The 46562-nt window shown below is 58.7% G+C and carries 45 protein-coding genes and 6 pseudogenes; 22 read left to right on the forward strand and 29 right to left on the reverse strand.

Translation table 11 applies throughout. The features are described from left to right. Positions 1 to 81 precede the first annotated feature (81 nt). On the reverse strand, positions 82 to 327 hold the full coding sequence (locus QD357_RS29915; protein ID WP_183941047.1) for a hypothetical protein: 246 nt from the start codon (positions 325 to 327) through the stop codon (positions 82 to 84). A gap of 320 nt (positions 328 to 647) precedes the next feature. Beyond that, on the reverse strand, positions 648 to 1505 hold the full coding sequence (locus QD357_RS29920; protein WP_414125702.1) for an SDR family oxidoreductase: 858 nt from the start codon (positions 1503 to 1505) through the stop codon (positions 648 to 650). A gap of 208 nt (positions 1506 to 1713) precedes the next feature. Between QD357_RS29920 and QD357_RS29925 the strand changes: the two genes are divergently transcribed. From QD357_RS29925 to QD357_RS29935, 3 genes are read left to right on the forward strand one after another with little or no spacing between them, the layout of a single operon-like run. Next, positions 1714 to 2151 carry a PPC domain-containing DNA-binding protein gene (locus tag QD357_RS29925; RefSeq protein ID WP_414125703.1) on the forward strand — a complete coding sequence of 146 codons (438 nt, stop codon included), beginning with the start codon at positions 1714 to 1716 and terminating at the stop codon, positions 2149 to 2151. A gap of 17 nt (positions 2152 to 2168) precedes the next feature. After that, a complete protein-coding gene (locus QD357_RS29930; RefSeq protein ID WP_414125704.1) occupies positions 2169 to 2513 on the forward strand; it encodes a VOC family protein in 345 nt (114 codons plus the stop codon). 30 nt (positions 2514 to 2543) lie between these two features. After that, on the forward strand, positions 2544 to 3620 hold the full coding sequence (locus QD357_RS29935) for a DNA topoisomerase IB (protein ID WP_414125705.1): 1077 nt from the start codon (positions 2544 to 2546) through the stop codon (positions 3618 to 3620). A gap of 899 nt (positions 3621 to 4519) precedes the next feature. On the opposite strand, the gene QD357_RS29940 is transcribed toward QD357_RS29935, so the two are convergent. Beyond that, positions 4520 to 4768, reverse strand: a complete 249-nt coding sequence (locus tag QD357_RS29940) for a hypothetical protein (protein ID WP_183941168.1) — start codon at positions 4766 to 4768, stop codon at positions 4520 to 4522. A gap of 407 nt (positions 4769 to 5175) precedes the next feature. Here QD357_RS29940 and QD357_RS29945 point away from each other — a divergent pair, with 407 nt between their 5' ends. Beyond that, positions 5176 to 6348, forward strand: a complete 1173-nt coding sequence (locus tag QD357_RS29945) for a DUF2252 family protein (RefSeq protein ID WP_183941166.1) — start codon at positions 5176 to 5178, stop codon at positions 6346 to 6348. Positions 6349 to 6504: 156 nt separating this feature from the next. Here QD357_RS29945 and QD357_RS29950 read toward each other — a convergent pair whose 3' ends face one another. Together QD357_RS29950 and QD357_RS29955 are read right to left on the reverse strand one after the other, a co-directional pair. Then, on the reverse strand, positions 6505 to 7113 hold the full coding sequence (locus tag QD357_RS29950; protein ID WP_414125706.1) for a general stress protein: 609 nt from the start codon (positions 7111 to 7113) through the stop codon (positions 6505 to 6507). 25 nt (positions 7114 to 7138) lie between these two features. Then, a complete protein-coding gene (locus QD357_RS29955) occupies positions 7139 to 7450 on the reverse strand; it encodes a PepSY domain-containing protein (RefSeq protein WP_183941161.1) in 312 nt (103 codons plus the stop codon). A 244-nt stretch (positions 7451 to 7694) separates the two neighbouring features. Here QD357_RS29955 and QD357_RS29960 point away from each other — a divergent pair, with 244 nt between their 5' ends. From QD357_RS29960 to QD357_RS29980, 5 genes and pseudogenes are all read left to right on the forward strand, one after another. Further along, entirely contained in the window at positions 7695 to 7928 is a 234-nt protein-coding gene (locus QD357_RS29960; protein ID WP_183941160.1) for a DUF2171 domain-containing protein, read from the forward strand. Positions 7929 to 8123: 195 nt separating this feature from the next. After that, a pseudogene (locus QD357_RS29965) lies at positions 8124 to 8590 on the forward strand (oxidoreductase C-terminal domain-containing protein); the annotation flags it as partial. 81 nt (positions 8591 to 8671) lie between these two features. Next, positions 8672 to 8971, forward strand: a pseudogene (locus QD357_RS29970) (formyltransferase family protein); the annotation flags it as partial. Between the two features lie 26 nt (positions 8972 to 8997). Continuing rightward, positions 8998 to 9273: a MurR/RpiR family transcriptional regulator gene (locus tag QD357_RS29975; protein WP_414125736.1), complete on the forward strand. Its 276-nt coding sequence runs from the start codon at positions 8998 to 9000 to the stop codon at positions 9271 to 9273. A 20-nt stretch (positions 9274 to 9293) separates the two neighbouring features. Then, positions 9294 to 9543: pseudogene (locus QD357_RS29980) on the forward strand (hypothetical protein); the annotation flags it as partial. A gap of 132 nt (positions 9544 to 9675) precedes the next feature. On the opposite strand, the gene QD357_RS29985 reads toward QD357_RS29980, so the two are convergent. From QD357_RS29985 to QD357_RS29995, 3 genes are all read right to left on the reverse strand, one after another. After that, a complete protein-coding gene (locus QD357_RS29985; RefSeq protein ID WP_331371190.1) occupies positions 9676 to 10221 on the reverse strand; it encodes an RES family NAD+ phosphorylase in 546 nt (181 codons plus the stop codon). Beyond that, positions 10222 to 10896 carry an XRE family transcriptional regulator gene (locus QD357_RS29990; RefSeq protein WP_414125707.1) on the reverse strand — a complete coding sequence of 225 codons (675 nt, stop codon included), beginning with the start codon at positions 10894 to 10896 and terminating at the stop codon, positions 10222 to 10224. Between the two features lie 208 nt (positions 10897 to 11104). Then, positions 11105 to 11824 (reverse strand): GntR family transcriptional regulator, encoded by a 720-nt coding sequence (locus QD357_RS29995; RefSeq protein WP_183941156.1) that lies wholly within the window; start codon positions 11822 to 11824, stop codon positions 11105 to 11107. Between the two features lie 216 nt (positions 11825 to 12040). Between QD357_RS29995 and QD357_RS30000 the strand changes: the two genes are divergently transcribed. The 4 genes from QD357_RS30000 to QD357_RS30015 are packed head-to-tail and all read left to right on the forward strand — an operon-like array spanning position 12041 to position 16968. After that, positions 12041 to 12796, forward strand: coding sequence for an ABC transporter ATP-binding protein (locus QD357_RS30000; RefSeq protein WP_183941154.1), 756 nt, complete (start codon positions 12041 to 12043; stop codon positions 12794 to 12796). Between the two features lie 13 nt (positions 12797 to 12809). Then, on the forward strand, positions 12810 to 13805 hold the full coding sequence (locus QD357_RS30005; protein ID WP_414125708.1) for an ABC transporter substrate-binding protein: 996 nt from the start codon (positions 12810 to 12812) through the stop codon (positions 13803 to 13805). Positions 13806 to 13815: 10 nt separating this feature from the next. Then, entirely contained in the window at positions 13816 to 14586 is a 771-nt protein-coding gene (locus tag QD357_RS30010) for an ABC transporter permease (RefSeq protein WP_183941151.1), read from the forward strand. Positions 14587 to 14598: 12 nt separating this feature from the next. Next, entirely contained in the window at positions 14599 to 16968 is a 2370-nt protein-coding gene (locus QD357_RS30015; protein WP_414125709.1) for a hypothetical protein, read from the forward strand. A 157-nt stretch (positions 16969 to 17125) separates the two neighbouring features. Here QD357_RS30015 and QD357_RS30020 read toward each other — a convergent pair whose 3' ends face one another. The 9 genes from QD357_RS30020 to QD357_RS30060 form a co-directional block, all read right to left on the reverse strand. Next, positions 17126 to 18373 (reverse strand): SfnB family sulfur acquisition oxidoreductase, encoded by a 1248-nt coding sequence (locus tag QD357_RS30020; RefSeq protein ID WP_414125710.1) that lies wholly within the window; start codon positions 18371 to 18373, stop codon positions 17126 to 17128. Positions 18374 to 18405: 32 nt separating this feature from the next. After that, positions 18406 to 19200 carry an ABC transporter ATP-binding protein gene (locus QD357_RS30025; protein ID WP_414125711.1) on the reverse strand — a complete coding sequence of 265 codons (795 nt, stop codon included), beginning with the start codon at positions 19198 to 19200 and terminating at the stop codon, positions 18406 to 18408. A gap of 89 nt (positions 19201 to 19289) precedes the next feature. Further along, positions 19290 to 20624, reverse strand: a complete 1335-nt coding sequence (locus tag QD357_RS30030; RefSeq protein WP_414125712.1) for an ABC transporter substrate-binding protein — start codon at positions 20622 to 20624, stop codon at positions 19290 to 19292. A 96-nt stretch (positions 20625 to 20720) separates the two neighbouring features. Next, complete coding sequence (locus QD357_RS30035) at positions 20721 to 21764, reverse strand: branched-chain amino acid ABC transporter permease (protein ID WP_414125713.1); 1044 nt, start codon at positions 21762 to 21764, stop codon at positions 20721 to 20723. A 1-nt stretch (position 21765) separates the two neighbouring features. Next, positions 21766 to 22662, reverse strand: a complete 897-nt coding sequence (locus QD357_RS30040) for a branched-chain amino acid ABC transporter permease (protein WP_414125714.1) — start codon at positions 22660 to 22662, stop codon at positions 21766 to 21768. Then, positions 22662 to 23573 carry an ABC transporter ATP-binding protein gene (locus QD357_RS30045; RefSeq protein ID WP_414125715.1) on the reverse strand — a complete coding sequence of 304 codons (912 nt, stop codon included), beginning with the start codon at positions 23571 to 23573 and terminating at the stop codon, positions 22662 to 22664. Before QD357_RS30045 ends, QD357_RS30040 begins: the two co-directional genes overlap by 1 nt. A 120-nt stretch (positions 23574 to 23693) precedes the next feature. Continuing rightward, positions 23694 to 24803 (reverse strand): dimethylsulfone monooxygenase SfnG, encoded by a 1110-nt coding sequence (gene sfnG / locus QD357_RS30050; protein WP_414125716.1) that lies wholly within the window; start codon positions 24801 to 24803, stop codon positions 23694 to 23696. A 32-nt stretch (positions 24804 to 24835) separates the two neighbouring features. Next, complete coding sequence (gene msuE, locus QD357_RS30055; RefSeq protein ID WP_414125717.1) at positions 24836 to 25411, reverse strand: FMN reductase; 576 nt, start codon at positions 25409 to 25411, stop codon at positions 24836 to 24838. A 684-nt stretch (positions 25412 to 26095) separates the two neighbouring features. Further along, the gene (locus QD357_RS30060; protein WP_183941131.1) at positions 26096 to 26758 is read right to left on the reverse strand and encodes a DUF1684 domain-containing protein; all 663 of its coding nucleotides are present in this window, start codon (positions 26756 to 26758) and stop codon (positions 26096 to 26098) included. A gap of 37 nt (positions 26759 to 26795) precedes the next feature. On the opposite strand from QD357_RS30060, the pseudogene QD357_RS30065 reads away from it, so the two are divergent. Further along, positions 26796 to 26915: pseudogene (locus QD357_RS30065) on the forward strand (ATP-dependent DNA ligase); the annotation flags it as partial. 238 nt (positions 26916 to 27153) lie between these two features. Here the strand turns inward: QD357_RS30065 and QD357_RS30070 are convergent. Then, the gene (locus QD357_RS30070; RefSeq protein WP_414125718.1) at positions 27154 to 28989 is read right to left on the reverse strand and encodes a methyl-accepting chemotaxis protein; all 1836 of its coding nucleotides are present in this window, start codon (positions 28987 to 28989) and stop codon (positions 27154 to 27156) included. A gap of 316 nt (positions 28990 to 29305) precedes the next feature. Then, a pseudogene (locus QD357_RS30075) lies at positions 29306 to 29475 on the reverse strand (ATP-dependent DNA ligase); the annotation flags it as partial. 69 nt (positions 29476 to 29544) lie between these two features. Here QD357_RS30075 and QD357_RS30080 point away from each other — a divergent pair. The 3 genes from QD357_RS30080 (at position 29545) to QD357_RS30090 (ending at position 31636) form a co-directional block, all read left to right on the forward strand. Next, positions 29545 to 30312 carry an IS6 family transposase gene (locus tag QD357_RS30080; RefSeq protein ID WP_414125719.1) on the forward strand — a complete coding sequence of 256 codons (768 nt, stop codon included), beginning with the start codon at positions 29545 to 29547 and terminating at the stop codon, positions 30310 to 30312. A gap of 347 nt (positions 30313 to 30659) precedes the next feature. Further along, positions 30660 to 31475 carry an NYN domain-containing protein gene (locus QD357_RS30085; protein ID WP_414125720.1) on the forward strand — a complete coding sequence of 272 codons (816 nt, stop codon included), beginning with the start codon at positions 30660 to 30662 and terminating at the stop codon, positions 31473 to 31475. Next, positions 31448 to 31636: an antitoxin Xre/MbcA/ParS toxin-binding domain-containing protein gene (locus QD357_RS30090; protein ID WP_414125721.1), complete on the forward strand. Its 189-nt coding sequence runs from the start codon at positions 31448 to 31450 to the stop codon at positions 31634 to 31636. Before QD357_RS30085 ends, QD357_RS30090 begins: the two co-directional genes overlap by 28 nt. A 565-nt stretch (positions 31637 to 32201) precedes the next feature. Here QD357_RS30090 and QD357_RS30095 read toward each other — a convergent pair. The 3 genes from QD357_RS30095 to QD357_RS30105 are packed head-to-tail and all read right to left on the reverse strand — an operon-like array spanning position 32202 to position 37661. Continuing rightward, positions 32202 to 35465, reverse strand: coding sequence for an error-prone DNA polymerase (locus tag QD357_RS30095; RefSeq protein WP_414125735.1), 3264 nt, complete (start codon positions 35463 to 35465; stop codon positions 32202 to 32204). After that, on the reverse strand, positions 35465 to 36979 hold the full coding sequence (locus tag QD357_RS30100) for a Y-family DNA polymerase (RefSeq protein WP_414125722.1): 1515 nt from the start codon (positions 36977 to 36979) through the stop codon (positions 35465 to 35467). Before QD357_RS30100 ends, QD357_RS30095 begins: the two co-directional genes overlap by 1 nt. Then, on the reverse strand, positions 36900 to 37661 hold the full coding sequence (locus tag QD357_RS30105; protein ID WP_414125723.1) for an ImuA family protein: 762 nt from the start codon (positions 37659 to 37661) through the stop codon (positions 36900 to 36902). The genes QD357_RS30100 and QD357_RS30105 overlap by 80 nt, the downstream gene beginning before the upstream one ends. A 173-nt stretch (positions 37662 to 37834) precedes the next feature. On the opposite strand from QD357_RS30105, the pseudogene QD357_RS30110 reads away from it, so the two are divergent. Together QD357_RS30110 and dinB are read left to right on the forward strand one after the other, a co-directional pair. Beyond that, positions 37835 to 38102, forward strand: a pseudogene (locus QD357_RS30110) (hypothetical protein). Continuing rightward, a complete protein-coding gene (dinB, locus tag QD357_RS30115) occupies positions 38099 to 39190 on the forward strand; it encodes a DNA polymerase IV (RefSeq protein ID WP_414125724.1) in 1092 nt (363 codons plus the stop codon). Before QD357_RS30110 ends, dinB begins: the two are co-directional and overlap by 4 nt. Here the strand turns inward: dinB and QD357_RS30120 are convergent. Then, positions 39187 to 39684, reverse strand: a complete 498-nt coding sequence (locus QD357_RS30120; protein WP_414125725.1) for an SOS response-associated peptidase family protein — start codon at positions 39682 to 39684, stop codon at positions 39187 to 39189. The two genes, dinB and QD357_RS30120, sit on opposite strands and share 4 nt — an antisense overlap. A gap of 56 nt (positions 39685 to 39740) precedes the next feature. Here QD357_RS30120 and QD357_RS30125 point away from each other — a divergent pair, with 56 nt between their 5' ends. After that, the gene (locus QD357_RS30125) at positions 39741 to 40331 is read left to right on the forward strand and encodes an SOS response-associated peptidase (protein WP_414125726.1); all 591 of its coding nucleotides are present in this window, start codon (positions 39741 to 39743) and stop codon (positions 40329 to 40331) included. Between the two features lie 1134 nt (positions 40332 to 41465). Here the strand turns inward: QD357_RS30125 and QD357_RS30130 are convergent. From QD357_RS30130 to QD357_RS30150, 5 genes are all read right to left on the reverse strand, one after another. Then, a complete protein-coding gene (locus QD357_RS30130) occupies positions 41466 to 41858 on the reverse strand; it encodes a hypothetical protein (RefSeq protein WP_414125727.1) in 393 nt (130 codons plus the stop codon). Between the two features lie 49 nt (positions 41859 to 41907). Next, positions 41908 to 42426, reverse strand: coding sequence for a hypothetical protein (locus tag QD357_RS30135; RefSeq protein WP_414125728.1), 519 nt, complete (start codon positions 42424 to 42426; stop codon positions 41908 to 41910). A 166-nt stretch (positions 42427 to 42592) separates the two neighbouring features. Further along, a complete protein-coding gene (locus QD357_RS30140; RefSeq protein WP_414125729.1) occupies positions 42593 to 44206 on the reverse strand; it encodes a hypothetical protein in 1614 nt (537 codons plus the stop codon). Positions 44207 to 44357: 151 nt separating this feature from the next. After that, complete coding sequence (locus QD357_RS30145; protein ID WP_414125730.1) at positions 44358 to 44813, reverse strand: DUF6714 family protein; 456 nt, start codon at positions 44811 to 44813, stop codon at positions 44358 to 44360. Positions 44814 to 44829: 16 nt separating this feature from the next. Then, positions 44830 to 45051: a hypothetical protein gene (locus tag QD357_RS30150; protein ID WP_414125731.1), complete on the reverse strand. Its 222-nt coding sequence runs from the start codon at positions 45049 to 45051 to the stop codon at positions 44830 to 44832. Positions 45052 to 45176: 125 nt separating this feature from the next. Here QD357_RS30150 and QD357_RS30155 point away from each other — a divergent pair, with 125 nt between their 5' ends. Together QD357_RS30155 and QD357_RS30160 are read left to right on the forward strand one after the other, a co-directional pair. Next, positions 45177 to 45452, forward strand: coding sequence for a hypothetical protein (locus QD357_RS30155; RefSeq protein WP_414125732.1), 276 nt, complete (start codon positions 45177 to 45179; stop codon positions 45450 to 45452). Between the two features lie 157 nt (positions 45453 to 45609). Next, positions 45610 to 45813, forward strand: coding sequence for a cold-shock protein (locus QD357_RS30160; RefSeq protein ID WP_414125733.1), 204 nt, complete (start codon positions 45610 to 45612; stop codon positions 45811 to 45813). 495 nt (positions 45814 to 46308) lie between these two features. On the opposite strand, the gene QD357_RS30165 is transcribed toward QD357_RS30160, so the two are convergent. Then, positions 46309 to 46562 (reverse strand): DUF4365 domain-containing protein (locus QD357_RS30165; protein ID WP_414125734.1); only part of this gene is annotated, 254 nt, incomplete at its 5' end.

Raw genomic sequence — 46562 nt, forward strand, 5'->3', positions numbered from 1 at the left:
GCATCAGGGTGTGACACCATCACTGCCTGGTGTGCCTGGTGACATCAAGACTGCGATACGCTTGCGATTTCCCGCCGTCGGTCAGGCGCCAGAGGCTTTCCCTGGCGCCCCGTGGGCCGAACCTTCTTCCTTGACGTCGCGCGGCGTCGGCGTCGTAATGGCGCCATGGTCTGGGTCCCTGACATCCTGTCCCTTCGAACCATCAGCCCCACTTGCAAGCTCACGATCACGGCTTTCGCGCCTCGTGTGTCGCAAGGTCGTTGCTTCTTCGATCAGGGAAGTCAGTTCCTCGTCGGAAAAGTCGGATAGATCAATGGTCCTACTCATGATGGTCTCCTAATCCGGTTCTCACATGCCAAACCCGCCGCATTGAAGCGTGCCCCATGCAGGGTTCCAGCGGACACCCCGGACAGCTTCACATAGATGGGGAGGGTTTCGCCACCGACCATCTTGTTTCGCGCAATCCGGTTCCATTTCCTCGCCCGGGAATATCGCATCGTCCTCGCCGGGGCGTGCGACCTTCCGGATAAATCCTCTTATCTGGTTGCCAGAGTGATAGAACTTGATGACAATGCAACCCGGCGGAGCGGCGTTCTTGCGATATTGTCGATAGATCTCCATCTGCTCCCCCTGATTTCACAGCGTCCCTATAGGATCGGTTTGCCTCCCGTCACGGCGACCGTCGCCCCCGAAACGTAGCTCGACAACGGATCAGCGAGCATGACATAGGTCGTCGCGAGTTCGGCAGGCTGGCCCGGCCGCTTCATCGGGACCTGCTTTCCGAAATTCTCGACCGCCTCCTTGGGCATGGTCGACGGAATGAGTGGCGTCCAGATCGGGCCGGGCGCCACCGCATTGGCGCGAATGCCTTTCTGCGCGAGCAGTTGCGCAAGACCGGCGGTGAAGTTCTGGATGGCGCCCTTGGTCGTGGCATAGGCAAGCAATGTGGGATTGGGATTATCCGAATTGATCGAGGCGGTGTTGATGATGGCGCTTCCCGGTTTCATATGCGGAACAGCGGCCTTCGTCAGATAAAACATGGCGTGAATATTGACCTTGAAGGTCAATTCCCATTCCTGGTCGCTGATATCGCCGATGTCGTGGAAGCTTGCCTGGTGCGCGGCATTGTTGACGAGGATGTCGATCCCGCCGAGTTGCGCGATCGCCTCCTCCACGATTGCGCGGCAATGCTGCGGATCCTGAATGTCACCGGGAACGAGAACGGCCTTACGTCCTGCGTCCTCCACCCAGCGCCGGGTCTCCTCCGCATCGTCGTCTTCATCCAGATAGGCAATGACCACATCGGCGCCTTCGCGTGCGAAGGCAATCGCAACGGCCCGGCCGATGCCGCTGTCGCCGCCGGTAATAATCGCTTTCTTGCCAGTAAGCCGGCCCGATCCCCGATAGGACTTTTCGCCATGATCCGGCACCGGTTGCATCGCCGCGGTATGACCGGGCATCGGCTGCTGCTGCGACGGAAATGGCGGCGTGGGATGCGTGACCATGGCTTCCTCCTTGCTGTCGGTAAACTCCCATTCTCAACCACCGGCCCCTCGCTTGGTTCCCGAAAAGAGAAAAATCAGCGGGGAACAAACGAAAATCACGCTGCCGTTTTCCAGGAACCTTCCCGCTCCGCTGCAGTTCTAAAACCGAGTTTCGGGGTCCGCGCGGCCATTCGTTCACAACCCGCATAGGGATAGCGAGGTCATTGCCATGAATTTCAAACAGATCAACGAGACGAACGGTCAGCGCACCTATGTCGTCGTGCTCGATGCGCAGGAAGAAGCGTTCTCCACTCTCAGCAACTTTGCCACCACCTATGAGATGACCGCCGCGTCGGTCACCGCGATCGGCGCGTTCGAAAAAGCAACCGTCGGCTGGTTCGATTTCGCCAGTCGCAGCTACCGCAAAATTCCGGTCGCGGAGCAATGCGAGGTTCTGAGCCTTCTTGGYGACATCGCGACCGGCGACGACGGCAARGMAAGCCTGCATCTCCATGCCGTTCTGGGCCTAAAGGACGGTTCCACGCGCGGCGGTCACTTCATCGACGGCATCGTGCATCCGACATTGGAAGTCACGATCATTGAGACGCCCGCATACATGCACCGCCGGCATCACAAAGACCTCGGAATCGCCCTCATCGAACTCTGAACTGCCGAGCGTTGCGCTTGGCTATTCGCTCCATTCCGCAAGACATCTACAGTTTAGGTGCCCCGCTGCTATATTTGTCGCCTGCCTTGCCCTGTGGCAGCCTAGAGGTCCATCTCATCGTCAATCCGGCAGGCACGTTCCGTAAAAGCCCCACGATCGACCGCAATGATTGGCACTTCGCTTTTCGTACCGATGACTTCGATGGTGTTGTCAAACGGCTTGCAGACCTCGGCTTTCGAGATGACCTGCCTGAAAGCGATCCAAAGTGCCTGCTGATCTTCCGCTCCGGCCCTGCCCATTTCCCGCAGCTCTATCTTCGCGATCCTGACTTGAACGTCGTGGAGGTCAATGGAGCGCTGTAAGAGTTCTCGCCCTTGCCGCGTGTGGATCCGATGCCTTCAAAGGCAACCAGTTCGAAAGCCCCATCAACCGCTAAGCATGCGATTGGCGACGAGTCCGATATCGTTTACCTCGCCGCATTGGACAGCGGCATAACCCGCAGGAAGGGCCGCAAAGGCTTTCTCTATKACGACGAGCGGGGAAACCGGATCAACAAYGAGGCGGAACTCTACCGCATTTCTGCACTCGCTATTCCGCCCGCCTATACCGATGTCATTATTTCACCCGATCCGAGGTCGCACTTGCARGCCGTCGGCCGCGAYGCCAGAGGACGCAAACAATATCGCTACCATCCGAATTGGATCGCAGAGCGCGGTCGGGAAAAGTTCGCGCAGCTCGTGGAGTTCGCTCATGCATTGCCTGATATCCGCAAGCGGATCGATAGCGACCTTCGCCGCAGGAAGCCCGGATTGGCAAAGGCGCTCGCCACSGTCGTCTGGCTGATGGACAAGCTTTTCATCCGCATCGGCAACGAGGCCTATGCGACRGAAAACGGTTCCTATGGGCTGACCACCTTGCGCAGCAGGCATGTCAAACTGGTTGGATCGCGCCTGCAATTTCGCTTCAAGGGCAAATCCGGCAAGGAATGGCGGTTGAGCTATGCCGACCGCCGCATCATACGCGCCATACGAATGCTGCAGGAATTGCCGGGCCAGCATCTGTTCCAGTACCTCGATGAAGACGGCGCTCTCCATCCGATCCGCTCGCAAGACGTCAACGCCTATATTCGGGAGGCCACGGCCGGCGACTTCAGCTCGCGGCAATTCCGGATCTGGGGTGCGACGCGGATGGCTGCTTCGGCATTGGCCGTCGTACCGCCGGTCGCCAATGCCGYCGGGCGGGCAAGGCAGATAAACGAGATCGTCGACAGAGTGGCCGCGAAACTGGTGAATACACGGGCCGTCTGCCGAGGATCCTACATACATCCGGGCGTGTTCGAAGGTTTCGAGGACGGCAGCCTGGCGAAGATCGCCAAGACGAAGGTGAGGAAAAGATCCAGCATTCTGAAATGGTTGGATGAAGACGAGGTAGCGGTACTGCGCTGGCTTGAAGAACTGGATCGTAGGTGAGCGTGACCTATCGCGATCGGCCACGATCCGAGAGACGAGCCGGTGGCTGTCCGCGGAGCACAACTGATGGCGTGCCCGACATTGCCGCTCGTTCGATCCTGTGACGAACCGCTATTGTTCCCATGATGGGAAGGTTCGACACTGCTTGTCGCCGTTGAACGTGACCCAGCCAGGCGAAAGTGTGGGGTTCGGATTATCCATATTTGCGCGAGCGGGCGAGCGGCGTGCAAGTCACTACGCCTCCTATCGTCGAGAGGACAATAATCATCAGCCTTTCGACGGGTCGCGTCGAGCATATAAGCCGCCTAGCGAAAGAGTGCAGCCTTAGCTACTAAGCAATATATGTTCGATCCGATTGCAGCCCCTTCTAGGCTTCGCTGGCGCCCCGCTTTGATGTCTTCGCGGTCAACCGCATCCGGCGACGTCTGATCGCTGGGGCCCAAGGAAACCTTGGCAAGCTCGCTGCGCGAGTGTCTGTGATCAACGCCATCTCGGCTTGTGCGTCGTGTTGTATCGCAATTCGCAAGCTGTCGCGAACTGCCCAAAAAGTTGGAGAAGCCGTGTTTCCTCTTTGCTCGAAAGGCTGTGCTGGCTGCAAAAATCCTTGACTGACCATAAGCGGTTCGCAGTTTGATGGTTTACCTTCTTTGGTTGGACGTATTGCATTCAGATCCTCCTGCCAAATTACAGGACGATAGCGAAGGTTACATTAGATTGATATAAAATAAGACATATCTGGATGAAGTGACCGACGCTCGATATTCTACTACGGGCGATCAACCGGTCCAGGGAACCCGCTGCTGGCAGGGTCGCCGCCAAGTGCGAGTTGCCTTGGAGGTAGGGCAAAGTGCGAATCTTCCCTACCCGTATCGCAACGGCGTCGCTTGCAATTTGTCCCATCAAGGCGGGAAATTATCAGTATCTGTAGTGCGATGCCGGTCATTAATTCCCACGAGCTCGACGAGCTGTTGTTCGTCATGGATCCCTTCCCTGAAGAGCTCGATGATCATTGCTGCGACTTTCTCGGCCTCTTCAGTTTCGCGCGCAATGTTCCTTGACAGCACAATGGCATCAAAGGCACGCTGACAGGTGTCTAAGTCAATTGAATCGAGAGCCAAATCACGCTTACTGAGATACCTGCTGATCATTCCTTTCCTTGCTCCTCGCGTATTTGCCGACTGGAAATGATGTAATTTTCAGCCTCTACGATTTCAAGAATTCGACGGGGAACCGGAACCCTCGTGTGACGTTTTCAGATTAAGTACGCTAAGCCACTGTCATCAGACTGAATATCGCTTTTTCGGCTTAGGTCTCTGAGTTGCACTCCCAGACAGCCTCCCCGTCATCACATGGTGGCGGGTGTTTTTGCGCTGATCGCAGCGCGGCCACTGTGGATGGTGAGACGCTGGAGATCCGGACTAAACCCGGGTGCAGGATATGACGCACGACAGAAGGCCCTTCTATTTCACGGACGATCTAACGGACGCCTGCTCATAGTTGCCACATTCTGGCATCTTGGCATCCTTTGCGGTGTGTGCAATGCGGATATAAACTAATGAGTGCTAAGGATCGCGATTCTTTTCTAGACTCCAGGCGAACCCTTAAAATGGCGCGCTCCCCGGAAACATACATACGCGGCACGACCAAGCTATTTTATGAATGGTTGGACCGATGCTCGCAGTTCATCCCGGAGGGACCCGCCGTTTGGATCTGCGGTGACTGCCATCTGGGCAATCTGGGCGCCTTGGCGGATCGCGATGGCGAGGTCGCCGTTCAGATCAGGGACTTCGATCAGACGGTCATCGGCAATCCCGCACACGATCTCCTCCGGCTGGGGCTTTCGCTCGCCTCGGCCGCGCGGGATTCAGACTTGCCTGGTGTTACAACTGCGAGAACGCTGGAAGCGCTCATTGCCGGATATGAGGCCGCATCTTTGGAAAGCGAAGCAAGTACACCGCACCTGCACCAACCCAAGGACATCAGAAAGCTTCTCAAGCACTCTATCCACAGACGTTGGCGAAACCTCGCAATGGAGAGTTTTCAAACGAAACACCCGTTGCTCCCCCGCAACAAACGCTTTTGGCCCCTCCACAGAGCCGAGCGCGCCGCAGTTCTCGCGCTTTGCAAGGAGAGGGAATTAAGAGAGATCGTAATGGGCTTCGAGAAGTTGACGGCTAACGATCGGAAGGTGCTGGATGCTGCTTATTGGATCAAGGGCTGCAGCTCGCTTGGCCGCCTGCGATGCGCGGTTTTGGTCCGAGACGGCAAGCACGGGGCGGTTTCGCTGCTGGATATCAAGGAAGCGGTCCCCGCCGCCGCGCCATCGGCCTTCGAAGCAAGAATGCCGCGAGACTACGCCGAGAGGGTGGTTGCGGGAGCGAAGGCGCTTTCGCCCAATCTTGGCGACCGGGTGGTGGCTTCGAAAGTGATGGATAAGGCTGTTTTCGTTCGCGAAATCGCACCGCAGGATATGAAAATCGAGATCGATCGCCTCGCCGGACATGAGATCCAGGCGATTGCGCGCTACCTCGGCGGGGTCGTAGGGCACGCTCATGGTCGACAGATGGATGGTCAGGATTGGCGCTCGTGGACCAACGAACTTGAACGTGAGCGCAGGAAAAACCTGCATGCGCCGTCGTGGCTTTGGTCGAGTGTAGTCGAACTTCTATCCATCCACGACAAGGCTTATCTCGAGCACTGCCGGCAATTTGCGCTGGCACACCACTAAGGGCGATCGCGTCCTGCCATCCAGGGAACTTGCGGGAGGGCAACGTCTTCCTTCCCGCGATCGCGTTCGGCCGATTTCTTTATGTCGCCGGAATTTCGCGCCTTTACGGTGGAAGCGGGCTGCTTAAGCTCGCCTCCCGCTTTTTGCAAAAATGCCTCACAGGCGATACCGGCGCAGGCGTTCGCGTTCGGCCGCGATTTCGTCGTCGGTATAAGGATCGGCGGTTTCATCGAACCGGCTCCATCCCTGCTCCACATAACTGGCACGCCGAGACGCCATGTCGACCGGCCGCGTMCCGTTGAGAATTGCCTGGGCTTCAGTAACGCGCGCGTCCTCCACCTTCGCCGCTACGAGCGAGCCGCCTCGACGAATACCTTCGGCATAGATATTGGCATCCTCTTCCGGAACACCCTCTCGTATCATCGCTCCGACGATGCCGCCGACGGCACCACCAGCAACTGCTCCAGCGGCGGCGCCGGCGGCCGTCGCAACCAACCATCCCGCGGCGACCACCGGGCCGACACCGGGAATTGCGAGCATTCCAAGCCCAGCGAGCAGTCCCCCTGCACCGCCCGCAACGGCGCCGAGACCGGCGCCCGTTCCAACGCCTTCTGCTGCGCGGCTTCCTTGTCCTTCGACATCAACGCCGCTGGCCTTATTCGTGACAATACTGATGTTATCCGACGGGATGCCGGCCTCTTCCAATGCCTTAACGGCGGAACGAGCATCGTTATAGTCGTCATAAAGTCCGGTAATCGTTCTCATTGGGGCTGTTTCCTTCTGTTGTCGGTTATTTCGCCATCGTCACATTTCCCTGGAAATCCAAGGAGACGTTCGCTTGCTTGCCATCTTTCATCGCAGTCCCTCGCCAGACACCTTGATCATCGAGCTTGAGGCCGCTGACATTGGTGTATCCCGCGTCGGCGATACGGGATTTTGCCTGGTCCTCGGTAAAGCTGTTTTTGCCGGCGACCGGAGCGCCTGGATTTTGTTGGGTATTCACTGCTGGCGTGGTCTGCGAGGTTGATGGTGTTTGGCTTTGAGCGAATGCCGCTGTTGCTGCCATCAAAAGAGTGGCAGCAAGAATGGAGAGTGTTTTCATTGGCGTTTCCTCCTGTTGCGCAGACCAAACATTCCGAAACTTTATTTGTTCCAACCATTTAATTGTGGTGGATTCTGCCTGTGGGCACGCCATCGAGCCGACTGCGAACGAATGCATCGCAGACAAAACGTGGCTTGCATCGTTACCTACACTTGCCTCCTCATTTCCGGAGAAGGCGAGCGAGCGGAACCAACGCTGGGACAGGACGTTGCAAATTCATACCCGCCAACGAAAGGAATACGTCATGATTTCCGCAACTGACATTCGCGAACACATGGAAGTAAAAGCAGCCGATGGTTCACGCGTCGGGATCGTCGATCACATGGAAGGCTCAGATCGTATCAAACTGACGAAAAGCGATTCCCCTGATGGTCAGCATCATCTCATCCCGCTTGATTGGGTTAATCACGTGGACGCGCACGTGCATCTGGCTAAGAACGCCGACGAAGTGCGTCGCCAGTGGTCATCCGCGAACTGATGATATCTTGGGGTGGCTTTAGGCCACGCAATACGTGGCGAGCCGCCATAGTTGCGGCGGTGGGAGAGGACGTTCCGTCCCAGCCGTCTCAGCGGGTGGCTTGTAGCTGGCGCAGGGCCGAATGGCAGCATGTTACGCCTTTGAAGTTCGAGTGAACACGGTTTTCTATCCGATCCAGGCGGCCCACGAGAAACTAACAGCATTGCGGTCGATCAGTGTCTGCGCAGCTTCGACCCCGATATCTTCGCCGCCGGCGATTGCTGCTCCTTCCCGGTCGGCATCTATGACGGTCGCCGCGTGCGGCTGGAATCCTGGCGCAGTGCGCAGGAACAGGCCCTGCTCGCAGCGGCAAACCTGATGGCGCGGATGAGCCGCTGCGCAGCGTGCCATGGTTCTGGTCCGATCAATACGATCTTACCCTATAGGTGGCGGGGCTCGGCGATCGCGCAACACATTCGGTCCGCCGGGAGCTCGCCGACGGCGCGTTCATCATCTTCCAGCTCGACAATGCCGGGCGACTGCTCGCGGCAAGCGGGATCGGGCCCGGCAATGCAGTCGCGMGCGACATAAGGCTTGCCGAAATGCTGATTGCCAAAGGCGCAGTGATCGATGCAGCAACGCTTGCCGCACCCGGGACCAAGTTGAAATCGCTCCTCGCCTAGCGGCGAAGCAACCGATATTTCAAAACATGCGGGCCGCGTCGCCGGCGCCGCCAAGGATAGAACTCACCATGGAATCCCACGTCCTTCAAGGGGGCCAATCCCTACAAGCAAGCCTTCGAGCGCGGGGGGAAGCTGATCGGCGCCACCGCCCATTATGTCTCCGCCGATCTCGACGAGGGGCCAATCATCGAGCAGGACGTCGCCCGCATTACCCATGCACAGTCGGCATCCGACTATGTCTCGATCGGCCGAGATGTGGAGAGCCTGGTTCTCGCCCGCGCCATCCACGCCCACATCCACAATCGCGTCTTCATGAACGGCAACAAGACGATCGTCTTCCCGCCGAGCCCGGGATCGTATGCCTCGGAACGCATGGGCTGAGACGCCGTAGCAATGGAGCAAAGGACATGAAGGCACGCGAGGATACCGCAACACCGGCGACCTTGGCAGAACTGAAGCAGTTGCTCCTGAGACGTCGCAAATTGATCCCGACACAGGCTGAGACTGTGCTTCGCTTGGCGCTCGAACGTCCCGATATCGTGGCATTTGCGACAGCCAAGTCTCTTGCCACCCAATGCAACGTCGCCCAGACGACCGTGCTGCGTGCCTCGAACCTTGCCGGGTTTCGACGGTTCAGGGAGTTCAGATCCGCTTTCAGGTCCTATTTGAAAAACCGAAAATAAGTCCCTGCTGTTCGAAGCCATCCGCAGTCGCGCAACTTCATGCCCGCATCAATCTCGCTGATCCCACCCCGAGTATCGAAGAGCCTGGCAGTCTCGATCCCAAGGGGACCGCCTATCTGAGCCTGGATCGCCGTCAGCAAGACGATGGAGGAAGCGGCGAACTGGGAAGGTGTCAAATACAACAGCGTGCGCGTCAAGATCGCCGAAACCAAAAAACGCTTCGACGTGCGTGCCTTGAGTAGATTCGAACTGTCGTTCTACGTCCGGTAGCCACTGCCCGACGAACGTTCACGTTCCTAGGAAAGCGGCCACCACTGCAGAGGTTCGCGCCTCTGTCGCTGGTTTCTCAAAACAGGCTGACCCGGAGGTCATTGATCACAGCGGCAAGGCCGGTCGCGCCTACTAAGGGCACACCGGAGCGAGTTTTGAGACGGCGCGTCCGAATACCGCGATGTTCGTGTGTCCGTTGAGCCGCGAAGAATAGATGATGCCGTCCGGCCGGGATTTGTGCTCGTGAAACGCCAGCGACCACGCACGCGCCAAGCTTTGTCGCGAGGATTTCGCGACGTCCGTCGGAACTCCCATTCTGAGAGCATGATCATCGCGCAGATCGACAAGGCGAAGTTCTTCTGTCGTTTTGATCTCGGCGAACCGCCGTGCATGAATTTCGTTCTCCTCAATCGGGAGATCTCCGATCAGACCGTCGCGGCGGTCGCGAAGCACGGCCGCCAGAAAGCACACCTTGAGCGTATCGCCCAAATAGAGCACACCGAACCGCCTTGCGGCGTCACGCCGGCGTGGATCGCTGAACCGGCTCGGCGTCTTTCCAAAGCCCAACGGGTCGGGAAAGGCGCTCGCATAGATCCGGCCGAAACGAGACCCTGGAGGAACGACTTCGAGATCGAGTGACGAATGTTCGAAACCGGCAGGCGGCCTGATACCGGTCATTTAGCGAAAGTCACCGCGGGCGACACTTTCGGCTGCGGCAATCGCATCGGCGTCCCGACCTCGCTTCAAGGCATCGAGTCCCGTGCGACCGTCAAGCGCCCCATGTGGCGAGACCAGAAAGCGGTACACCGCCCAGGATCCTGCCAAGATTTCATGCAGTTTTGGGAGCGCGGCATAAGGGCGACCGTCGTCATCGAGTTGCCACACCGGGAAACGAAAACCACGTTTGGCACCGTCCAGGCCAAGCACCTGTCCGCTTTGACGCTTCGTGTTGACCGTGACCCGCGAAACGCCCAAGAGATCMGAAAACGCGTCTGCGCTCAGCATATCATCGTCGCCCAGGATCTCTGCGACACGACGGCGACCGCGTTCCCGCGCAGCCGCCAAAGCGGCGGAGAGTTCTTCGTCCTGTTTGGAACCCTCTTCCACCGGGAACGCATGTTCAACTTCCGACGGGTCTTCCTGGACAATCGAAATCATCTGCGCTCCGGCGAGTGGATCAACAACGACGCGGAAGCTAACTTGGTGACCAGCCTTCTGGCTGAGTTCGACAGCCTTGGTATACTGCCTGAGGAGGGCTTTCTCGAAGTCGGCTTTTCGGGGTAATTTCATCGAGAATGCGATGCTAGGAGCTTCGCCTTTGAGTTCGCTTGCTGTCGTTTTCGTGACGGGCATGACAACCAACCTTTCATGATCTGAAGATAGGCGACACGAGACAACTGGTCAAGTTTGTTAAGTTTGTAAAGCCGCATAACGCTTTTCCATCCACGCAACGGTCTTTCGCGAGACGGCCCCGTGTTTCGGAATCGATTGCATCCCTTAAAAGGAATCGAACCGATGATCACTGGATCAGCGATGCTGGAATAGCTTGAAATCCTCTATATTAGATAGACATTCGATTACCGAGGACAAATTTGTATCGCTCGGGCCGGATGAAGAATTCCGACCACTCGGCGCAAGCGCCATGATCGAAATATGACGTTCGTTCGAGGACGAGCAAAACAGTATTTGCGGTAGCGCCGATCAAGGACGAGATGCGAGGCGGTACGGCGCGTGCGCCTATCGCGATCTCGGCGGAGGCAATATCGGCACCGGCTTTGTCTTTGAGGAGAGCATAAGTCGGCCGTTGTTCGGCCGTTTCCAAATCCAACTCGGACATGACAGCGGGCAGAAGGCTTCGGCCGAGGGCAATGGGCTCGTCGTCGACCATATGAAGGCGCTCCAACAGCGCGCATTTTGCTCCGAACAACGAGACAAGTGCCGACGGCGTTTCAATCGCGGTCAGTTCGACGATCCGCATGGTGGCATCGAAACCCTGCACCTTCAGCGACTCGTGAAAACTGCGCAGCGTATCGATCTGATGGCGTACCTGCTTGCCGGCGACGAAAGTGCCTTTGCCTTTCCTGCGCTCAATCAGCCCGTCCTTGTCGAGCTGCTCGAGCGCTAGGCGGACAGTGACGCGGCTGACGTCGAAGCGCCCCATGATCTGCGATTCCGATGGCAGTCGTCCGGAGGGCTCGTATGTCCCTTCAACGATCTCACGACGAAGGCGATCGGCGATCTGGAGGTACATCGCCACCGGATTGTTGCGTATCAGGCTCATTGATTTCCTATCGAGGTTGAAAAGACCATGGACTCTTGCAGCTTTGGAATAGCGTTCTCCTTTGCCGCCGGACAAAGAAAGGCTCCATGTTGATGACCTGTATTATAATGTATTACAACTTGGGCCAATTCCAATCCTAGGTCATTCGAACGCAATATGGCATTTGTTTCCCCAGCTCGGCAGCAGTCACACGGTGCCACCTTCTCGGTGAATGGCATGGGTTTTGCCTACCCCGAAAGCCGACGTAGCATATTCGAACGGTTTTCGCTGGAAGCCCGCCCGGGAGAATTCGTGGCGGTTCTGGGGCCGTCCGGTTGCGGCAAGTCAACGCTGCTGAATCTCCTATCCGGCTTCCTGCGCCCGCAATCAGGGCATGTCACCATAGACGGGGCGCCAGTTGCGCCAGAACATCCGGCGCTCGGATATGTGTTCCAGTCACCCAATCTTTTCCCCTGGCTGAGCGTGCTGGAAAATGTCCGTTTCGGCCTTCGTATGAATCGAAGGGGAACGCCGCAGGAGCAAAGGGCCATCGCGCTCAATTTTCTGCGGCTTGTCGGTCTGGAAGAGCAAGCGGAGGACCCTCCTCACCGGCTCTCGGGTGGCCAGCGTCAGCGCGTTGCGCTTGCGCGCTCACTGGCGCTCGAGCCGCGCCTTCTGCTCATGGATGAGCCTTTCGCGGCACTCGACTCCATGACGCGTTCAGCCCTCAATGACGAACTGCTTCGCATCTGGTCGAGCTTGGGGCAGACCGTGCTGTTCATCACGCATGACATCGACGAAGCGATCTATCTGGCGGACCGCGTCCTGGTCCTCGGCCTGCCTCCGACCGGCATCACGGCCGAAGTGACAATCGATTTGCCGCGTCCGCGCGACCAGCGCGGCACGCGAGCCGATCCATTGTTCGCGCAACTGCGCGAACGGCTCTCCGAGCAAATCGCCAAGCTCACGGCCGGCAATCAACGCGTTATTTGAAAAGGACTATTCGATGAAAAGCATTTTTCCTGCAGTTCTTCTCGCTTTTGCGGCAGCTTTGCCCGCCMATGCTGAGGATAAGCAACCGCTCCGCATTGGCTGGGTGCAGGCGATGGCGAATGCGCCTGCCTTGATCGCCGAGGAGAAAGGCTATTTTCAGGAAGAGGGATTGACCGTTGAACTCAAGGGTTTTGGCGATGGTCCGGTCATCCAGCAGGCAGTGGCTGGAGGCGAAATCGATGTGGCCTATATCGGTGCGCCGCCGGTCTATCAATGGGCCGCGCGCGGCCTCGACGCGAAAATTATCGCCAAGGTGAATTATGGTCAGGCGGCCTTGATCGCGAGGGCCGATGGCTCCATTCGGTCGCTCTCAGACCTCAAAGGCAAGAAACTCGCTGGCGTCAACAGGGGAAGCGGCATGGATGTGCTGCTGCGCGGCTTCGTCCTGAAGGAGGCCGCCGGCCTCAATCCCGACGCCGACCTCCAACTATCGCAGATGCCCGTGGGCAATATGAACGCCGCCATCGATACCGGCGTGGTGGATGCCGCCTTTTCATGGGAGCCCTTCATCAGCCAGTCGGTGCTCCGAGGCACAGGCCGCATCGTCTTCGATGTGAACGGCGCTCTGCCTGGCTACCCGTGGTATGTCGTGGCAGCACCTGCAAAAACGCTGAAGGAGCGGCCGGACGACCTCGTCAAATTGCTGCGGGCCAATGCCAAGGCCGTCGCCTTTCTCCGGAAGAACCCTGAAGAGGCCAATCGGATCATCGCGCAGGGTTTCAAGCTGGAATCCGTGAAGGCCGCTGATGGAAGTATCGTTCCGCCGGAAGTGATCGTTGCGGAAGCCAGGAAACGCCTTGGCTGGTCCGCCGAAATCGAGCCATCCGACCGCGCCTTCATCCAGCGACTCATCAACTACTCCGTCGATCTCGGCATTCTCAATAAACCGCTGAATGTCGACGACATCATTGACGACAGTTTTGCCGCGAAGGCGGCCGCTCAGCGGTGAGATCCGATCAATGAAGAAATTGAACGCGCGGCTGCATTTTCCGCAACCGTCCTGGCGCTGGGCAGCGCTTCCGTTCCTGCTTGTGGTGTGGTGCCTGGCGGCAAGCCGGGTTCCGTCCTACGTGCTGCCACAGCCCTGGGAGGTGGCAGCCGAGGGACTGCGCTGGGTCCAGTCCGGGGAGCTCGGCCGCCAGTTTCTGGCCAGCTTGTTGCGGGAGTTCGGCGGCTTCGGCGCGGCGATCGTGGCAGCGCTCATTATTGGCGTGTCCGCCGGACTTTGGCGGCCATTCCGGGAGTTCGCCCAGCCTCTGCTCGGCCTGTTCATGGCGATCCCTCCGATTGCCTGGGCGCCGCTTTCCCTGATCTTCTTCGGCCTCGGATATCTATCGATCGCCGTGGTCATATTCATCGCGTCGGCCTTTCCGATGGCCGTGACGATCCAAGAAGGCGTGCTCTCCATTGGCCGCGGCGAGGTGCACGCCGCCCGCATTCTGGGCGCCAAACGATTTCAACTGTTGGCGCATGTGTATCTTCCTGCCTCCCTCCCCTTCCTGATCGCCGCATTACGCATCGGCTTTGCGCAGGCATGGCGCGCGCTCGTCGCCGCCGAGATGATCGGCGCCTCCCAAGGGATCGGCTGGATGGTCGCCATGGGCGGGCAGGTTGGCAATTCGGCGCAGGTGCTTCTCGGCATCGCGCTGATTGGACTTACAGCGTGGCTCATGGAGAGCCTCGTGTTTCGACGGATAGAGCGCCGCTACGAAGGCTGGCGCGGACAATAACGGACCTCTCCCATGACAGAGACTTTGCCGCGTAAGGCGCCCCAAACCACCGTACATTCACCAGCCGGCCTTGCCGCCTATTTCGACACGCTTCCCTTCCTCGGCCGTCTCACCTGCCAGAGACAGACGCTGACCGCCGGCGAGTGGACTGAACTGGAACTTGTCTATGAGGTCGGTGCTGTCGGCCTTGCCGATGGCGCATGGCTGAAGCTCGCCTTCAAATTCTATTCCGATTGGGCATTATTCCAGACAACGGACCCGACGGGCGCCAACTACGTTTCCGCCGAGTATCATGCCGGACCGCTGGTTCTTGGCCAGAGCCCGGCGACGGTGCAGGCGCTGAAAGTGCGCTTCGACCAGAAGGGGCACGAGCGTCCCTTCCAGAAGGCCGTCATCATCGATGTCGTCGACGGCTACCTCAATCCCGGCGACAGAATCGTCATCCGCCTCGGCGATCGGCGGCAGGGCGGGGCCGGCACTCGTGTGCAGACTTTCGTGGAAAAGGCATTCCGTTTCCGGCTGTTCATCGATCCGTTGGGAAGCTCGAAATTTGCCGAAGTGCCGGGCGACTGCAAGCTCGAAATCTCGGCCGGCCGGCCCCACGCCCTTCAGGTCATGGCTCCGCGCCTTGTTGGCCTCGGCCAATCCTTCGATGCGATCGTGCGCGTCGACGACATATGGGGGAACACCTGCCGTGACCGCAATTTGCGGGGCACGCTGGTAATCACCGCTCCCGATGCGACGCAACGCACGGAGGCGATCGCGCTAGCCGCGCAGGACTGGACATTCGCGCGGATTTCCGGCCTTTCCTTCACTGAAACCGGCGAGTGGAAACTGGAAGCACGGCTGGAGGACGAAGCTTTTGTMGCCACAGCCCTCGCCTATGTGCAGAGTGAAGAAGGCGCCTCGCGTCCACTCTACGCGGATCTGCACGTTCACTCCGACAACACCGTCGGAACCAACGACGCGACCTATAATCTCACCTATGGACGGGACATCGCCGGACTTGACGTGGTGGGCTATACCGTCAACGACTTCAACATCACCGAAGCGAATTGGGACAAGGCCGTGGAGATTATCCATGGCCTCAATGAGCCCGGCCGCTTCGTCTGCTATCCGGGCACCGAATGGTGCGGCAACTCCGCAGCCGGCGGCGACCGCAACGTCGTCTTCCTTCGTGACGGCAAGCCGCGCTTCCCCTTTGATGAAAAAGGGCAGTCTCTTCGCTCTTTCGAATGGAATGAGACCACCGCCGKAACGATCCGACCCGGCGTGTGGCCGGTCGATCGGCTCCATACCGCCTATCAGGACGATCCGGAGGGCCATTTGCTGATCCCACATGTGGGCGGCCGGCGCTGCATTCTGGATTGGAACCACCCGGAGCTGGAACGTCTCATCGAGATTGGTTCCGCCTGGGGACAATTCCATTGGCTCTACACCGAAGCACTCGCGCGCGGATACCGGGTCGGTGCTTCGGCTGCGAGCGACGAGCACCAAGGCCGATGCGGTGGCGGTGCACCGGCGACCGGAACGTTCGGTTCGCGCGGCGGACTGACGGGCGTCATCGCCGACCGCTTCGATCGTGCCGGCGTCGGCAGCGCGCTCCGAGCACGGCGTACCTTTGCCACGACCGGTGAACACAGTTTTGCTGTTCTGTCCCAGGGAAAACATTTGATGGGCGAAGTGTTCAACGCCGAACTTAACAAGCCGCTCTCCTATCGTCTGCTCGGCCATGCCGGCTGGGAAGAGGTTCAACTCTATGACGGCGATCGCCTCGTGTGGAGCCGCGATCTGCATGCGGAGGCGGGTTTCAGCGAACGCAGTGTCCGCATCCGTTTCGGCGGTGCGCGCATCAAGGATCGCTATCGGGCGGCTTACTGGAGCGGCGATGTCGCCGTGACTGGCGCGGCGCTTCTTGATGTTTATGGGGTCGGCTTTGACCATCCTGAACAGAGCGTGTGGCGCACGGGCCTTGGCAAGCTTGGCTTTAGAACGGCAACGCATGGCGATATCGACGGTATTGAGCTGAAGCTCTCCGATCTGCGCGACGCTCACATCACCATCGACGCCAAACTCCACGGCTACAGCAAGATCGGCGACCCGCTTCAGCCGCCGCCGCATGTGCATGCCCCCGAGGCAAGGCTGGGAGTTAGTGGGAAAGATCTGATTGCGAAGGGCTCGGTCACCCTCGACCTGCCGGGCGTCGAGCTGCGCCTTATCGTGGAAAGGGTKACAGACCAGCCTTTGCCGCGAGATCTTGCTGGCGAGATCTCGCTCAACAAACTCGAGCTCGATCCGGGGCGAGAGCATCCGTTGTTCCTGACGGCGCGTCAGCGGGACCAATCGCGAATTTGGACGTCTCCGCTGTTCTTGAAGCCTTGAAAATTATTGCTTCTAGACGCGACGGTCGGTTGTGGCTCCTCTCACCGTCGGCCCGCTTTGCCTCCATCATGTATTTGGCAGAGGCCGCATTTGGTTTGCTTGCCACGAGCCTTGAGGTCTCTCACGCCGAAACGGCGCAAGAGACCTCTGCGGATCGTCAACTCCACGCATGCAGCGGGGGATTTTCGCCATTCAGGAAGTATCTTCCGAGAATGGCGTATTTCCAGCGCACAGGGTCATGGAGCGTATGGGTGCGCGCATTGCGCCAATGGCGATCGAGATTGTGCTCGGCGAGCGTTGAGCGGGTGCCGGCCAGCTCGAACAGCTTGTTGGTCGCCGCAATTGCGATTTCGGTCGACAGGATCTTGGCCTCGGCCGTCACGATCTGCGCCTCAGCTACAGTGTCGGCATTGGGGTTCAACACAGCGCGGTCGATTGCATAACCGGCTTTTTCTAGAAGCGCTTGCGCGGCATGCAGGCGCAGCGTCAAATCGCCGACGGCCTGGATCGTATAAGGATCCTCCCAGGCATGATCCTGGCCGCTATCCACCCACGCCCGGCTCTTTGTGCGCACGAAGGCAACCGTCTCGTCAATGGCGGCCTGCGCGATACCGGTGTCGACGGCAACCTGGATGATCTGGAAAATCGCACCATCGGCGGTCGGCACTTCATAGCCCTTGTATCCGGGCACGAGATGGGTCTTCGGCACTTTGACGTTGTCGAGCAGAACGGTGCCCGACAGCGTCGTGCGCTGCCCAAACGAGGACCAGTCATCGATGACGGTGAGCCCTGGCGCATCCCGCTCCGCTATCGCATACCAGGCCCGCCCCTCGTCATCGAGCGCGACGATCGGCACCAAATGCGCCAGCAACGCACCGGAGGAATAGAACTTGCGCCCGGTGACGACAACGTGGTCGCCGGCATCGGTGAAGCGCGTTTCGAAATCGACCGCCCGTTTGGAACCGAATTCMGAAAACGCGTTGCCGAAGCGGGTGCCTTTCAGCACCTCGGCGAACAGAAGCTTCTGCTGGGCGGGATCCGATACGGTCCGGATCGCGGCGACGACGCCCAGATGGTTTTGGGCAATCTGGCCGATCGAGGAATCGGCTGCCGATATGATCTCGATGACCTTTGCGAGCGTGGCGTACGAAACCTCCGGCCCGCCGAAGGCTTTTGGCACATTGATGGACCACAAGCCGCTTTGCGAAAAGGCATCCAGTTCGGCGACGGGCCATATGCGTTCGCGGTCGCGCTTGGCCGAGTCCTTCACGAATTCGGCCGCAAGCCGGCGGGCAACGGCGATTGCCTCAGCATCGTCCTTGATGACATGGGCAGGTTCGGCCGGGCGAGGAACGGCAGGCACAGCCTTGACGGCATTTTCGGTATTGACCTGTGAGAGCGTCATGATGGTTTCTCCTGGTTGACGATGACGGCCGATCAGGCCGGTGGGAGGTTTGTTGCTGCGGGTGTGAGTACCGGCATGGATTTCTGACCGAGATAAAATGCCTTGACGTCGTCGCGCCCGCGCAGCTCGGCTGCATTTCCCGAAAGCACAGCAGCGCCGTTTTCGAGGACTGTCGCGCGGTCGGCGTAACGCAGGGCGATCGCCGAATTCTGTTCGGCAACGAGAATGGAAAGGCCGCTTTCAACATTCAGCCGCCGCAGCGTCCGGAAAATATCCTGCACGACGATCGGCGCCAGCCCCATGGACGGTTCGTCGAGCACCAGCAGCTTTGGACGTGACATCAGCGCGCGTCCGATCGCCGCCATTTGCTGTTCACCGCCCGAGGCAAGGCCGGCCGACGCGCGGCGCTTCACCTTCAGCCGGGGAAAAATCGTGTAGATTCTCTCCAGATCCGCGGCGATCTCAGAGCGCGAGCCGCTCCGTCCGATACCGCCGGAAACGAGATTTTCTTCGATGGTCAAATTACGGAAGCAATGCCGGCCCTCAAGGACCTGCACGAGACCGGCGCGCACCAATTCGGCCGGCGTTGCCGTAGTGACGTCGCGGCCCTCGTACAGGACGCCGCCGGCGGTAATCTCGCCGCGCTCGGCCGGAAGCAGATTCGAAATCGCCTTGAGCGTCGTCGTCTTGCCGGCGCCGTTAGCACCTAGAAGGGCCAGAATCTCGCCGCGGCGCAATGTAAAGCTGACACCGTGGAGCGCCGTGATTGCTCCATTGTAGGTCGCTTTGATCCCGTCCACGCTCAGCAGAACGTCTTTTCCAGCCATGGTCCACCCAATCTCGGTGTGGTTTCGTGTGCGAGCCGGGCATCGGCAGAAAGCAGCAGGGCCGCGCTGCCGATGCCCAGCCACGGGGCTCAGTTCGTCACGGCCTGTGCGTCTTCAGATGTGCGCAACTTGATGCCCTTTTCCTTGGCGTAGGCTTCCGAAGATTTCTCGATGATCGGCCGGAGCAGTGCCCAGTCCGGCGCAATCCAATCGGAGACGACGTTCCACTTCTTGCCGTCCCACTGCTGGAAGGTCACGTAGCCGTTGCCCTCGTGATTGTCCCAGGCGACGTTGATGGAATGGAACAGGCCTTTGGCGCCAAGCGCCTCGACGCGAGCCGGATCAAGCTGGAGATGCTCGAAGCCCCAGCGAACCTCGTCGCCGGTCAGGGTGCGGTGTCCGAACTTTTCCTGGGCGATACGGATCGCCTCGACATTCAGGATACCGTTGACGATGCCGAGATTGTGGTAGACGGAGCCGATACGCTTCTTGTCTTCGAGATTGCCCTTGCCGTTGTCATAGAGCGTTTTCACAATCTCCTGGACGATTGGATATTCCGTGCCGGAGGCTTGGGTGGTGATGGCGGTATATCCCTTCGCGGCGTCGCCGGCCGGGATCACGTCCTCTTCCGAGTTGGACCAGACATTGCCGATGATGTGGTCGGCAGGAAAGCCGGTCTTGGCCGCGGTTTTCAGGGCGACCGGGTTCATGACGCCCCAGCCGCGCAGCACGACATAATCCGGCTTGGCGCGGCGTATCGTCAGCCATTGCGCCTGTTGTTCATTGCCCGGATGCGGTACTTCGATCTGCTGCAGTTCGAAGCCATATTTCTGCGACAGGAGTTCATAGATCGGGATCGTTTCCTTGCCGTAAGGCGAGCCGTGATAGAGCACGACGATCTTCTTGCCCTTCAGCTTGTCGAGACCGCCGAGCTTGGAGCCGATGTAGTTCACGATGCCCGAGGTCTCGCTGTAGGGATTGAGCAGCAACGGAAAGACATAGGGGAAAACGCGGCCGTCGGTGGAATCCGTGCGACCGTGGTTGATGGTGATCAACGGCACCTTGTCCTGCGTGATGCGGTCGATCATGGCGTAGGCGATGCCGACGGAAAGGGGATTCCAGGCAGCAATATTCGGATTGCTCTTGAGGCGCTCATAGGCCTCGACGCCACGCTCCACCTCGTACTGCGTTTCCGCTTCCGACCAGGTGAGCTTGACGCCGTTAACGCCGCCGTCGCGCGTGTTGATGAGGTTCAGGTAATCGATGAAACCGCCGAAGAAGCCCGTGCCGCCGGCCGCATAGGGCCCGACGCGATAGCTCTGCAGCGGGAAATATTGTTCGTCTGCATGGACGGCCGGTATCGCAACCGAGACGGCCAGTCCAGCCGCAATGACAGCGGCCTTCAATTTCGCAAGCATCGTCATATTTGGATACACTCCGGGTATTGTCCGGTGTAATGGCCGGAACTGGGTTGAACGAGCGATGGGTTTGGTGTTTTCGGAGCTTCTGCCCCGGCGTGGTCAGGCCAGCCTGCCGATGGGAGAGCCCAACCGCATTCGGATCTTGCTCCAGAGGGAGGAAAGCCCGTCCGGTTCGAGGATCAGAAACAGAATGATCAAGGCGCCGAGCACGATGCGCTGGCTCATATCGAGCACGCCGGAATCGAAGACATCACCAAGCAGGAACGAGCCCAGCCGGGACAGCACGAGCGGGAAGACGACGATGAGAGCGGCGCCGAGAAAGGCGCCCCGCGTCGACGCAACCCCGCCGATGATGATGATGAAAAGGATCTGGAACGATCGGTCGAGATTGAAGCCGGCCGGCTCGACGGTCCTCAGATAGGAAAAGGCCCAAAGCGCTCCCGCGACCGCGATGATGAAAGAGGAGATCGCGAAGGCCAGCAGCTTGGTTTTCAGCACGGGCACACCGATGATACGGGCCGCTATCTCATTGTCCCGAACGGCGATGAAGTTGCGGCCGGTTTGAGAGGTCGTCAGCCGATGCGCCAGGAAGGTCAGCACCACGACGATCGTAAGCGAAAAGAGATAGCGGCCTGCCGGGCCTGTAAATTCCACGCCGGCAAGCGTCAAAGGCGGCGCATCGATGACCCCGGAGGCAGAGTCGTTGGAAAACCAGCTAAATTTGGTAAGGGCCCATTGCACGAAGAACTGCGCGGCAAGCGTCGACACCGCCAGATAAAAGCCCTTCAATCTAAGGCTTGGCAAGCCGAAGATGATGCCGATCGCCGCCGCTACAAGGCCGGCCAGCAGGATACTGACGATCAAAGGCAGGCCATCGATACGCAGGTTGAAATTATACGCGGCAAAGGCACCGACGGCCATGAAGGCCGCGCTTCCGAGCGAGACCTGACCTGCATAGCCGGTAAGCAGATTCAGTCCGACACCGGCAAGGCTGAGCGCCAGGAACGGCAAAAGGATCGCCTCGAACAAATAGGTCGAACCGATAAAGGGGACGAGGAGATAGGCGCCCGCAAGGATGGCAATCGGCGTCAGCCAGCGGCTGAAGAGCCGTGTGGGATGAAGATCGGCGGTAACGACAACCATATCAGACCCTTTCCACGAGCTTTTGCCCAAACAGGCCGGAGGGGCGGATGAGGAGGAAGGCGAGTGCTGCGACATAGGCGATGCAGCCTTCGATGCCGCCGCCGAAATATTCGCCGATATAGACTTCCGCGAGCTTCTCGGTCGCGCCGATTAACAGACCGCCGACGATCGCGCCCAGAACGGAATCGAAGCCGCCGAGGACGAGGACGGGCAGCGCTTTCAGCACCACCAATGACAGAGAGAACTGCACGCCGAGCCGCGCGCCCCACAACAGGCCGGCAACCAGCGCCACGACACCGGCAGCCGCCCAGACCGTTGCCCAAATCCAGGGGAGTTTAAGCCCGACCGCAAGTGCAGCGAACTGATCGTCCGCGACGGCCCGGAATGCCAGCCCAATTCGGGTGTAGCGGAAGAAGGCAGACAACACCGCCACCATCGCGGCAGCAACTGCCGCCGCAAATAGATCGAACTGGCTGATGAACACACCGCCGACATCAAAGGGAACATCCTCGATCCCCAGCTCCAGACGGTGGACCTGCGTGCCCCAAATGAGCTGAGCTGCCCCCTCGATGATATAGGAGAGCCCAAGTGTCGCCATGAAAAGCGTGATCGGCGGCTTGTTGGTCAATGGCCGCAGCACCGTACGCTCGACGGCGAGACCGATCAGCACCATGACGATGAAGGTAAGGACAAGCGCGAGCGCGAAGGGAAGGCCGCGCTCAAGCAGGCTGACGAAGGTCAGCGCGGCAAACAGCAACATCGCCCCTTGCGCGAAATTGAGGACGCCCGACGTCTTGTAGATCAGCACGAAACCGATGGCGACGAGCGAATACATGATGCCCGACAGCAAGCCGCCAACCAGCACTTCGATCAGAAACAGCCAGTCGAAATCTGCCATCAGATGCCCTCCCCATCCTCGTTTTCTGCGACAACGCCGAGATAGGCGTCAATGACGCGCTCGTCGGCACGAATTTCGGCTGGGCTGCCATCGGCGATCTTGCGCCCGTAATCGAGGACTGCGATCCGGTCGGAAAGCTGCATGACCACGCCGATATCGTGTTCGATGAGGATCATCGTCGTGTCATACTGATCTCGGGCGGACCGGATGAAGTCCGCCATGTCGTTCTTTTCGCTCGCCGTCATCCCAGCCATGGGCTCGTCCAGAAGCAGGATCTTCGGTTCGGCCACCAAGGCGCGGGCCAGTTCGACGCGTTTTTGCAGCCCGTAGGGAAGCGTGCCTACGAGACGATCGCTAACCTGATCCAGATGCAGGAACTCGAGGATACGGGCCGCCCGCTCGCGCGCATCCGCCTCTTCGCGGCGTGCGCGGCCAAGGCCAAGGATCTGCCCGGCAAAGGTCGAGCGCACCTTATACGCTCGGCCGGCGACGACATTATCGATGACGCTCAAGCCCTTGAACAAGGCGAGGTTCTGGAACGTACGGGCAACGCCGAGCGATGCCAGCCGTTCCGTCGGCACATGGCGATAGGAGTTGGAACCGATTCGAACATGGCCATGGTTCGAGCGATAGACACCGCTGATAACGTTGATCAGCGAACTCTTGCCGGCGCCATTTGGACCAATGATCGCCCGGATCTCCCCCGGCTCGACAGAAAGGTCTACATCGACCAAGGCAGCGACGCCACCGAATGACAGGCTGATGCCATGCAAAGAGAGAGCATGGGTCGCTTCGTCATGCTGCGGGATGCCGCCGGTCTTGCCCGGTGGCAACGCGCGGGCAATCTGGTCGCCGGAGCCCCGCAGCGTACCGGGATCCAGCACGTCAAGGGAATAGGTCGCGGCAGGCATTCAGTGTCCTCCATTCGGCTCGGGCGCGGCTTGAACATGCCACGCCGATCCCGTCGGCGTGGACCAATCGGCCCACGCGCCGATCATGTTTCACTTGCGAGGTATTTTGCTGCAGCGAGCCTATTCGGCTGCCACCGGCTGCGTGCTGGCGGCCTCTTCGAGCTCACGAACCAGCGGGATCACATGCTTGCCGAAATACTCGACCTCCTCCTGGAAGTGCAGGAAGCCAAGCAGGATCAGATCCGCACCCGCCTGCTTCAGCGCCACAACCCGCTCGGCAACCTGCCGTGGCGTGCCGATAAGGTTCGAGCGGAAGCCATCATTATATTGAACAAGGTCTTCGAAAGAGGATTTCGCCCAATTTCCTTCACCTTCCGGCGACGCTTTGCCGGCGTTCTTCACTTCATGCCCGAAGGCATTGACCGCCTCCGGATTGGCTTTCTCGATGATCTCAGCAAGCACCGCCTTGGCTTCTTCCTCCGTCTCGCGCACGATTGCAAAGGCGTTGACCCCGATCCGCACGGAGTGGCCGTTCTCCTTGGCCTTCGACTGAATATCGTCAACCTGCTTGCGAATCTCGGCCGGCGTATTGCCGTTGGTAAAGTACCAGTCGGAGACGCGTGCCGCCATGTCGCGAGCCGCACGGGAGGAGCCGCCCTGGAAGATTTCCGGCTGCGGATCGATCGGCTTCGGCTTCAGCGAATAATTGTTGAAGCGATAGAAATCGCCCCGGAAGGTGAAATTATCCTCTGTCCAGATACCGCGAAGCGCACGGATGAACTCCTCCKACCGGCGATAGCGTTCGTCATGATCGAGCCAATGCTCGCCAATGGCGGCGAATTCGCCGCGGAACCAGCCGCTGACGATATTGACCGCGACGCGCCCGTTGGTCAGGTGATTGATGGTGGCAATCTGCTTGGCGGCAAGGGCCGGATTCCAAGGACCAGGCAGGATCGCGGCGATCACCTTCAACGTCGTCGTCGATTCAAGCAGGGCGTGGCTGAATGAGACGGACTCATGCTGAAATTCCGCCCCATAACCTGCCGTGAAACGGATCTGGCTCAGGGCATAGTCGAAACCGCTCGCTTCGGCGATCTGCGCAAGCTTTCTGTTGTATTCGATCGTCCAGCTTGTGCGCTGTTCGATATTCGAAATCACCAGCCCGCCCGAAACATTCGGCACCCAATAGGCAAATTTGACCGGATCGTTCGAGGCATTGGAAAAAGTCATGTAAGGCTCCCTCTTGAATTTCGTTCTATGGACTAAGCTGCCAGTCCGCTGTGTTTCCCCKACGCGGCGACCACTCCGATGTCGATCGCCTGCGTGATAGCCGCGACCTCCTCGACGGCTCGATCTACACGCTCGAAGACGGCAGGATTTGTGAGTTCGTAATCGGTAAAGTCGGCCTCAAGCGCATAGATTGCGGTCGGGACGGTCAGCGCATTGAAGAAGCCAAAGAGCGGCCGCAATTGGTGCTCAAGCATCAGGCCGTGCAACGGCGTGCCGCCTGTGGCAACTAAAACGATACGTTTGCCCGCCAATGCCCGATAATCGACAAGGTCAAACAGATGCTTCAGTGCACCACTATAAGACGCGCGGTAGACGGGCGATCCGACGATGATGATATCAGAGCCTTCCACCGCGGCAATGATCGCCTTGCCCTCGGCATCGAGCTGATCTGCTCTGAGCGCGCGAAAGAGCACGGGTGCCGCATCGACAAGCTCGATGGACTGCACGTGGCCACCGACACGCTGCCGCAAGCGATCGACGATGAGGTTGACCAAGGACGCCGTCCTAGACGGTCTTTTGACATTGCCGCTGAGTGCGAGGACGTTCATGATGGCGATAAATCCGGTTTCGATTAGATAATTTACCCTATAGTTTTAGTAGCTTTTAGATAGGAGAAGATGTTCTAATCTTCGAAGCAAAGCGGATTGAATGCTGTCGTTAACGGCGTCTTATCGGAAGAATTTTCTCTGAGGTAATGTCGCTTGCTAGTAAGACGGGCGCTGAAGAAATGAGGCAGGAGCGCTGCTAGCTAACCCATACATGAGACTGGAGCCGTGATCCTTCTACGTTCCTAGCAACTAGGATCCCAGCCGCGATGATGCTGACATTCCTTATACACGCTCTTGAACCAACTCGGACCCTCGACCAACCATTTCGATTGGCTGGCATAAGGTTCTGTTATGGAACCACAGCTTTTGATCTATTTAAAAAGGTCTTTTAGATCGAAATTTAACTCGGCTGAAAACTGGCCTCAGCTCTGATAAATAACCTTTGGGCGCAAGAATTGAGGCGGCTGAAGCGCGGCTGGGCGACAAGCCATGACCTGTCGTTCTTTCTTGACAATGCAATTCTGATGTCAACTCAACTACCAGCCTCGAGCCCAATCAAAATAGCTATCAGGCGACTGGATGCAGTGAAGGTCAATCGCACCGACAGTGAATGGCAGCAAGTAGAACCCAATTTGCAAGTGATGTGCTTTCATCACAATCACTGCATCTCCGCTTCACCGCGGCTCATTTCGAGATAAGTAGCCGTTCTCCGGCTCTTACCCCGCCTTTCAGTCGATTACCCGATGGCGCTAATGGACAGACATAGCGGGAAGAATAGGCACACGACGGAAAATAGGAGAAGTTGAAATCGAGCACTAGTGTGCCGTCTGGACGGACAACTCCGAGATCCGCTCCCTTGATGGTGTCGAGGAGATATCGGCCACCGCCATAAGTTTCGGTCCCTGAGGTCGCGTCGACAAAAGGCAGGAACACGCCACCGCCGTACCCCTCAATCCAGTAAAGGGTCAACTCGCCACCCAATCTAGTCTCCAGCCCCGCTGTACGGGAGAATGCATGCATCGACAGGTCGCCATCCACCCCCGTTGCGACGGTTGTCCGTTCCGGCGTTACCGGGACAAGCTGTACCGTCAGGCGCAACGAGGGATCATAAGAAAATGTCGTTGGCCCTTCGAACTTCTCGCGGTCCGCCAATTCAATTGGCGACTGAGGATGGTCGCGAAACAGGGTCGAACGGGTGTCGCACCAAAGCCGCCAGGCGGCAACCGCGTCCGGACTAGAACGCACCTCGTAGTAGAGATTTGCGATCTTCTCGCGCCATTCCCACAGTTGTTGAGTCTCGTTCAAATCATTTCCCCCCATGTCAGAAATGACGCGGCTTTCGTTCATCGAAACGCTCGCCCAATCATTGCGGCACAACTATATACTTGCCGCATCCGGCAAAAATGAGGGTAACCGTGCCTCCGACGCAATCCCATACGCATTCGATCTCATCCATCTGGACGGACACGATCTGCGCAATGTCGAATACGGATCGCGCCGACATAAACGATCAGGAGCTGAGCCAGGCTCTCGGCGACGACACTCTCAATGAACTCGCCGCTAAACTGGTCTCTCGAGGGAGGAAATTCTAGGTTGACCTTCCGAAGGCGTTCGACAAGTTGACGCCAAACGGAAATGCGCCGGCGCCAAAGCAGGCCGAAGAGTTGACCTCGCCACGGAGTTCCTTGGGGCCACTGCTTATTGGCCTTGTTCAAGTTAGCGACGCAGCTCCGATGCCGCGATTAAGCCGCCATGATCCGCACAGTATTTCTCATCGCGAAGATCTGCTCTGCGTCGCCGTCAATATGAAACTGGTTGACAAGATCGCGCAACCTGCTCGCCTCGCTCGACAAAGATGCGGCCGCTGCCGTCGATTGCTCGACCATCGCCGCGTTCTGCTGAGTGGATTGATCCATTTGATTGACCGCAGTGTTGATTTCGGCAAGTCCCGTGGACTGCTCTCGCGCCGAAGTCGCGATCGCCGCCATTAGCTGATTGATCTGAGATACATGGTCACTGATCGATTTTAGCGACTGGCCAGTCTCAAGGACCAGTTTCACGCCATTGTCGACTTCAGCTGAAGATTTCTCAATGAGGCCCTTKATCTCCTTGGCCGCGGTTGCCGCACGCTGCGCGAGTTCGCGGACCTCTTGAGCGACAACGGCAAAGCCTTTACCCGCTTCCCCGGCTCGAGCAGCTTCAACGCCTGCGTTAAGCGCCAGTAAGTTTGTCTGGAAAGCGATCTCGTCGATGACAGCAATAATATTGGAAATCCGCTCCGAGCTGTCCTCGATTCGCCTCATCGCGTGTTCGGCTTCAGATACCACCGACGCAGAACGTTCGGCACTGACATTAGCCTTCTGTGCGACGTCGCGAGCCTCGTCGGTTCGCTTGGAGGCTGTGGTAACATTGGCGGTAATTTCATCAAGGGCCGCCGCCGTCTCTTCCAATGAGGCGGCCTGCTGTTCCGTACGCTTGGAAAGGTCTTGCGCCCCCAATGCGATTTCGCGCGTTCCGCTCTCGATGCTGTGCACCGTCTTTAGTACAGCGCCGATGGTGGAACCGAGCTGTTTGAGTGACGCGTTGAAATCCTCTCGCAATTGCTCGTACTCTGCGGCGAACGGCTCCGTTAGCTGGACGGAGACATCTCCGCCAGCCAGACGCCTTAATCCATTTCCCAACGTTGTCGTGGCAAACCGCAGTTGTCGCGCTTCTTTTTCGGCACGGTMCTGTTCTGTGGCACGCGCTGCCTCTGCCTGGCTCCGCGATGTGGATGCTTCCTGCTCCAATCGAAGAACATTTATCGCATCTTGTCGGAAAACCTCCACTGCCGCAGCCATCGCGCCAATCTCATCCGCGCGGCCGGCATAGGGAATGGCACTTTGCAGATTTCCATCAGACAAGATTTTCATGGCGTCAGCAATTCGCCGGATCGGATTTGCGATACCCAACACAGCGAATATCGTTCCGGCAAAGGCGACTAAGATCGCGAGAGTCGCGATTATTGCTGTTACAGTGAACGCGTGGCTTGCCGTGGCGCTACTTCCAGCGACGTAGGTTTCGGCCTGGCCCAGGATGAAAGCCACCAGGTCCGCAATCCTTTGGCCCACCTGATCAGATTGCGGCTCCATGCTCTCGCGGAAAAAACTGACCGCCTCGGCTGTCTTCCCGCTATCCTGCAGGCGGATCATTTGCTCGGCGAATTCGTCATATTTCTTAAGTTCTGAACTGACTTGATTAATCAGCTCTCGGCCTCGCTCGGTTCGGACGCCTTTGACATATTCATCAATCGCCCGTTCGACTGCAGTGTTCGCATCGCTGAGGAGCTCTGCTTCGGCAGCTCGATTGTCTGGTGACGCCTGCAATAGATAGCGCGAGTAAGCGAGCTTAAGATCAGAGAAGTTGCCCTTGATATCTCGGGCGGTGACCAGGCGCTTCATCCAGAAGCCACCGATTTGGTGGGTATCGTCGTTCAGCGTCGAGATCGTGCTGAGGGAACTGTACGACAAAACAACGAGGAAGATACCGATGACTGATAAGACTGCAATGAGGGCCTGCTTGACACTCGGGCGCTTCATTCGAATCTCCAGCTCCTGAGGATGACCGCGCGGGTCGGGTATCTGTAAGAATTTGCCCGATCTATTAATTTAGAATTAACTTTATTCGGTCCAGCCATCGCAGGCTGAATTTCCGATCATATTGCAAACGCCGCCTGGTAAAGCGCTTTCGGCGCCGCTACCAAGAGTTTGTATTCGCGAGCCAGTTGCGAATCACGATGATAACGCGGCCAAACGCGTTCAACTCTGACATCGAGTTGAAGAGAGGGGGCAGGTCGGATGTGTCCTTCAGTTTTTCATTCATCTGACATCGCCTGAGAGCCGCGCTCATGGGTGCTCACGCCGCTCGCTTTGACTTTCCGAGACGTCTGATTGCCTGCTCGAGCGGTCGCTCGCTATCACAATAGTCCTGCCAGAACGAGCAAGAAGCGCAGGCACGATGCGAACCGTGAACCGCTTGGGGTTGAGATCGGACTTCAGCTGTATCCAGGTGAGTGGCACAGATAATCGAGGGCTCTGTTGCAAAAATTCGGTTGATCACCGAAAGAGCGCCGGTGATTTTCAGCGAGATTTTTGATGAGCGATTTCAAATTGCGTCATTTTCAGGGTGAAGTGATTTTGTGGGCGGTTCGATGGTATTGCCGCTATGGGGTGAGCTACCGCGACCTTGAACAAGTGATGGGTGAACGAGGTGTCGCGGTCGATCATTCCACGCTCTACCGGTGGGTCCAGAAATACGCGCCAGAGATTGATAAGCGGCTGCGCTGGCATTGGCGCCGACCCCAGTCAACAAGCTGGCGGCTTGATGAAACCTATGTGAAAGTCCGCGGCCAATGGACGTATCTTTACCGGGCCGTCGATAAATTCGGCAATACGATCGATTTCTATCTTTCGCCAACTCGCAATACCAAAGGGGCCAAACGCTTTCTCGGCAAGGCTTTGAATGGATTGAAAGACTGGGAAAAACCGACTGTGATCAACACCGACAAGGCACCGACCTACGGCATTGCGATTTCAGAGCTGAAGGCAGAAGGCAAATGCCCTGAAGAGCTTTTGCATCGGCAGGTGAAATATCTGAACAATATCGTTGAGGCCGATCACGGTAAGCTCAAGCAATTGATCAGGCCGGTCAGAGGGTTCAAGACACTGAAAACGGCCTATGCGACCATCAAAGGTTTCGAGGTGCTGCGGGCGCTACGCAAGGGGCAGGCTGCGATTTTCAACCTGACCGGCGACGTTCGAGGAGAAGCTCGTATCGTTGAACGGGCTTTCGGCATTGGTCCGAGCGCATTAACGGAAGCCGTGGCTCTGCTCGCCCCGAATCTCGAAACTCAAACCGCCTGACAATGGAGAAAATGGGAACTTCCCTGCAATCCAAACTTTTTGCAACAGAGCCCCCACGGCATAGAGCGCGGCCGGCCGGTATGGGCGGTGGCCCTTCTCCCGATTCACTCGTCGCGTGGGATGCGTGATTCCGTTGCGGACTTGCCGAGAAATGCCTATCTTGGCTCAATTCACGGAGAAACTGCCGGTTTCAGGTCGTTGATGGCTGTCAATGTCGGTTGACGAGAGAACTATTCGACACTATGTTGAAACCTAACAACTAACCCAGCATCCTGAGAGACATGGGCTCCGGGCGGTTGGGGTAAAAAGCCGGCGCAAGCCGGTTTTTTTATGTCTTGGGGGCAGGAGTGCCAGCATTACGAACACGCGTCTATATCGACGGCTACAATCTTTATTACGGTTGCCTTCGCAAGACCGCCTTCAAATGGCTCGACGTCCTGAGCCTGTTCGAAACGCAAATTTTGCCGACAATCCTCTACAGGCCGACACTGGACGCCGAGCCGGCAACGATGCCCCTGCATCCGGACTGCGCGATCAAATATTTCACAGCCAAGATCATCGAGAGTGCCGCCAAGGGCGAGGATTCGGTGTCTTCACAGGCCCAATATCACAATGCCTTGACGACGCACTGCGGTGGCAGGCTCTCCTTCGTAATGGGCCATTATTCCCTTTATAAGGCCAATCAGCACATCGTTCCGGCCGACGATCCGAAGCGCTGGCCGCGCGATTGCGACAAGATCCAGGTCTGGAAGCTCGAGGAAAAGCAGTCGGATGTGAACCTGGCGCTTCATCTCTACGACGATGCCTTGAGCAGCGAGGTCGACCAAGTGGTGCTTGTCACCAATGACACCGACCTGACGCCGGCGCTGGAGATGTTGAAGGCGCGCTGCCCGGATATCGTCCGCGGCCTGGTGATCCCGACGCGCAAGGCTGGCGGGGCGGGGACCTTGAACGCGAGGCAAACGTGTCGCTGGCGAAGCTCGCTCATTGGGTCAGGCGGCATATATCGGATGATGAATTGCGAGCGTCGCAATTGCCCGATGTCCTCCCCGGCCGCCGGCGGGCCAGCGTCAAGCCGCATTCATGGTATGCGAAGCCGCATCATCTGGCGAAGATGCTGGAGATGGCCCGCCCGGTGTTGCGCACCGAAGGCGAAGTCCTGAAGTGGGCGCGCAGGGAGAGCGCGCATCTCGGCGGGCGTCGCCCGATCGATCTGATCGAGACGGATGCCGGCGCGGTCGAGGTCTTCGACTACATCGAAGCCTATATACGCGAGCAGCTCGATAAGGCCGGTGATCAGGACGATCTGTCCTCGAAATCCTGAATTTGACGGTTGGGAAGGGAGGGCTMTGTTGCAAAAAATTCTTGTGATAGAATGAAATTCCAAAAAGCCTTGGACAGCTGCCAAAAAACAGCTTCTTTGATATTCCGCCACCTCGAACTGCAGCTGCTATGAGGCTGTTCAAGGCGATTTAATATCAATAGAAGGATTATTTTTCTCCAATTTTACGCCCCAAAAAATTTTTGCAACAGAGCCATATTTGATTCACTGTGGGGTCGTCGCCCCCAGAAATCGCGCGGGTGGTTGCCCGTACACGGGCGCGACCGGGAATTTCGGTTCGGTTAGCCGCCAATTTTGACTGCTACGCGCGCCCTAGATCTCGCTATTTCTCCGGCGGAGGTAGTTGCCACCTTCGCTACCGCCATGATCCAACCAACCGGTGGTCGCTTTGGCCGATAGGTGCCCTGACGGAGGGAATGGCGAAACCCTCGCGATTTTCATGCTCCGATCGGCGTTGGCCGAGGCCTGAGCGTGACGCTATGACGTGCCCGCCCTAACGGGATCGAACCAACCGCCCCACGATCGCAGCAATCAGCAAACAGCCACTCTACTGAAAATTCCTGCTCTTGATCTTCAGCGTGTCGATATGAAGATCCGGCACGAATAGATCCCTCGCCCGAACCCCTGAAGGCGCCTTTTCGCGCGAATCCGGACTTCCCGGAGAGCCATGGGCAAACTCATCGCCGCGGCCGGTCGGCAGATGGAACGCACCGTCGCGCCCGGCAAGCCCTGACAAATCCGCCGATAGATCGAAGAGCTGCTGGGCGACCAGGTGAACCACCTCGCCTTCCCGCTGGATCCTGCCGTTGATCGCCATCATGCTGGCGCCGAGCACTACGCGGCGGGAGCGCTCGAACAGTTTCGGCCAGACGACGACATTGGCTATGCCGGTCTCGTCCTCGATGGTGATGAACATGACGCCCTTCGCCGATCCCGGCCGCTGGCGCACCAGCACCAGGCCGGCCGCCATCAGCCACTGGCCGTCGCGCGCCGTCATCGCTTCGGTACAGGTGACGATCCGGCGTTTGGTAAGATCGGCCCGCATAAATCGCAAAGGGTGCTCGCGCAGTGTCAGCCCGACGTGGCTGTAATCTTCGACGACATTGTGCCCGTCGGTCATCTGCCTGAGCTCGACTCCCGGCTCCTGCTGCTCGGCAATCGCCCGCGCCTCGCGTTCGGCTGCGGCCGTAAACAATGGCAGCGGCTCGTCGCGTAGCGCCTTGATCGCCCAGAGCGCATCGCGTCGTTCGAGCCGCAATGACGGCAGGAACGCGTCCGCTTGCGCCAGCTCGACGAGTGAGGCAACCGGGACCCCAGACCGCCGCCACATATCGTCCACCGATGCGAAGGGCTCGTCGGCGTGTGCAGCGACGATGCGCGCTGCGTCGGCAGTCGCCAACCCGTGTACCAAACGCATGCCAAGCCGCACCGCATGCCGGCTTGTGCCGTCCACCTCCTCGAGCGTGCAGTCCCAACGCGAGCGGTTGATGCAGACCGGACGGACCTCGACGCCGTGCTTTCTCGCGTCGGAAACGATCTGTGCCGGCGCATAAAAGCCCATCGGCTGCGAGTTCAACAGTGCTGCGCAGAAGACATCCGGAAAATGGCATTTCACGTAGTTTGAGGCATAGGCGATCAGCGCGAAGGAAGCGGCATGGCTTTCGGGAAAGCCATAGGAGCCAAAACCTTCGAGCTGCGAAAACGTCTTTTCAGCGAATTCCGGCGAATAGCCGTTTTTGATCATCCCGGAGACGAGCTTGTCCTTGAAGCGGGAAACTCCACCCGTGAACTTGAAGGTCGCCATGGATTTGCGGAGCTGGTCGGCTTCGCCGCCGGTAAACCCGGCGCAAACCATCGCCACCTTCATGGCAGACTCCTKGAACAGCGGCACGCCCAGCGTCTTGTGGAGGACCGCTTCCAGTTCCGGCGTCGGATATTCGACCTTCTCCTTGCCTTCGCGCCGGCGCAAATAGGGATGGACCATATCGCCCTGGATCGGTCCGGGACGGACGATCGCCACCTGAATAACGAGGTCATAGAAGGTTTTCGGTTTCATCCGCGGCAGCATCGACATCTGGGCACGGGATTCGATCTGAAACGTCCCCAGGGTGTCGGCCTTGCGGATCATCGCATAGGTCGCCGGATCCTCCTGTGGGATGGTGGCGAGGTCGAGATCCTGATGGTTATGCTCGCCGATGAGGGCAAAGGCCTTGGCCATGCAGGTCAGCATGCCGAGCGCCAGCACATCGACCTTCATCATCTTGAGCGCCTCGACATCGTCCTTGTCCCATTCGATCACCTGGCGGTCGGCCATCGCCGCCGGTTCGATCGGCACGAGATGATCCAGTCGGTCATGGGTCAAGACGAAGCCACCGGGATGTTGGCCAAGATGACGCGGCGCTCCCATCAGCTGCTGGGCAATCCGCAGGGTCAGGGCGAGACGCCGGTCCTCCGTATTAAGCCCGAGGGCGCGCACTTGGCTCTCACCGACCGTTTCCGACCAGGACCAGATGCCGGAGGAAAGCGCCTTGATCAGATCTTCGGGCAGGCCGAGCGCCTTGCCGACATCGCGAATGGCGCCCTTGGCGCGATAGCGGGTCACGGTGGAGCAAAGTGCGGCCTTGTCATGGCCATAGGTCTTGTAGATCCACTGGATCACCTCCTCGCGCCGCTCATGCTCGAAATCGACATCGATGTCGGGCGGCTCGTCGCGCTCCTGGGAGACGAACCGCTCGAAGAGGAGGTCGTTGGTGTCGGGGTCGATCGAGGTGATGCCGAGCACATAGCAGACGGCCGAATTCGCCGCCGACCCCCGGCCCTGGCAGAGAATGTCCTGCGATCGGGCATAGCGGACGATCGAGAACACCGTCAAAAAATAGGGCGCGTATTTCATCGTCTCGATCAGCGCCAGTTCATGGCGGATCGTCTTTTCGACATGCGCCGGCAGGCCTTCGGGATATCGCGTCATCACGCCTTCCCAGGTATAGTGTTCCAGCGATTGCTGGGCGGTCATGCCAGGGATCAATGCTTCCTCGGGATACTGGTAGACGAGCTCCTCGAGCGAAAACGTGCAGCGCTCGACGATCTCCATGGTACGCGCCAAGGCTTCGGGGTAGCGGGGAAACAGACGCGCCATTTCTTCCGGTGGCTTCAAAAATCGATCCGCGTGGCGCTCGCGCTCGAAGCCGACATCGTCGATGGTGGTGCCGGTGCGGATGCAGGTAACGACATCCTGTAGCTGCCGCCGGCCGGGCTCATGAAACAGCACATCGTTGGTGACGACGGTCTTCACCCGGTGCTTCACCGCGAGGTTCGACAGCTCGTGCAGCCGCAGCTGATCGTTCGGACGCCGTCGCAGACAGAGCGAGACATAGGCGCGATCGCCGAAGATTTCCGCCATCTTCCGGAGCTGCACCGCGCAGACCTCGTCGGCCAAGTCCGGCACCAGGATGCCGATCAGTCCCTCAGAATAGTGCGCCACATCATCGAGGTGCAGGATGCACTTTGCCTTCCCGCCCCTGCCCTTGCCCAGGGTCAGCAGCCGGGTCAGCCGCGAATAGGCGGCGCGATCGGTGGGGTAGACGAGGATCGACATGCCGTCGGCGAGATCGAGCCGGCAACCGACGACGAGCCGCAGGCCGGTGGCGCGTGAGGCTTCGAGCGCCCGGACGATGCCGGCCAGGCTGTTGCGGTCGACGACGCCGAGCGCCTCGATACCCATGAGCTTGGCGGTGGCGAAGAGTTCTTCCGCCGAGCTTGCGCCGCGGAGGAACGAGAAATGCGTGGTGACCTGGAGTTCAGCGTAGCGCATCAGGCAAACACCCCGTGCAGGAACCATTTGTGCGATCCGGTGTCCGCATCGACCCCGTCGCCGGATCGGAAGATCCAGAAGCGCTCGCCGGCATCATCCTCGACGACGAAGTAGTCGCGCACGGCGACCCATTCGGAGCTGCGTTGCCACCACTCGCCGAAGATGCGCTCCGGGCCGTCGGCGCGCTTTACCCGGCGCCGCTTGCCGCGCCAAATAAAAGAGACCGGCGGATGATCGGGTAAGAGCGCAATCACCTCGATCGCTTCCGGATGCGCCTGCAGCCGAGACGGCCGCGGCCAATGGAGCGGCCAGGTGGCGCCGACCTCGTCGGCCGTCGGCGCAATCCGCTGGACGCTGCGCTCGGGGACGTCGCTCGCGACCGGCGCGACACGGAAAATCCGCTGGCCGCCGCGATTGCCAAGCACGTCGATCAGCGGCGCCACATCCGTCACCTGCTCTTCGATCAATGAGGAAGCCGACTGTATGTCAGCAAGCGGTTCGGCGATGATGGCGGCGAGGCTCAGCTTTTCGATGCCGAAGCCGGGCTCGATCTTTTCGATACGATCGCGGAAGAGTTTTGTCAGCCAGGCGATGTCGCGGACGGGCTTGGCCGTTCCGGCTCGGAGTGACTGAAGGCTGTTGTCGACGCGGTGGATGATGAGGTCGGCGCGCCGCACGCCAAGCCCGCGCTTTTCGAGCTCCAGACAGAGCTGCCGGACCAGGCGGGTTACATATTTCTCGATGGTCTCCGGTGCGCCGATCGGTTCGGCAAAGGATTTTTGCACCTCGACGAGATCGGCCGGCCGGATCGGATCGATCGGCTCGGCGAGCCGGCCGAACATCTGGTCGAGACGCCGACCAATTTCCGCCCCGAAACGCAGCGTCAACGGCGCCCGCGGTGTGCCGGCAAGATCACCGACGGTGGTAAAGCCGAGGGTGCGGAGACTTCCGACGATCTCGGCCGGCAGTCGCAGCGACGACAACGGCAAGCGGTCCATAGCCTTGGCAGTCCCGCCGCGCGGAATGACGACCGTCTCGCGATCGGTGGAGCGGGCGAGCGCGTGCGCGGCACCCCAGCTGTCGGCGATCGCCGCTCGCGCTGCAAGACCGCGACCGCGGAAACGGTTGACGAGACCGGAGAGCATCAGGTCCTCGCCGCCCTGCAGGTGATCGGCGCCTTCGGTATCCATGACGATACCATCAGGAGGATCCATGGCGACCACCGGAGAATACTGAGACAAGGCCCACAATGTCAGCCGTTCGAGTGTCGCAAGGTCGGCCGCCGGATTGGCGTCGATCATCGTCAAACCCTGCACCAGCGCCTGCGCCTTGGCGGCCGGCATGCCGACACGCAGGCCAAGTTTGAGCGCTKACCGGTCGGCCGCCGCAACCCATCGCTTGGAGCCGCTCCTGGCGATGACCACCAGGGGCGTATCAGGGGAGAGCKAAGGATCGGCGCGCCTGATCCGGTCGGTCGGCAGTGTCGGAAGAAAGACAGATACKACCCTGGCCATCACATGCTCCGATAATAAATTCTCCTCCCTCGCCTGCCCTCACCCGCATCAGCTCTGCCAGCCAGCGCGCGCGGCCGACGCCCGGAACGGGCAGCGGTTCGGAGGGCAATACCGAGATCCGCCAGCGGGTTGCCGCGGCCGTCGGCATGCCGAAATCGGAGGCTTCCGTCTGGCGCCGCCAGCGGCGGATCACCAGGCCCAATGAACCGGATTTTTCCGCCGCGAGCTGCAGCCGGCGCGACGCCGTCATCGGCAGGCGCACCAGTTCGGCGACCACAGCGCCAAGGCCGCCATAGCGCAAGGCCTCTTCGAAACTTGCGAGCACCGTCTCTTCTTTGTCGCCCTCGACGAAGATGACGCGATCAGGATGAAGTCCTGCCTGAGCAAGTGCCGGAAAGAACAGATCGAAGCGCGTCAGGCACCAGACGACCTTGCCGGTGGTGCGCGCCGCGATGCCGCCGATGAAGAGTGCAGCGGCCGCCCCGTCGATCGCGCCGTTGCCGCCGCCGGCGACTTCATGCAGCGCGCCATAGGCGAGCCCACCTCCCGGCAGCTGCGCATCGATCTCACTAACGCCGAACGGCAGGACGTTGCGATGGCGCAGGCCGGTCCCTTCCAGGCTGGCGATTTTCTCGCGCAACTCGTCGAGGACGGCATTCGACGTGGCGACTGATGTAGTCATGATCTCCTTCACGGCACCCGTTTTGACTTGAGAAGAGGCGATATGTTCTTTATTTGTTCTCAAAGCAAAAACGAGTCAATGTGCGCCCGACGCGCTGAAGTTGAGCGCGGATGCGGGCCTGGTGGATTCCATGAACGGATTCAATCCGATGGCTGAATTAGGAATTTTTTCGCATGGCCCGACCAGGCCCGTTGAGTGATCTGAGATTGAAGGATTATCGTGAGCCGGTTATCGAATTCAGCTGTGGCCGATGTGACCGGCATGCCGCGATCGAGCGCAAGCTGTTGGTGAAAGCGTTTGGGCAGCAGTGTGAGCTTCGCGATCCTTCGCCGTCGGATGGCTATGGGCTGCGAGCGCATGCAAACGCCGGAAGGTGACAAATGCGGCGCGCACTTCCCATGTCTGGGCGACATAGATGCTCCTGATGGAAGCCAGTCATGACAAACGATGAAGGTCACGAGCGGCCGCGCAAGATCGTCCATGTCGACATGGACGCCTTTTACGCGTCGGTCGAGCAGCGCGATAATCCGGACTTGCGTGGCAAGCCGATTGCCGTCGGTGGATCGGCCGCCCGCGGCGTGGTGGCGGCGGCGAGCTACGAGGCGCGCGTCTTCGGCGTCCACTCCGCGATGCCGTCGGTGACGGCCAAGCGCAAATGCCCGGACCTGATTTTCGTGCCGCCGCGCTTTGACGTCTATAAGGCGGTGTCGCAGCAGATCCGCGAGATCTTTGCCGAATACACGCCGCTGATCGAGCCGCTCTCGCTCGACGAGGCCTATCTCGATGTCACGCACAATCTCAAAGGCATGGAGATCGCCACCGAGATCGCGTTGGAGATCCGCGCCAGGATCAAAGCGGTTACCGGGCTCAATGCCTCGGCCGGGATTTCCTACAACAAGTTTCTCGCCAAGATGGCGAGCGACCTCAACAAGCCCAACGGCCAGGCTGTCATCTCGCCGAGGAATGGGCCGGCCTTCGTCGAGGCCCTCCCCGTCAAGAAATTCCATGGCGTCGGCCCCGCGACGGCCGAAAAGATGCACCGGCTCGGGATCGACACCGGCGGCGATCTCAAGCAGCAGACGCTCGAATTCCTCGTCGAGAATTTCGGGAAGTCGGGGCCATATTTTTACGGCATTGCTCGCGGCATCGACGAGCGCCAGGTCAAACCKAACCGGGTGCGCAAATCCGTCGGCGCCGAAGATACCTTCTCACAAGACCTCCATGCTTACGACCCGGCCCGTGAAGGGCTTCAGCCGTTGATCGAAAAGGTGTGGAGTTATTGCGAGGCCAATGGGATCGGCGCCAAGACGGTGACCCTCAAGGTCAAATATGCCGACTTCAACCAGATCACCCGCAGTAAGACGGTTCCCGCACCTCTGCCGGCCATCGCCGACCTGGAAGAGATCGTCAGCCTTCTGCTGGCGCCGATCTTTCCGCCGCGAAAGGGCATTCGCCTGCTCGGTGTCTCGCTGTCGTCGCTGGAGCGGCGGAGCTCCGGAACGGAGCCGCAGCTGCGGTTGGCTCTTTAAACCGCCAGTATCGGCTGGGCAGGCGCGCCGGCGTGACGCTTGATCCGGAACGTCCCCGCCGGCAGCGGCCGCAGGATTTCCTCTTCGGGGAGAAATCCGTCGAGCCAGGCCATACGTTGGTCGCGTGTCAGCACCGCCATCTGCCGATCGTGGAACGGCGCGATATCGGCATTCGCCTCGATGGTCAGGATGGCATAGGCTTCCGGCCAATCATCAGCCGCCGGACGCCAGATCCCGGCGAAATAAAACCAGTCGCCATTGGCGAACGAGAAGCTGAAGCTTTTGAGGCGAAAATCCGAGGCTGGGATCAGGCAGCGGTGGGTCGGAAAGGTCCGTCCTTCCGATCGGACGACGTTGACGGCGCGCGGGCCGCCGTCGCGGGGACGCAGCCCCCATGGCAGCTCCACCATCTCCACATCGCCGTCATGGCGTCTTATGATGACGCGGCGCTCGTTGAGCGGGGCGTCAGACTGGAAAACCTTCGCGCTCATCATAGATAGAACATATCAGGAACGATTTTTCGAAGCAACCAACCTGTAATGGGGGACGCATGTGCAATGATTATCGGCTGATGGTGGATGCTGCTTCGATCGCGAAGGACTTCGCCGATCTGAAGATCAAAATCCGCTTTGGTGAAGGCATACCGAACCTCGAAGCGCGTGAGGACATCAAGATCACCGACCTCGGTCCGATCGTCAGGACGATTGAGGGAGCCCGCGATGAGGCCGAGCTCGTGCAGCGGCGCTGGAGTTGGCCGGGACAGAATAAGCGGCCGGTGTATAATTTCCGGTCGGACGGGCGCGAGTTCACCTCCAATCGCTGCCTGATCATTGCCGATGGCTTTTACGAGTTCACCGACCCGAAGGACCCGAAAAAGAAGCGCAAGGACAAGTGGCTGTTCACGAAGAAGGACGAGCCGATCTTCTGCATCGCCGGCATCTGGCGCGAAACGCCGGAGGTCGGCCAAGCATTCACCATGCTGACGATGGAACCGGGACCAGACATCGCGCCCTACCATGACCGTCAGATCGTCATCCTGGAGCGCAGCGCATGGGCCGGCTGGCTCGATCCGACGGTTTCCGCAAAGTCGTTGATCAAACCGCTCCCCGCGGGGACGCTGGTGGTGGACCAGATGGGCTAGTCGGACTCGATAACGATTCGCTTATGGCGTTCGACAAAATCCCTTCCGTAAGCGGGCGGACTTGTTTCCTGGACAAGGCGTGGCGAGCAGCCACATTGCTGGTCGCTGCCTACGTCGCTGCTGTATACCTCGCGACGTGCAGGTCATCATATCGTTTAGCGCATTGATGTATCCCTGACCACACGCTTTCTGATGGATGGGGCCATGAGGCGGCCGCCAGAACGATCGCCTTAGCGAGCGACAACGGGCCCATCCACTTGAAATGACGAACCACCGGTGACTGGCTTGCCGGGTTGCCTGATAACGGCAATAGCCAAAGCCGACAGACATCATCCACAGGCCGGCGCAAAAAACGTAGGCTGCGATCATGGTTTTTGCCCGCTTTCGGGGATCGAATAAGTCGCCTTGGACGGTACCAGCTTCTCGACATTGAAAATGCCGATTTTGCGGACGTTGCTGCTGATCAGGCGGGTGGGGCGCCGTCGCTCTGCGGGTTGTCAGGCTGCTCGAGAGGTTCGAGCCGAGTGGCACCCCAAAAGCCTTTCACCATGATACCAATCATGACAACAAGGCCAAAACACCTTAGGGCGTTATAAAAGGTCATGGGATATCTTCCCCCTTCGTTCTCGCAAAGCATAGATGAATTTGCCTGACTCGCGAGAAATAAGGTTCCAGTGTCAAATGGGAAGGCAACGCATGATCGCCACGCAGTGGATCCCAGACACTACGGTGAAGGCAATGGTGCACGGACGACAAATTATGAAGAGCCCACTAAAATCTCAGTCAGTCTAACCAGCCAGGAAGCAATCGTGCTTTTCGAGCTTCTTTCCCGCTAGGTTGCCGACAACAATAGCCCGCCAGGCAATGAAAGTTTTGTGCACCCAAGCGAATGGGCGGTATTGCAGGGTGTTTTGACCTCTTTGGAATCGCAGCTGGTTGCTCCGTTCCGAGAAGATTATAAGAAAATCGTAAGCCACGCCCGGGAGGGAATATCGCTGGACTGTTCGAGATTCAGATTGAATGAGTGAGGGTCGGTAAAATCGAGCGCGCATAGGGAGACGATTAGGCTGTTGTGTTCGCGTTTAACAGCGTTCGGATCGGCTGGCTCGGTTGATGGGCCCCAACCAGCTCAGACTATCGGATCACATAGCGATCCTTCTCGTCGAGCTCGTCAGGGTCGAGCAGCACGACTGAGTGCTGCCCGGCATTGGATATATGCACAAACGAATATGGATTTGCTGTTTCATCGTCTGCGAGCAGCATCGACCTGTCGAGCGCCACAGCAAGGCGGCAGGCGCTCTCCAGGATAGCACGGGCAGCATGTTCCGCTGAATAGATTGAGATGATCTGAGAATAGTCTTCCACCGTCGACGATTGGACCACGCAGGTCACCAGAAACATCCMGATCTCGCTGATGCTGTGAACTACGACGACACGATCAAGAGCAATGTCGAGCATTGCGGCGACTCCGCGTTGCAGCGTTTCATCATCCACAGGCCTGCCCAAAATTGCATCAAACCAGATCATAGCTGGCTGCTTCGCAACGGACCCAACTTCGCTCGCTCCTCTGAAACTTTCAGTCCGGGACAAATTCACATGCCAGTAAGGTCTTGTCTCCCAGGTCCCCGCCCTCGCGCGCGACAATCGATACGTTGCCTGGGCTAGCGAGACCGGCCGGAGGCTGCAGATTGGCCGCGAGCGCGCGTGCATAGCCCTTGCTCGAAGCGCCCAAAAGGTTCGAGGTCTCGCGCTTCAGATGATATTTCGCCGCCAATTTGTCAGCCTGCAGACCCTTGATCAAAACGCCGGTCGCCGAACTGGCAAAAAACACTTCATCGCTTTCAAATCCGTCTCGGCCGATCTGATGCGGAACTTTGTAGATCGCAGCGCCCAGCAAGGATGTATCGGGCTTTGCGAGCTTTTCCGCCGCGTCATAGACGGCCGTCGCCGAGGTGAGCGTATAGGGCGGTTTACACAGCGCCGCGTCATAAAACATCGAGCTCGTATCGGCGGCGATGGCGGCGCCACCGTCGAGAGCAGCGATGAAAACCAACGCGCTCAGGCCGTTCCGGCGCGAATTAATGAGATCAAACATCGAAAATTCCACAATTGAATATTGACCGCCGGGATGGGCATCCCGATTGAGCTGTCGATGAGGGGAGTTCCACGATCGAGTTGTAAGAGTGACTACAGCCTATATCTGCGATGGCAAGACCATTTTCCCCGGTTGGTTCAGCTTGTCCCCGACGGTCTGCATCAGCCTATGCCAATTCTATACGTCCGGTACTCCCTCCATTGCGGAGCTGGCCGAACGGGATGACGGCGATACGGCCGTCAAAAGTCCCAGCGGCCAAAGAACCGTCAGCCGCATCCATGCAGTAGATAACCGTCGGAAGACCTTCGATCGTTACGTGTCCGGTGATCACCACCGCCCCGTCTGCTGCATTCAGCAGGGAGAGCGTGCCGTCCAGAAAAGCCACAAGGATCAACTCTTCTTTTCGAGCGTATACGATGGCGCTTGCGTTGGCGGTGGTGGCAAAGCGCCAAATCTCCTGGTCCGCTCCGGCATGTCTCAACCATCTGGAGCGAAGGCTGCCACCTACAGCATCGCCGCTCGCGATCGGTCGGCGGAAGATAAACCCTCTTTTGCCTTTGTTCGGGTCCGGATCGTAATGCCGCCCAGTCATGATTATGCCAGGCCCCAATTCATCCTCGACGTAACAGCCCAGACATTCCATTGCATGGCTGGCGTGACTGCCGTCTGCTCTCAAGACCGGCCAAAGCGGCTCGACAGCGCCGTCTGGCTGGACACGGCAGAGACGCTTGTTCTCATGCGAGGTCTCAGGTCTCCCCTGAAGAATGAAGAGATCGGGCGCTCCATCAATTCCCAGGAAGTGGTTGAAACAATCATAGTGGCCGAGATCCGCGAAGCGCACGTCGCTTGTCTTAGGATCCACAATGACGTCGGCTTTTGCCCCTCCCACCCGATGTCTATCCAGTCGTCCGAGCACCAATCCATCCTTTGAGGAAGCGAAATTATAGCAACCTTCGAAAGTTGCGATTTCCGAAAGGCTGTCGTTGGAAAGCGCCAATAGCCGTGAATGCCGTACCTGCCAGCCCGCAACGTCATATACCCCGATGACGGGAGGCAACGTCCGCAGAATGTCCGCCCCGTATCGTCCGTCTTCCCTGAAGCTGATGACGCCGCCACTCGCAACATCATGGATTTCGAGCAGGCAATCATTGTGAACCGCCACTATCCTGGCATCATCCAGCCAGGCGACGTCCCAGATCGCGCCTCGGCTTGAAAGTTCATCGACTCCAAACCACGCCCTCAGCTGTCTCTCTATCGTCTCGTGCTGATCGGGATCAGGTTTCGCAAACTCGAGCGTGTGCCGGACGATCGTCTGACCGGGGTCAATCTCGACGTCTGCCGTGTCCGCCGCACCGGACTGTCCATAGGGCAGGCTCAGCGGATAAACCCGGTCGAACGGGTCATCCCCCTCTCCCCATTCTTCATTCCAAGGCCGGACCAGAATATCGAGCAGCTTTCCGTCCTCACTGAAGCTGCAGCTTTCGACTTCCGGTACGTCCCTGGCCACCGGCCAGGACCGATCCTCTTGCCAATCCCAAAGAAATAATTCGCCCTCGAATAGGTAGCCGCCGTCATAGCTACCGGCTGCCACGGCAATAACCGGATCGAAAGGATGAAAGCTCACGTCGTTGATGGGCAGATGCAAACGGTCGAAGACGGCGAAAGGGCTTGCTTCACCGCGGTGATGAAGGGCCAGACGCTGACATATCCGCTGCCCCATATAACTCGCCCGGCCAGGAGGGTTTGTGAGCAGAGGAAGGGTACTTGCGATCGCAATCATGCTGCCGTCAGGGCTCGTGAATACCCGGGAAATCGCGCCGCTTCCTCGGACGGTTGGTGAGCAAATGATCAAAAGGCTCAGTCTCCTCGATGCCGCGTGCTACTTCCTTGTCGTCTGAAATGCGGATGGGAGCCTCGTTCAGCTCCAAGCCTTATAACCCCCACTCTTCCAGCGCTCTTTCTATATCGTAGCGGTAGGACGCCATATTCTCCTTCTCACGAATGGTTTCCAGATAGAATTCCACAGCATTCCGCTGAGCCGGCGTAAGCAGGCAAAATTTCTCTGAAGACCCGAGTAAGTGGTGTGCGAACTCGTGTTTATAGTCATCGTCGAGATCGGCAATCAGATATGCGGGCAGATGAAATCGCATTCCTTCCGCATCAAAAAACGACGGGCTGCCGGAGTGATTGTTCAGGGCCTCTATTGTGATTGCGGCCCAATCATTCTTCTCATCATCGGCCCGACATGCGGCACGAACCTCGTCGCTCGAGTAGTCGTCGAGCGCCTGCGCCTCATTGAGACCGACGCCGCCACCCAGGGCGACGCATGCAAATGCGTCTCGTATCGCGGCTTCCGCCTTCTCTATGATATCAGCTGCCGGTTTCATCAGAGCAGGCGCCTGTTCAATGATGCGCCCCTCCGTCTCCTTGCGACGTCGGCCACGCCCCGCCCTCGGTGCGCTCGAACTGGATGCCGCTCAGGATACCTTCCTGCGATGTCGCGGATCGCGCTCGCCGCCGTGCCCTCTTTTCCCAGTGAAACGAGAGGAAAATAATAGCTGTAATCAGCACCAGGCCGGAAATAACACCGGCTGCAATCAAACCTGCCGTCAAGATGATTTCCATATCGGCTCAATCCTCATGATCAGGAAATATCGATTGCTTTAAACCAAGGAAACCGATGGCTTCGCGCATTTGGTCCCAGGATATCGCTATGATAGCGCACTGCAACGATCATCGAGGGAGGATATATGTTCAAATCCGTTTCTGACAGCGCGGCTGCTGCCGACGGGGGATCGCTTGCGTTGTTCGTGGAACGATTGGACGGAGAATTGGAGCAATTCGTTATAAATCGCTCCATCGCTTCGCGTGGGACGCCTGCCTATAACAAAGTGGTCTCCAACCTCCGGTCTCTTTCAGCCGATGATTGCCGGGCGATCGCCGCAGCTCTTGAACCGCTCCTTGCAACAACCCTGTCAGTGCATCCGCTAGCGGATTTCATCAAAACACTTCGGGAACAGCCCTGATTCTAACGCAAACGACGGCTTCCGAGGCCGTGTCACGCAAGCGGCTCGGCTCTTCGATTGAAAGTTTTGAAAAAGCGGCAGGCTGCAAAACTGAAAACCATTGATCACGAGTCAATCGAGCTATAGGGTCGCGTCACAATCCGAAAAGGAACTCAATATGGCGACAGGTACGGTTAAATTTTTCAATGACGACAAGGGGTTTGGCTTCATCACTCCCGAGAGCGGCGGAGCGGATGTGTTCGTTCACGTGTCTGCTCTTCAGCGCGGCGGCTCGCTCCGGGAAGGCGACAAGGTCAGTTACGATGTCGGCCAGGATCGCAAGACCGGAAAGTCGAAAGCTGAAAACGTCGCCGTTCTCTGATCCTATGCAGTAGTGCTTGGGCCGATCTCCAGATTTCCGGCTAAGCTCGCCTCACTTCAGACCTGGAGGACTTGAAGAAGACTTAACGGTTGGAAAGGCATGGATTCCGCGCAATCCAATGCCGCAGACAAGACCGTGCGTGTGCTGGTCGATGTCACTTATGCGCCGGGTTGGGTCATCATCCGTTGCGGTTACGTGTCGTTTTGCATTTAATCGTGAGACTCTGCCTGCAACCATCCGCTACCGAATTCCGGAAATATTCAAAGATGGAGACCGCCGTCTATCTGACCAGTGGCCCTAGCTCCGCCGGAACGTCCACGATGACGTCCGCACCGGTAAGTTCAAGTTCCTCCCGGCTGCCGTATGTTCACGGCGGGACGTCCGTCGTCTTCGGCGCGCACGAACCGGGTGAGCGCCCCGTCCCTGCTCGTCTGCTGCGTCCATCCCTGCCGAACGAGGTAGCGCATGATGGATTGCTTGGTCGCGTCCATGGCGTCACTCCGCGAACGCTGAGAAGGCGGCTTCGAGCCGCTTTCGATTGTCGTCGAGGATGGTCGTCAACGACKACACGTTCAGCAGGTTGCGACGAGGGAAGCTGATCTGCCGCGTCGTGTTCTCACTCTCGATCMGAGGCCCTGTCACGGTCGTGAAGTAGCAGCACTTGCGGAGAAGAAGCGAGTCTTCGGAAAATTCCATCCACTGGTCCTCGTTATCCGGGAGACACATCAAGATCAGGATCGCTGGAACGG

It is taken from the genome of Rhizobium sp. BR 317, from assembly GCF_047445835.1.
Classification (GTDB): Bacteria; Pseudomonadota; Alphaproteobacteria; order Rhizobiales; family Rhizobiaceae; genus Rhizobium; species Rhizobium paranaense.

What these genes read in the sequence shown, in the direction of transcription:
- QD357_RS29915 (WP_183941047.1), bottom strand. Translation starts at nt 327, where the DNA reads ATGAGTAGGACCATTGATCTATCCGACTTTTCCGACGAGGAACTGACT.
- QD357_RS29920 (WP_414125702.1), bottom strand. Translation starts at nt 1,505, where the DNA reads ATGGTCACGCATCCCACGCCGCCATTTCCGTCGCAGCAGCAGCCGATG.
- QD357_RS29940 (WP_183941168.1), bottom strand. Translation starts at nt 4,768, where the DNA reads ATGATCAGCAGGTATCTCAGTAAGCGTGATTTGGCTCTCGATTCAATT.
- QD357_RS29945 (WP_183941166.1), top strand. Translation starts at nt 5,176, where the DNA reads ATGAGTGCTAAGGATCGCGATTCTTTTCTAGACTCCAGGCGAACCCTT.
- QD357_RS29955 (WP_183941161.1), bottom strand. Translation starts at nt 7,450, where the DNA reads ATGAAAACACTCTCCATTCTTGCTGCCACTCTTTTGATGGCAGCAACA.
- QD357_RS29960 (WP_183941160.1), top strand. Translation starts at nt 7,695, where the DNA reads ATGATTTCCGCAACTGACATTCGCGAACACATGGAAGTAAAAGCAGCC.
- QD357_RS29975 (WP_414125736.1), top strand. Translation starts at nt 8,998, where the DNA reads ATGAAGGCACGCGAGGATACCGCAACACCGGCGACCTTGGCAGAACTG.
- QD357_RS29985 (WP_331371190.1), bottom strand. Translation starts at nt 10,221, where the DNA reads ATGACCGGTATCAGGCCGCCTGCCGGTTTCGAACATTCGTCACTCGAT.
- QD357_RS29995 (WP_183941156.1), bottom strand. Translation starts at nt 11,824, where the DNA reads ATGAGCCTGATACGCAACAATCCGGTGGCGATGTACCTCCAGATCGCC.
- QD357_RS30000 (WP_183941154.1), top strand. Translation starts at nt 12,041, where the DNA reads ATGGGTTTTGCCTACCCCGAAAGCCGACGTAGCATATTCGAACGGTTT.
- QD357_RS30010 (WP_183941151.1), top strand. Translation starts at nt 13,816, where the DNA reads ATGAAGAAATTGAACGCGCGGCTGCATTTTCCGCAACCGTCCTGGCGC.
- QD357_RS30025 (WP_414125711.1), bottom strand. Translation starts at nt 19,200, where the DNA reads ATGGCTGGAAAAGACGTTCTGCTGAGCGTGGACGGGATCAAAGCGACC.
- QD357_RS30030 (WP_414125712.1), bottom strand. Translation starts at nt 20,624, where the DNA reads ATGACGATGCTTGCGAAATTGAAGGCCGCTGTCATTGCGGCTGGACTG.
- QD357_RS30035 (WP_414125713.1), bottom strand. Translation starts at nt 21,764, where the DNA reads ATGGTTGTCGTTACCGCCGATCTTCATCCCACACGGCTCTTCAGCCGC.
- QD357_RS30040 (WP_414125714.1), bottom strand. Translation starts at nt 22,662, where the DNA reads ATGGCAGATTTCGACTGGCTGTTTCTGATCGAAGTGCTGGTTGGCGGC.
- QD357_RS30045 (WP_414125715.1), bottom strand. Translation starts at nt 23,573, where the DNA reads ATGCCTGCCGCGACCTATTCCCTTGACGTGCTGGATCCCGGTACGCTG.
- QD357_RS30060 (WP_183941131.1), bottom strand. Translation starts at nt 26,758, where the DNA reads ATGAACGAAAGCCGCGTCATTTCTGACATGGGGGGAAATGATTTGAAC.
- QD357_RS30080 (WP_414125719.1), top strand. Translation starts at nt 29,545, where the DNA reads ATGAGCGATTTCAAATTGCGTCATTTTCAGGGTGAAGTGATTTTGTGG.
- QD357_RS30120 (WP_414125725.1), bottom strand. Translation starts at nt 39,684, where the DNA reads ATGATGAGCGCGAAGGTTTTCCAGTCTGACGCCCCGCTCAACGAGCGC.
- QD357_RS30125 (WP_414125726.1), top strand. Translation starts at nt 39,741, where the DNA reads ATGTGCAATGATTATCGGCTGATGGTGGATGCTGCTTCGATCGCGAAG.
- QD357_RS30135 (WP_414125728.1), bottom strand. Translation starts at nt 42,426, where the DNA reads ATGTTTGATCTCATTAATTCGCGCCGGAACGGCCTGAGCGCGTTGGTT.
- QD357_RS30140 (WP_414125729.1), bottom strand. Translation starts at nt 44,206, where the DNA reads ATGATTGCGATCGCAAGTACCCTTCCTCTGCTCACAAACCCTCCTGGC.
- QD357_RS30145 (WP_414125730.1), bottom strand. Translation starts at nt 44,813, where the DNA reads ATGAAACCGGCAGCTGATATCATAGAGAAGGCGGAAGCCGCGATACGA.
- QD357_RS30150 (WP_414125731.1), bottom strand. Translation starts at nt 45,051, where the DNA reads ATGGAAATCATCTTGACGGCAGGTTTGATTGCAGCCGGTGTTATTTCC.
- QD357_RS30155 (WP_414125732.1), top strand. Translation starts at nt 45,177, where the DNA reads ATGTTCAAATCCGTTTCTGACAGCGCGGCTGCTGCCGACGGGGGATCG.
- QD357_RS30160 (WP_414125733.1), top strand. Translation starts at nt 45,610, where the DNA reads ATGGCGACAGGTACGGTTAAATTTTTCAATGACGACAAGGGGTTTGGC.